Annotated in this window: 59 protein-coding genes; 39 read left to right on the forward strand and 20 right to left on the reverse strand. The window is 52.3% G+C overall.

Annotated features, from left to right (window positions below):
* Positions 1–78: 78 nt before the first annotated feature.
* The 3 genes from AC1DUO_RS15000 to AC1DUO_RS15010 are packed head-to-tail and all read right to left on the reverse strand — an operon-like array spanning position 79 to position 2981.
* Positions 79–1098 carry a phage portal protein gene (locus AC1DUO_RS15000; RefSeq protein WP_477987776.1) on the reverse strand — a complete coding sequence of 340 codons (1020 nt, stop codon included), beginning with the start codon at positions 1096–1098 and terminating at the stop codon, positions 79–81.
* A complete protein-coding gene (locus AC1DUO_RS15005; protein ID WP_477987778.1) occupies positions 1099–2862 on the reverse strand; it encodes a terminase ATPase subunit family protein in 1764 nt (587 codons plus the stop codon).
* On the reverse strand, positions 2859–2981 hold the full coding sequence (locus tag AC1DUO_RS15010) for a hypothetical protein (RefSeq protein WP_255414951.1): 123 nt from the start codon (positions 2979–2981) through the stop codon (positions 2859–2861). Before AC1DUO_RS15010 ends, AC1DUO_RS15005 begins: the two co-directional genes overlap by 4 nt.
* A 23-nt stretch (positions 2982–3004) precedes the next feature.
* Between AC1DUO_RS15010 and AC1DUO_RS15015 the strand changes: the two genes are divergently transcribed.
* From AC1DUO_RS15015 to AC1DUO_RS15065, 11 genes are all read left to right on the forward strand, one after another.
* Positions 3005–3853 carry a GPO family capsid scaffolding protein gene (locus tag AC1DUO_RS15015; protein ID WP_477987780.1) on the forward strand — a complete coding sequence of 283 codons (849 nt, stop codon included), beginning with the start codon at positions 3005–3007 and terminating at the stop codon, positions 3851–3853.
* Between the two features lie 33 nt (positions 3854–3886).
* Positions 3887–5026 (forward strand): phage major capsid protein, P2 family, encoded by a 1140-nt coding sequence (locus AC1DUO_RS15020; protein ID WP_477987782.1) that lies wholly within the window; start codon positions 3887–3889, stop codon positions 5024–5026.
* A 3-nt stretch (positions 5027–5029) separates the two neighbouring features.
* Positions 5030–5686, forward strand: coding sequence for a phage terminase small subunit (locus AC1DUO_RS15025; protein ID WP_477987784.1), 657 nt, complete (start codon positions 5030–5032; stop codon positions 5684–5686).
* 95 nt (positions 5687–5781) lie between these two features.
* Positions 5782–6252: a head completion/stabilization protein gene (locus AC1DUO_RS15030; protein ID WP_477987786.1), complete on the forward strand. Its 471-nt coding sequence runs from the start codon at positions 5782–5784 to the stop codon at positions 6250–6252.
* Positions 6252–6455 (forward strand): tail protein X, encoded by a 204-nt coding sequence (locus AC1DUO_RS15035; protein WP_113876574.1) that lies wholly within the window; start codon positions 6252–6254, stop codon positions 6453–6455. The genes AC1DUO_RS15030 and AC1DUO_RS15035 overlap by 1 nt, the downstream gene beginning before the upstream one ends.
* Before the next feature lie 5 nt (positions 6456–6460).
* A complete protein-coding gene (locus AC1DUO_RS15040; protein WP_112151097.1) occupies positions 6461–6670 on the forward strand; it encodes a phage holin in 210 nt (69 codons plus the stop codon).
* A complete protein-coding gene (locus AC1DUO_RS15045; RefSeq protein ID WP_477987787.1) occupies positions 6651–7160 on the forward strand; it encodes a lysozyme in 510 nt (169 codons plus the stop codon). Before AC1DUO_RS15040 ends, AC1DUO_RS15045 begins: the two co-directional genes overlap by 20 nt.
* Positions 7160–7585 (forward strand): Rz-like lysis system protein LysB, encoded by a 426-nt coding sequence (lysB, locus tag AC1DUO_RS15050; RefSeq protein WP_477987789.1) that lies wholly within the window; start codon positions 7160–7162, stop codon positions 7583–7585. Before AC1DUO_RS15045 ends, lysB begins: the two co-directional genes overlap by 1 nt.
* Positions 7473–7718 (forward strand): Rz1-like lysis system protein LysC, encoded by a 246-nt coding sequence (gene lysC / locus AC1DUO_RS15055; RefSeq protein WP_477987797.1) that lies wholly within the window; start codon positions 7473–7475, stop codon positions 7716–7718. The genes lysB and lysC overlap by 113 nt, the downstream gene beginning before the upstream one ends.
* Positions 7681–8148: a phage tail protein gene (locus tag AC1DUO_RS15060; RefSeq protein WP_120135293.1), complete on the forward strand. Its 468-nt coding sequence runs from the start codon at positions 7681–7683 to the stop codon at positions 8146–8148. The genes lysC and AC1DUO_RS15060 overlap by 38 nt, the downstream gene beginning before the upstream one ends.
* Positions 8141–8599, forward strand: a complete 459-nt coding sequence (locus AC1DUO_RS15065) for a phage virion morphogenesis protein (RefSeq protein ID WP_477987800.1) — start codon at positions 8141–8143, stop codon at positions 8597–8599. The genes AC1DUO_RS15060 and AC1DUO_RS15065 overlap by 8 nt, the downstream gene beginning before the upstream one ends.
* Before the next feature lie 152 nt (positions 8600–8751).
* Here AC1DUO_RS15065 and AC1DUO_RS15070 read toward each other — a convergent pair whose 3' ends face one another.
* Positions 8752–9882 carry a DUF3800 domain-containing protein gene (locus AC1DUO_RS15070; RefSeq protein ID WP_431012419.1) on the reverse strand — a complete coding sequence of 377 codons (1131 nt, stop codon included), beginning with the start codon at positions 9880–9882 and terminating at the stop codon, positions 8752–8754.
* Positions 9883–10165: 283 nt separating this feature from the next.
* On the reverse strand, positions 10166–10663 hold the full coding sequence (locus AC1DUO_RS15075) for a hypothetical protein (RefSeq protein ID WP_431012418.1): 498 nt from the start codon (positions 10661–10663) through the stop codon (positions 10166–10168).
* A 265-nt stretch (positions 10664–10928) separates the two neighbouring features.
* On the opposite strand from AC1DUO_RS15075, the gene AC1DUO_RS15080 reads away from it, so the two are divergent.
* The 14 genes from AC1DUO_RS15080 (at position 10929) to AC1DUO_RS15145 (ending at position 22937) form a co-directional block, all read left to right on the forward strand.
* A complete protein-coding gene (locus AC1DUO_RS15080) occupies positions 10929–11570 on the forward strand; it encodes a phage baseplate assembly protein V (protein WP_431012417.1) in 642 nt (213 codons plus the stop codon).
* Positions 11567–11917, forward strand: a complete 351-nt coding sequence (locus AC1DUO_RS15085) for a GPW/gp25 family protein (protein WP_120164115.1) — start codon at positions 11567–11569, stop codon at positions 11915–11917. The genes AC1DUO_RS15080 and AC1DUO_RS15085 overlap by 4 nt, the downstream gene beginning before the upstream one ends.
* A gap of 3 nt (positions 11918–11920) precedes the next feature.
* The gene (locus AC1DUO_RS15090; protein WP_431012416.1) at positions 11921–12829 is read left to right on the forward strand and encodes a baseplate assembly protein; all 909 of its coding nucleotides are present in this window, start codon (positions 11921–11923) and stop codon (positions 12827–12829) included.
* The gene (locus AC1DUO_RS15095) at positions 12822–13349 is read left to right on the forward strand and encodes a phage tail protein I (protein ID WP_431012415.1); all 528 of its coding nucleotides are present in this window, start codon (positions 12822–12824) and stop codon (positions 13347–13349) included. The genes AC1DUO_RS15090 and AC1DUO_RS15095 overlap by 8 nt, the downstream gene beginning before the upstream one ends.
* A gap of 9 nt (positions 13350–13358) precedes the next feature.
* Positions 13359–15728 carry a phage tail-collar fiber domain-containing protein gene (locus tag AC1DUO_RS15100; protein ID WP_477987807.1) on the forward strand — a complete coding sequence of 790 codons (2370 nt, stop codon included), beginning with the start codon at positions 13359–13361 and terminating at the stop codon, positions 15726–15728.
* A gap of 1 nt (position 15729) precedes the next feature.
* Positions 15730–16260, forward strand: coding sequence for a tail fiber assembly protein (locus AC1DUO_RS15105; protein WP_477987808.1), 531 nt, complete (start codon positions 15730–15732; stop codon positions 16258–16260).
* A gap of 93 nt (positions 16261–16353) precedes the next feature.
* Complete coding sequence (locus AC1DUO_RS15110; protein WP_477987809.1) at positions 16354–16494, forward strand: hypothetical protein; 141 nt, start codon at positions 16354–16356, stop codon at positions 16492–16494.
* Between the two features lie 159 nt (positions 16495–16653).
* Positions 16654–17823 carry a phage tail sheath protein gene (locus tag AC1DUO_RS15115; RefSeq protein ID WP_477987810.1) on the forward strand — a complete coding sequence of 390 codons (1170 nt, stop codon included), beginning with the start codon at positions 16654–16656 and terminating at the stop codon, positions 17821–17823.
* A 13-nt stretch (positions 17824–17836) separates the two neighbouring features.
* Positions 17837–18346, forward strand: coding sequence for a phage major tail tube protein (locus tag AC1DUO_RS15120; protein WP_113876562.1), 510 nt, complete (start codon positions 17837–17839; stop codon positions 18344–18346).
* A 59-nt stretch (positions 18347–18405) separates the two neighbouring features.
* Positions 18406–18687: a phage tail assembly protein gene (locus tag AC1DUO_RS15125; protein WP_477987813.1), complete on the forward strand. Its 282-nt coding sequence runs from the start codon at positions 18406–18408 to the stop codon at positions 18685–18687.
* Between the two features lie 32 nt (positions 18688–18719).
* Complete coding sequence (locus AC1DUO_RS15130; RefSeq protein ID WP_112150974.1) at positions 18720–18842, forward strand: GpE family phage tail protein; 123 nt, start codon at positions 18720–18722, stop codon at positions 18840–18842.
* Entirely contained in the window at positions 18835–21297 is a 2463-nt protein-coding gene (locus AC1DUO_RS15135) for a phage tail tape measure protein (RefSeq protein WP_477987815.1), read from the forward strand. Before AC1DUO_RS15130 ends, AC1DUO_RS15135 begins: the two co-directional genes overlap by 8 nt.
* A 12-nt stretch (positions 21298–21309) precedes the next feature.
* The gene (locus AC1DUO_RS15140) at positions 21310–21780 is read left to right on the forward strand and encodes a phage tail protein (RefSeq protein WP_120132418.1); all 471 of its coding nucleotides are present in this window, start codon (positions 21310–21312) and stop codon (positions 21778–21780) included.
* A complete protein-coding gene (locus AC1DUO_RS15145) occupies positions 21777–22937 on the forward strand; it encodes a phage late control D family protein (protein ID WP_477987818.1) in 1161 nt (386 codons plus the stop codon). The genes AC1DUO_RS15140 and AC1DUO_RS15145 overlap by 4 nt, the downstream gene beginning before the upstream one ends.
* Before the next feature lie 81 nt (positions 22938–23018).
* Here the strand turns inward: AC1DUO_RS15145 and AC1DUO_RS15150 are convergent, their stop codons facing one another.
* On the reverse strand, positions 23019–23432 hold the full coding sequence (locus AC1DUO_RS15150) for a GNAT family N-acetyltransferase (RefSeq protein ID WP_477987819.1): 414 nt from the start codon (positions 23430–23432) through the stop codon (positions 23019–23021).
* Positions 23433–23579: 147 nt separating this feature from the next.
* On the opposite strand from AC1DUO_RS15150, the gene AC1DUO_RS15155 reads away from it, so the two are divergent.
* The gene (locus AC1DUO_RS15155) at positions 23580–23801 is read left to right on the forward strand and encodes a DNA-binding transcriptional regulator (protein WP_072071578.1); all 222 of its coding nucleotides are present in this window, start codon (positions 23580–23582) and stop codon (positions 23799–23801) included.
* Between the two features lie 143 nt (positions 23802–23944).
* The gene (locus AC1DUO_RS15160; protein ID WP_477987821.1) at positions 23945–25000 is read left to right on the forward strand and encodes a phage integrase; all 1056 of its coding nucleotides are present in this window, start codon (positions 23945–23947) and stop codon (positions 24998–25000) included.
* Positions 25001–25314: 314 nt separating this feature from the next.
* Here AC1DUO_RS15160 and AC1DUO_RS15165 read toward each other — a convergent pair whose 3' ends face one another.
* The 4 genes from AC1DUO_RS15165 to ftnA form a co-directional block, all read right to left on the reverse strand.
* Positions 25315–25650 carry a YebY family protein gene (locus tag AC1DUO_RS15165; protein WP_013576173.1) on the reverse strand — a complete coding sequence of 112 codons (336 nt, stop codon included), beginning with the start codon at positions 25648–25650 and terminating at the stop codon, positions 25315–25317.
* A 51-nt stretch (positions 25651–25701) separates the two neighbouring features.
* A complete protein-coding gene (copD, locus tag AC1DUO_RS15170) occupies positions 25702–26586 on the reverse strand; it encodes a copper homeostasis membrane protein CopD (RefSeq protein ID WP_037037430.1) in 885 nt (294 codons plus the stop codon).
* A 3-nt stretch (positions 26587–26589) separates the two neighbouring features.
* A complete protein-coding gene (gene copC / locus AC1DUO_RS15175) occupies positions 26590–26976 on the reverse strand; it encodes a copper homeostasis periplasmic binding protein CopC (RefSeq protein WP_369794827.1) in 387 nt (128 codons plus the stop codon).
* A gap of 138 nt (positions 26977–27114) precedes the next feature.
* The gene (ftnA, locus tag AC1DUO_RS15180) at positions 27115–27621 is read right to left on the reverse strand and encodes a non-heme ferritin (protein WP_013576176.1); all 507 of its coding nucleotides are present in this window, start codon (positions 27619–27621) and stop codon (positions 27115–27117) included.
* Positions 27622–28027: 406 nt separating this feature from the next.
* Between ftnA and AC1DUO_RS15185 the strand changes: the two genes are divergently transcribed.
* On the forward strand, positions 28028–28258 hold the full coding sequence (locus tag AC1DUO_RS15185) for a DNA polymerase III subunit theta (protein WP_013576177.1): 231 nt from the start codon (positions 28028–28030) through the stop codon (positions 28256–28258).
* A 19-nt stretch (positions 28259–28277) separates the two neighbouring features.
* Here AC1DUO_RS15185 and pip read toward each other — a convergent pair whose 3' ends face one another.
* From pip to dbpA, 4 genes are all read right to left on the reverse strand, one after another.
* Positions 28278–29234 (reverse strand): prolyl aminopeptidase, encoded by a 957-nt coding sequence (pip, locus tag AC1DUO_RS15190; RefSeq protein WP_013576178.1) that lies wholly within the window; start codon positions 29232–29234, stop codon positions 28278–28280.
* Between the two features lie 496 nt (positions 29235–29730).
* Complete coding sequence (locus AC1DUO_RS15195) at positions 29731–31770, reverse strand: S9 family peptidase (protein ID WP_119261802.1); 2040 nt, start codon at positions 31768–31770, stop codon at positions 29731–29733.
* A gap of 131 nt (positions 31771–31901) precedes the next feature.
* Positions 31902–32267, reverse strand: coding sequence for a protein YebF (yebF, locus tag AC1DUO_RS15200; protein WP_112152152.1), 366 nt, complete (start codon positions 32265–32267; stop codon positions 31902–31904).
* Between the two features lie 161 nt (positions 32268–32428).
* Positions 32429–33811 (reverse strand): ATP-dependent RNA helicase DbpA, encoded by a 1383-nt coding sequence (gene dbpA, locus AC1DUO_RS15205; RefSeq protein WP_013576182.1) that lies wholly within the window; start codon positions 33809–33811, stop codon positions 32429–32431.
* Positions 33812–34061: 250 nt separating this feature from the next.
* Between dbpA and purT the strand changes: the two genes are divergently transcribed.
* Positions 34062–35240: a formate-dependent phosphoribosylglycinamide formyltransferase gene (gene purT, locus AC1DUO_RS15210; RefSeq protein WP_119261803.1), complete on the forward strand. Its 1179-nt coding sequence runs from the start codon at positions 34062–34064 to the stop codon at positions 35238–35240.
* Positions 35241–35330: 90 nt separating this feature from the next.
* Here purT and AC1DUO_RS15215 read toward each other — a convergent pair whose 3' ends face one another.
* Positions 35331–35513, reverse strand: a complete 183-nt coding sequence (locus AC1DUO_RS15215; RefSeq protein ID WP_013576184.1) for a YoaH family protein — start codon at positions 35511–35513, stop codon at positions 35331–35333.
* 161 nt (positions 35514–35674) lie between these two features.
* Between AC1DUO_RS15215 and pabB the strand changes: the two genes are divergently transcribed.
* The 4 genes from pabB (at position 35675) to AC1DUO_RS15235 (ending at position 41269) form a co-directional block, all read left to right on the forward strand.
* On the forward strand, positions 35675–37051 hold the full coding sequence (pabB, locus tag AC1DUO_RS15220; RefSeq protein ID WP_126124251.1) for an aminodeoxychorismate synthase component 1: 1377 nt from the start codon (positions 35675–35677) through the stop codon (positions 37049–37051).
* The gene (locus AC1DUO_RS15225) at positions 37048–37650 is read left to right on the forward strand and encodes a CoA pyrophosphatase (RefSeq protein WP_013576186.1); all 603 of its coding nucleotides are present in this window, start codon (positions 37048–37050) and stop codon (positions 37648–37650) included. The genes pabB and AC1DUO_RS15225 overlap by 4 nt, the downstream gene beginning before the upstream one ends.
* Positions 37651–37857: 207 nt before the next feature.
* Positions 37858–39222, forward strand: a complete 1365-nt coding sequence (locus tag AC1DUO_RS15230) for an L-serine ammonia-lyase (RefSeq protein WP_013576187.1) — start codon at positions 37858–37860, stop codon at positions 39220–39222.
* A 454-nt stretch (positions 39223–39676) separates the two neighbouring features.
* Positions 39677–41269 carry an EAL domain-containing protein gene (locus AC1DUO_RS15235; protein WP_013576188.1) on the forward strand — a complete coding sequence of 531 codons (1593 nt, stop codon included), beginning with the start codon at positions 39677–39679 and terminating at the stop codon, positions 41267–41269.
* A gap of 76 nt (positions 41270–41345) precedes the next feature.
* On the opposite strand, the gene AC1DUO_RS15240 is transcribed toward AC1DUO_RS15235, so the two are convergent.
* Positions 41346–42905, reverse strand: coding sequence for a TerC family protein (locus tag AC1DUO_RS15240; RefSeq protein WP_477987827.1), 1560 nt, complete (start codon positions 42903–42905; stop codon positions 41346–41348).
* A gap of 591 nt (positions 42906–43496) precedes the next feature.
* Between AC1DUO_RS15240 and manX the strand changes: the two genes are divergently transcribed.
* The 5 genes from manX (at position 43497) to mntP (ending at position 47549) form a co-directional block, all read left to right on the forward strand.
* On the forward strand, positions 43497–44459 hold the full coding sequence (manX, locus tag AC1DUO_RS15245; RefSeq protein ID WP_013576190.1) for a PTS mannose transporter subunit IIAB: 963 nt from the start codon (positions 43497–43499) through the stop codon (positions 44457–44459).
* Between the two features lie 90 nt (positions 44460–44549).
* Entirely contained in the window at positions 44550–45347 is a 798-nt protein-coding gene (locus AC1DUO_RS15250) for a PTS mannose/fructose/sorbose transporter subunit IIC (RefSeq protein WP_013576191.1), read from the forward strand.
* Between the two features lie 11 nt (positions 45348–45358).
* Complete coding sequence (locus AC1DUO_RS15255; RefSeq protein ID WP_013576192.1) at positions 45359–46201, forward strand: PTS mannose transporter subunit IID; 843 nt, start codon at positions 45359–45361, stop codon at positions 46199–46201.
* A gap of 106 nt (positions 46202–46307) precedes the next feature.
* Complete coding sequence (locus tag AC1DUO_RS15260) at positions 46308–46766, forward strand: DUF986 family protein (protein WP_013576193.1); 459 nt, start codon at positions 46308–46310, stop codon at positions 46764–46766.
* 210 nt (positions 46767–46976) lie between these two features.
* Positions 46977–47549, forward strand: a complete 573-nt coding sequence (gene mntP / locus AC1DUO_RS15265) for a manganese efflux pump MntP (protein WP_477987829.1) — start codon at positions 46977–46979, stop codon at positions 47547–47549.
* Here the strand turns inward: mntP and rlmA are convergent.
* Positions 47541–48362 (reverse strand): 23S rRNA (guanine(745)-N(1))-methyltransferase, encoded by an 822-nt coding sequence (gene rlmA / locus AC1DUO_RS15270; protein WP_477987831.1) that lies wholly within the window; start codon positions 48360–48362, stop codon positions 47541–47543. The two genes, mntP and rlmA, sit on opposite strands and share 9 nt — an antisense overlap.
* 147 nt (positions 48363–48509) lie before the next feature.
* Between rlmA and pgeF the strand changes: the two genes are divergently transcribed.
* The gene (gene pgeF, locus AC1DUO_RS15275; protein ID WP_013576196.1) at positions 48510–49211 is read left to right on the forward strand and encodes a peptidoglycan editing factor PgeF; all 702 of its coding nucleotides are present in this window, start codon (positions 48510–48512) and stop codon (positions 49209–49211) included.
* A 59-nt stretch (positions 49212–49270) separates the two neighbouring features.
* Here pgeF and cspE read toward each other — a convergent pair whose 3' ends face one another.
* From cspE to AC1DUO_RS15290, 3 genes are all read right to left on the reverse strand, one after another.
* Entirely contained in the window at positions 49271–49480 is a 210-nt protein-coding gene (gene cspE / locus AC1DUO_RS15280; protein WP_002221949.1) for a transcription antiterminator/RNA stability regulator CspE, read from the reverse strand.
* A gap of 41 nt (positions 49481–49521) precedes the next feature.
* On the reverse strand, positions 49522–49638 hold the full coding sequence (locus tag AC1DUO_RS15285) for a DUF2627 domain-containing protein (RefSeq protein WP_119261806.1): 117 nt from the start codon (positions 49636–49638) through the stop codon (positions 49522–49524).
* A gap of 1123 nt (positions 49639–50761) precedes the next feature.
* The gene (locus tag AC1DUO_RS15290; protein WP_013576197.1) at positions 50762–51751 is read right to left on the reverse strand and encodes an MBL fold metallo-hydrolase; all 990 of its coding nucleotides are present in this window, start codon (positions 51749–51751) and stop codon (positions 50762–50764) included.
* Between the last annotated feature and the right edge of the window lie 86 nt (positions 51752–51837).

A 51837-nucleotide genomic window follows, 5' to 3' on the forward strand; every position in this document is an offset into this window, starting at 1 on the left:
ATTTTGGAGGATGTGCTGGCTAGAAAACATGCCAAACATCTTAAATTAAAGCTCCTCTAAAAGAACTCCATATAACATTCATCCATCAAGCATATAAAAATTAAAACTAACTAATACATTATTCGCCCAATTATTGATCTCCTTCATCCTTTCCTGCAGCGGCGTCAGTTCGTTCCTAACAAAAACCTGCGCCGCCTTCTCCACATCCCCAAACCCACCGGCATTATCAGGAATTATCCCCATCATCTGCGGCGGAACGCGGTGCGCGCTCAGCAGGTCATCACGGCTGGATTTCTTGATGTTGAAGAAATCATCCTTGGTGGCGACCTCACTCAGCGGCAAAATCTGAATGCCGTCTTTTTTGCCGTTAGGGGCGTACATAAACAGGTTGCGGAAGTTGCCCAGACCTTTGGTATCCCTCATTGCCTTACGCATTGAATCAATATCACTGCTGCTTTGCGCGGCGTCGGTCATATACAAGATGTAGCCCGCGTGCGCACCATTCTGGTAATACTTACGGCGGAACAGCGTCGCGGCCTCGTTTAACCAGGCAGAGTTCAGCGCGCTCAGGTATTCCGGCAGGCCGTAAATCTCCTGGTTAATGTCTGGTTCGATCAGATGAAAGATGCTGCCTGCTGCGAACTGGTGCGGTTCCTTCCAGCCTTGTACAAACCAATATGTCCCCTCTTCCACTCCGCGACGAACATACTTAGCTGGCACAGCCTCAAATCGCAGCGGTTCGCCGAGCTGGTTGCGGATCAGTTCCAGATACGCATTCCCGAATACCAGATAATCCAGGGCGAATTTGCTGAACTCCTGCTGGCTCAGGAGCGGATGCGGGATAAATGTCGAAGCGAGGATATTGCGCTTCACGTAAATCGGGGAGCTGTGGTGAACGGCGGCGCGCAGGCTGCGGGCAAGCCCGTCGAAACTGACAGGCGGCTCATACCAGCGGCCGTTGCCAGTGCATTCGATATAATCCAGAATCTCGCGGCGGTCTAAAACCGGCGTCGGATCACCGAAACTGAATACCTCTGCGCCCTGCTGGCTTTCAGTGGTCGTGGTCTGCGTGACTTTACGGTATTTACGCTTGCTCATTTAGTAGAACTCCAGAATGTTCGGGCTTTGTCCGCCATTGGCGGCGGTCAGCGGTTCGTTTAACAGGGCGTGCATGATTGCCCACGCGACGTCGGCGTGGCTGGCCTCTTCACTGCGGCTGGCTTCGTAGGTTGAACGGTTGCCGCTGGCGGTCATCGTTTTGCGGATCGCCATAAACGAGGCTGTGATGTCGGTATGGCCAGTGTCATATTCCAGACGGCCGGAGCTGATGGTGTCTTTTGCTTTCAGTACCAGCGCAGTTTTTACTTCGGGGCTGTAACGGATCTCACGCGCCGCCGGAAAGAACTGCTGAACAAGCTGGAATACGCCTTGCCCAATGCCAGTTGCATCGATGCCGATGTACTCCACGGCATAACGATTTGTGAGTTCCTCGATACTTCTGGCCTGTGCGGCAAAGTCCATGCCCTTCCACTGGTGACGCTCGAGCACGCGGAACTTGCCGCCAGACACCACCGGCGGAGCGATCACCGCACAGCCTGCGCTGTCGCCGGTGTGCGACGGGTCGTAACCAATCCACACGGGACGATAGGCAAATGGCCGCTTAAGATACGGGTCGAAGTCTTCCCACTCGTCCAGACTGTCCACCATGCAGCCCTGCAACTCAGCGAACGGGAATACCGACGCCTGATCGTCCACAAACTCACACATCAGCAGATTTTCATATTCGGCTGGGCTGTATTCCAGTTGCAGCTGTTCCAGGTCGAACAAGTTACAGCCACCCGACAGCGCGTCTTCCACCGTCACAATCTGCCGCCACTGGCCGTCATCGCACAGCACGCCTTTCGACAGATGCGCGTGCGTTAAATCCAGGTCAATCCTGTCGGCTTTATTGCGACGGCCTTTGTTGAAAAGTTCACCCGACCAGAACGGATAGGCGCTGTGTGCAAGGCTGGATGGCGTAGAAAAGTAGGTGCTTCGCCATTTCTTATGCAGCGACATACCGGAAGCCACTTTGCGCAGCTCCTGAAATTTAGGGATCCAGAAGTATTCGTCCAGGTATAAATTGCCGGTATAGCTTTGCGCGGTGCGGACGTTGGTACCAAGGAAAATCAGCCGTGCGCCGTTCGGCAGCACAATCGGGTCGCCTTTTAAATCGACATCGACCTGTCGGGCAAAGTCGATAATGTAGTTTTTAAAGACGTGCGCCTGCGCCTTACTGGCTGACAGGAAAATCTGATTGCGGCCGGTGGTCAGCGCGTCAATCAGCGCTTCCCGAGCAAAGTAGAAGGTTGCGCCAATCTGGCGTGACTTGAGGATGTTGCGGATACGGTACTGAAGCCCTGCCTGATGCCATCCGCGCTGATACTCAAACGAGGTTTCAATGAAGATGTCTCCGAGTTTCTCAATGGCCACATCACTGAAAACATTCTTATCGGGTGCCTTGCGTTCGCCCTTGTTGCGGTTGGCAACGTTCGGATTTAAATCAGCCTCGCTGCCGGTATGGTTGTAGCGATTTACCCGTGCCAGGCGTTCAATCTGTCGGCCTAACAGGTCGATCTCTTTGTAGTCCTTCCCCTCTTTCACATCCTTCATGACGAGCTGGATTAGCCGCGCTTCCATGCTGGTTTCCACGCGAGAAATAGGCGCAATGGCCTCCCACTGATCGCGAGTTTTCCAGCTCTGCACGGTCGGCGTTTTTTGGCTCAGCATCTCCCCGATTTGCCGCACGGAAAAACCCTGCCAGTAAAGCAGTGCCGCCTGTCGGCGCGGGTCGCTGATGATGGTGGAGTTTGAAATATTCATGCCGCCACGTTACCGGCCAGACAGCCGTTTTTCGCGCTGCCCACGTTGTGCCATCGGGCAACAACCCGCATCGGCTGGCGGCCTGTGGTGACTGTCTGGAAACTAACTCCTGTTCTCAACACTCATTACCGGAGTCAGTTACATGGCAAAGAAAGTATCGAAATGGTTCCGCATCGGGGTCGAAGGCGACACCTGCGACGGCCGCGAAATTGATGCTAACGACATCAAGCAAATGGCGGAGACGTACAGCGCGAAAGCCTATGGTGCCCGCGTCAATCTGGAGCACATCAAAGGCGTATTACCGACCAGCGATTTCCGCCGTTATGGCGACGTGATCCAGCTTAAAGCCGAACAAATTAATGACGCGGCTGAACCTCTACTGCATGACAAATGGGCGCTGTACGCAATGATCAGCCCGACCGCGGATTTAACGCAGATGGTCGGCGACGGACAGAAGGTTTACACCTCGATGGAGATCAAACGCAACTTCGCCAATTCCAATAAATCCTACCTGGTCGGTCTGGCCGTCACCGATGACCCCGCAAGCCTCGGCACTGAAATGCTGGAATTCAGCCGTACGGCAAAACAGAACCCGCTCGCCGGTCGTAAAACCGATCCGGACAGCCTCTTCACTGTTGCGACCGAAGCACTGATTGAGTTTGAAGATGCGCCGGAAACTGCCCCTTCTCTTTTCGCCCTGGTGAAACAAAAGCTTTCACGTAAACAGGCGTCAGACGATGCCCGCCTGGCTGATGTTCATGAAGCCGTCAGCGAAGTCGCTCAATACGCTCAGACCGGACTGGATAAGCATGAAACCAGCCTGACCGACCTGCTGAGCCGCGTCGATACCCTGGAAAAATCCACCGCTGCCGAACATGAAGCTCTCAGTGAATTAAAGGGCAAGCTTGCGCAGACACCGGCGCAGAACTTTAACCAGCGTCCGCACGCAACCGGCGGCACAGGCGCTGACGAGACAGTCACCGACTGCTGATCCGACACATTAATTTATTCTCAGGAAACACTCATGAAAAAAGAAACGCGCTTTAAATTTAATGCGTTCCTGTCTCAGCTCGCCAAACTCAACAACGTTGACGTCGGCACGCTGGACAAGAAATTTAACGTCGAGCCGTCCGTCACGCAGACGCTGATGACCCGATTACAGGAATCCTCAGAGTTTCTGACCCGTATCAACATCATTCCGGTGGACGAAATGATGGGCGCGAAAGTGGGCGTTGGCGTGACTGGTACGATTGCCTCCACCACCAACACAGACGCAGGTGACGAGCGTGAAACGGCTGACTTCACAAAGCTGGATCAGGAAGGCTATCACTGCACCAAAACCAACTACGACTTCCACTGGATGTACAGCAAGCTGGATTTGTGGGCGCGCTATAACGATTTTCAGACCCGTTTGCGTGACGCCATTATCAAGCGTCAGGCACTGGATCGCATCCTGGTCGGCTTTAACGGTGTTTCCCGCGCACCGACATCTAACCGTGTACAGAATCCGCTGTTGCAGGATGTCGGCGTGGGCTGGTTGCAAAAATACCGCCTGAATGCCCCGACCAAAGTGATGGGCATGATTGTCGCCGAAAACGGCACCGTGACCAATGAGGCGGTGAAAGTCGGTGGCGAAGGTGAGTACAAAAACCTCGATGCGCTGGTCTTTGATGCGGTGAATGAACTGATCGACCCAATCTATCAGGACGATACCGAACTGGTGGTTATCTGTGGCCGCAAGCTGCTCGCGGATAAGTATTTCCCGCTGATCAACAAACAACAGCCAAACACTGAGGCGATGGCCGCCGACCTGATTGTCAGCCAGAAACGCATCGGCAATCTGCCCGCCGTTCGTGTGCCCGGCTTCCCTGCTAACGCCATGCTGATTACCCGTCTGGATAACCTGTCCATTTACTGGCAGGACGGCACGCACCGCCGCCACGTTGAGGAAGTGCCTAAGCGTGACCGTATCGAAAACTACGAATCCATTAACGAGGATTATGTGGTGGAAGATTACGGCTGCGGCTGTCTGATCGAGAACATCGAAGTGACCGCCGGAGAAGACGACACAGCTGAAAAAGCTGAACTCAGCAAATTCACCTCGGCGATCGTTGATGCCATCAAAACTGCATCCGGTACCACCGCACCGGCAGCTCAGGAGTAAGCCATGACCAGCCCTGCCCGACGTCATTTGTTGCGGCAGTCAGCGATCGAAGCCGCGCAGCAGGATACCGGCCTGCTGCGTCATGCCACCGGCTATGAACTGCTGCTGCAACAGCTTAATGCTGACCAGAAAGCCCTGAAGAAGGCCTATTCCGCTGAGAAAAAGGCAGAACTCAAACGCAAGATGCTGCCCGAATATGCGCCGTGGGTGGCGGGCGTTCTCGCCGAGGGGAAAGGTGCTCAGGACGCCATCCTGATGACCATCATGATCTGGCGTATTGATGCTGGTGACTACACTGGTGCACTGGAAATCGCCCGCTACGCGCTGCATTACAAGCTGGCGATGCCGTTCGGCAAACGTCCTGCCGGTTATGCGCTGGCGGAGGAAATCGCCGACATGAGCACCCGCGCTCATGCTGCCGGTGAGCCGGTCAGTCTCGATGTACTGATGACCACGATGGAACTGACGGAAAGCCAGGACATGCCGGATCAGGTGCGTGCCAAGTTGCACAAAATCACCGGCTACCTGTATCGCGATGCGGAGAAACTGCCGCTCGCCCTGCAACACCTGAAACGCGCCTTCCAACTAAACAGCAACTGCGGCGTTAAAAAAGATATTGAGCGGCTGGAGTCAGCCATCAAAAAGGCTGCCAGCAGCTAAACAGAACGCGCCCCGCGCCGGACGGCACGCCAGCCGCGACAGGTCTGTGACCTCGTTCAACGCTGGCGTCCACCGTCCCCTATTCAGAGGTCACTATGTCTCTTGTTGTACCTGCACCAAAGCCGGATGCCGCGACGGAACCAGCGATCAAAAACACGCACTTCTGGCCGGATATCAATCCGGTGGAGTTACGCGACACTCTGCGCCTGGAAGGAACGGTGACCGCCAAACGTCTGCGCGCCGTCATTAAGTTCGCGCTGACCGAAGTGAATGCCGAGCTTTACAGCTACCGCGTCGCACAGCTGGCTCAGGGATACAAAACTCTCGCTGATGTCCCGGCTGACCAGATTGATGATGAAAGTATCAAAGTCTGTGCCTACCTGCGGGCGGTTTCCTCCATTACGGCTGCCATTCTGGCGGAACGATATCCGAACAGTGATACCACCGATGCTGGCAGTAAAAAGGCGGAAATTGTCGAAAGCACGGTTGATGAACTGTGGCGTGATGGCCGCAATGCGATCAGCGATGTCGCTGGCGTGTCGCACTGTGTGATCGGTCTGCTCTGATGAAAGTCTATGCCGAACAGGGCGACACCGTGGATTCGCTCTGCTGGCGTTACTACGGGCGCACCGAATCGGTGATGGAACAGGTTTACGCGGCTAACGTTGGCTTAGCCGCTCGCGGGGCAATTTTGCCCCATGGCTACGCGGTGGAGCTGCCGGATATTACTCAGGCCGCAGTCAGCGAAACCGTCTCACTTTGGGACTGATGACCATGGAGCGCATCACCTCGTTTATTTGTTATTGCGTCGCGGCCTTTCTTGCGTGGCTCGGCGCAATGTCGCCGCAGGATATTGCCTTTTTAGTCGGTGCCGCCGTCGGCGTCGCGACCTTCCTGGTGAACTGGTACTACCGGCGCAAAACTTACCGCCTGCTGAAAGAAATGGGCATCAGAGGGGACATTAATGCAGCCATCAATCGTTAGACGCTGCGCCGTCGCCGCAGTACTTGCGATTGCCGCGCTGCTGCCGCAAACGCAGACCCTGAAAACCTCCGCCGCCGGTCTGGCACTGATTGCTGATTTTGAAGGCTGCCGCCTGTCCGCCTATCAGTGCAGCGCGGGCGTCTGGACAAACGGGATCGGGCACACCGCAGGCGTGAAACCGCAAGCGCAAATCAGCGAACGTCAGGCCGCCGTTAACCTGGTGGAAGACGTGATGCAGGTGGAGAAAGGCATTGCCCGATGTATGCCGGTTGCCATGCCGCAGCCGGTGTATGACGCCGTGGTGTCCTTTGCCTTTAACGTCGGTGTGACGGCGGCGTGTAAGTCCACGCTGGCGTTTTTTATCAGCAAGGGGAAATGGAGAGACGCCTGCGAGCAGTTGCCGCGCTGGGTGTTTGTGAACGGTGTCCGCGTCACCGGCCTGGAGCGCCGCCGCGCGAATGAGCTGGCCTACTGCCTGCGGGGAGTCTGATGCGCGTTTTAATTTTATTACTGCTGGCAGCCTGCGCGCTGGCGGGACTGCAAACCTGGCGTATTGGTGGCCTGCATGATGAAGCCGAACAGGCGCAACGCATCATCGGCACGCTGTCCGCCGGAATCGAAAGCCGCGACAACGTTATTAATCGCCTGAACGATGATGCCGTGACGCGGGAACGCCAGGAGCAAAGCCTGCGCGCACAGCTCTCACAAGCGGGGCAGTTAGCGCGGGATCGTGAAGTTCATATTCAAAGGTTACTCAATGAAAATCAGGAAATGCGCGACTGGTACGCTGCCCCTCTGCCTGATGGTATTAGCCGGATGCACGCACGTCCCGCCTTTGCCAGCGCCGCAGATTATTTACATTGGCTGTCCGGTGGTAACCAGTTGCCCGATACCGGCAAGCGCACCGGCCACTAACGGCGACTTGAGCGCCGACGTCAGAAACCTGGAGGCCGAGCTGGTTGCCTGCGGCCTCCAGGTGGAAGCGGTCAAACAATGCCAGGAGGAACATCGTGTTAAAACCCGCCCAACTGAGAAAAGCGTTAACTGATGCGGTGCCGGTGCTACAAACCAGTCCCGACACCTTGCGGATGTTTGTGGATAACGGGCGTATCGTTTCCACGTTAGCCAGCTCGCTGTCGTTTGAATACCAGTATCAGACCGAGCTGCTGATCACCAACTTTGCCCAGGACTGCGATCTGATTATTGTGCCAATCTTGGCGTGGTTGCGTGAGAATCAGCCGGACATCATGGCGACACCAGAAAAACAGCAGACCGGCTTTAAATTCAAGGCCGATATGCTGGATGATGGTTCCTACGATATTGCCATTGATGTGCAGCTCACCGAGCGCGTGATCGTCAAACAGATTGATGCTGGTCTGTACGTGGAGCATTTTCCGGAACCGCCTCTGCCGGAGCCGGTGGAAAGGCCGCGTGAACTGTACCTGCACGGCGAGTTAGTGAGTCAGTGGAATGAGTGAGCTGTCAGCGTTTGATACCCGCCTCGCGGGATTGATTGCGGCGCTGTCACCGCAAAGCAGGAAGGCGATGGCGGCGACCATTGCGAAGCGTCTGCGCAAACATCAGCAGCAGCGCATTAAACAGCAGGTCACGCCGGAGGGGCAGCCGTTCACCCCGCGCCGCCCGCAGCCTTTACGGGCAAAGAAAGGTCGCATTAAGCGGGAAATGTTCGCCAAACTGCGCACGGCAAAATACATGAAGGCCAAAGGCACCGCTGATGACGCCGTGGTGGAATTCACCGGACAGGTGCAGCGCATGGCGAAAGTGCATCAGTACGGGCTGCGGGATCGTCCGTCCGTACGTGCGAAAGAAATGCGGTATCCGGCGCGCCCGCTTTTGGGAATGGACGCCGAAGACATGAAGATTGTGGAAGATGAATTGCTAGTGCATATTAGCTCAGACTTCATCTGAAATAACGGAGGCACAAAGCTAAACCTGGTTTGACAGCCGGCTCTGTGCCAGTAGCGGACATGATTATTTAAAAGCGTGAAAAACAACTTGCGTAGTAAATTATCAAAATGAAAAGTATAGAATAATTCATAATGCAACTACCCACTAGCTATTTATAAACCGAATTTTTTAAATACTTTATTCCTCCTGTTGATTGGCAGAACAAAGTTAACCCCAAAGTTATTACCGGAACCATAACAAGCTATCAATTTAGAAAAAATATCATGATATAAATCAACTTTCAATGACTCATCGTAAATATACTCCATAACATAACGTGAAATATACCCTGCTAGTACATCTGCGAGCTGAATCCCTGCTGATTTCTTAGAGTCGGGGAATTTTATATCTAAGTTCGTTTTTATATTAAAATCCGTTGTTACATCGAATGGGTTTTTTACGCTTGAGTTTTTTAATTGCTCAGAGCAAAAAATCAAAATATCATCAAAGTGATCTTGTTTATCATGAAAAAATGTCACATCTGATATGTCACCGTCATGGTGCCTGTTTACTTTTCCCATTAGGTTGAACCACGAATGTACATGAGGCAGCAAGTGTATTTCATTACCTTTTTTATTAATGTCAGGTATAGGAATAAGATTTTTTATCAAATCATGATCTGATGACTTGTTAGAGTGATAAAATCGAATGGTCGATTGCAAGCAACGCATAGCTTCAGCTTTATACTGAAAAGTGAATTCTCTACTTTTGAAATAGTTTCTCAACTTTTTCATTGACGCTAGTAAAGAGGCTTCGGATTTGTATATGCATGCCTCAAAAAAAGATTTATAACAATCTAGCGGTAGATTTTCTGACAAGTATTCAGTGAGTTCGTTACGAAATCCCTGAGCATTAATTTCGGAATCAAATTGTTGAAAATATGGAGGGCAGACCTGATGACTGACAATTGAGACAGCAATGCAATATTTTTTATCGACAACTTCAACATAGAAAGGTAGTTTATTTATTGCAATGTAATCAAATAAATCATAGATAAATTTTGGTTTTGATTTATATAAATTCTTAGACTTTAATTCTTCTCCTTGGATCTTATGTTTGTTTTTTAATGATTTAATATATTCTTCAAGATCATCGCAATCAACTACCCCAACACAAGATAATGCAAAAAAAGGTTGGCTGGCAAAGTTCAAATCTGGTGGGAGTTTAACCAAGTCCCCAGTATTTCCACTTTCATCTAAAAAGTACTGATTTAACATTTTATCTCCAAGTTTATTAATTTTCATTTCAGTAAGAACCCCTTTTCATTACTAAACCAATCCGCTCTATAATAACTCATTCATAATAGCATACTCTATACGAAGTTCATTTCCCCGATAATTATGTTGAAAATTTCACAACTCCGCTTCACCTAAAATGGACATCCATAGCCGCAGTCTTGCTAACAATAAGTACTCAGGCAAGGTAGAACCTGCATAAATTGATTAATTATAGTTAGATTCAAACAGTTGATATATTAAAGCATAGTGAAAATCCGGAATTAAAAAACAGCGAGCTTCAATTTTTAAATTAATTATCAAACCATAAGTAATCTCGATTAAGAAGACTTACTTTTGTTGCATCTTTTGATGCTAGAGTTGTACACTCTCCTTTATCGAACTCATCCAGACTCACGAATGTAAAACTTCTACCATCTTTTTCTTTTGGAAACACCATAAATACCACTTCGAAAGTATGATCACTATTCTGATCTTTTAAATATTTATCGAGCGCACGATACTTTCCTATTTCACAGTCGGTAAGTGTAAATGAAGTGCAATCTTCCGTTGAATGATACTTTGCATCTAAAAGGATGACTGTTGCATCATCAGCTTCAACAATAAAGTCGGGACGTTTCCCCCCATAAGTTTTCAAACTTTCAGATAAGGTTCCTATTCCCTGATCAACACATTCAAATTTCCAATTTGAATTTTCCAGCCATTTAATGGCATATTTTTCACCATCCTCGCCAGCTGATGTAGCGCATTGTTTTCTTAACATTCTGCGCATTTCTTCTAAACTTAGCATAAATTACATATTCCTTTTTTATAGGTTAATCTTCATTATCGGCATTATTTAATGATTCTTTACAAGTAAATTTCAAAAAAAGTTATCCGAGTATATCTGTTAGAATTGTTATTAAGCATACCAGAGACTTCCGCTTCTCGCTCAAACCAGACTGTCAGATCAAATCTGAGCTAATACTCCTCTGCCAGTGTTCTCCACGTTGTGCCACCAGCCATCAACCCGCCTCAAATTGTATGCCGCCTGACAGGGCGGCATTCTTTTATCCATGAATACATCCATTCCGAAACACGACATTCCGCGCCTGCTTCGCAATCTGATCCGCATTGGCACCGTTGCCGAGGTGGATTTAGTTGCGGGCACCTGTCGCGTGAACACCGGCGGCAACGTCACCGACTGGCTGCACTGGCTGACCTCCCGCGCAGGGCGCTCCCGTTCCTGGTGGGCACCGTCCGCCGGTGAACAAGTTCTGCTGTTCTGCCTGGGCGGCGAGCTGGACACTGCCTTTGTGATGCCCGGCGTTTTCTCTGATGAATTCCCCGCCCCGTCTGCCTCGGCGGATGCCGTGCACGTCACTTTCCCTGACGGTGCAGTGATCGAGTACGAGCCGAAGACCGGCGCGCTGCTGGCAACCGGCATCAAGTCCGCCACGGTGAACGCTGCCGATAAGGTGGCGGTTACTGCTCCGTTGATCACCTGCAGGGCGACAACCCGCATCACTCTCGACACGCCGGAGGTGGTCTGCACCAACAAGCTCACCACCGGCACTATCGAGATTAAAAAGGGCGGCACTATGACCGGCAATCTCACCCACTCGGGTGGCAGCATCACGTCAAACGGCGTCGTTGTTCATACCCATAAACACGGCGGCGTCCAGACGGGCGGCGGTCAAACGCAGGTGCCGTCATGACTAACGCGAAATACATCGGGCTGGCTCGCGATACGGGGCGCAGCGTCGAAGACCTGGCACACATTCAGCAGTCGGTCAGCGACATTCTGCGCACGCCCGTCGGTTCCCGCGTCATGCGCCGTGACTATGGTTCATTGCTGTCTGAGCTGACTGACCGCCCGCAGAATGCGGCGCTGCGCCTGCAAATCATGGCGGCCTGTTACAGCGCGATCCTCAAGTGGGAGCCACGCGTCAGCCTGACCGGCATCACCTTTGAAACGACGTTCGACGGGAAAGGCGTGGTGGATATCACTGGCATCCGCAAAGACACGTCCGCCGCCATTTCCTTAACCTTACCAGTGAGCTGAATTATGGCAACTATCGACCTGAGCCAGTTACCCGCCCCCGACGTGGTGGAGGTACTGGATTACGAAACCCTCCTGGCGGAGCGCAAAACCACGCTGGTCTCGCTGTACCCCGAAGGCCAGCAGGTCGCCATCGCCCGTACGCTGACCCTGGAGTCTGAACCCATTGTGAAGCTGCTGGAGGAGAACGCCTACCGCGAAGTGATCCTGCGTCAGCGGGTGAACGAGGCGGCGCAGGCTGTGATGCTGGCTTATGCCACCGGCACTGATCTGGACAATATCGCCGCCACGTTCAGCGTGGAACGCCTGACGATCACGCCTGCGGATACGGTCAGCGTGCCCGCCGTGGCGGCAGTCATGGAAAGCGATGCTGATTTGCGTATCCGTGCGCAGCAGGCGTTTGAAGGGCTGAGCGTAGCCGGTCCGGTCGGTTCCTATGAGTATCACGGGCGCTCGGCTGACGGGCGGGTGGCGGATATTTCGGTGGTAAGTCCCTCGCCTGCCTGCGTGACGATTTCCGTGCTGGCACAGACCGGCAACGGCACCGCCCCGGCTGACCTGCTGGCGGTGGTTCAGGCCGCGCTCAATGATGAAAACGTGCGCCCCGTGGCTGACCGCGTGACCGTCCAGTCTGCCACCGTGGTCAGTTACACCATTGACGCCGTGCTGTATTTGTTCCCAGGTCCGGAAGCCGAACCTATCCGCGAAGCCGCCGAAGCAAAACTGATTGCCTACACCACCGCGCAGCACCGGTTAGGCCGCGACATCCGGCTGTCCGCCATTTATGCCGCGCTGCACGTTGAAGGCGTGCAACGGGTGGAGCTGAAAAGCCCCGCCGCTGACATCGAGCTGGATAAAACGCAGGCGTCATTCTGCACCGCGTACACCCTGAAAGTGGGCGGTTACGATGAGTGATCGCCTGCTGCCCGTCGGTTCCTCCGCGCTGGAAGTCGCCGCCGCCGATGCCTGCGCGGAGCTTGAAAACGTGCCGGTGCCGCTGCGGCAGCTTTGGGATCCGCTGACCTGTCCGGCAAAGTTTTTGCCTTACCTTGCGTGGGCGCTGTCGGTTGACCGCTGGGACGAAAACTGGCCTGTCGCCACCAAGCGCCGCGTCATTCAGTCGGCCTGGTTCATTCACTGCCACAAAGGAACCATCGGTGCCATCCGGCGCGTAGTGGAGCCGCTCGGCTACCTGATTAACGTGACAGAGTGGTGGGAAACGGATGACGAGCCAGGCACGTTTCGCCTGGACATCGGCGTGCTGGAAACCGGTATCACCGAAGAAATGTATTTAGAAATGGAAAGGCTGATTGCTGACGCCAAGCCTGCCAGCCGCCATCTAATCGGCCTGACCATCACCCAGGACATTAAAGGCGATGTTTACATTGGCGCGGCGCAATACCTTGGCGAACTGCTGACCGTTTACCCTGCATAAGAGGACGTTATGAGCACATTTAAATCCGTTGTCACCACGCTCGGGCAGTCGCGCATTGCGGCAGCCATTGCGTCGGGGACTGACATCAACATTACGCAGCTTGCCGTCGGTGACGGCAACGGCAAGGCGACCACACCCGTCGCCACGCAGACCAAACTGGTTAAAGAGGTGTACCGCACGCCGCTCAATTCCTTAAAGCTGGATCCGACTCATGGCAACTGGGTGATTGCCGAAGCGGTGCTGTCTGCCAGCGTCGGCGGTTTCTGGATGCGTGAAATGGGGCTTTTCAGCAGCGACGGCGCACTGATTGCCGTCTGCAATATGGCGGACACTTACAAGCCAACTTTGGCAGAAGGTTCAGGCCGCACGCAAACTTTACGTATGGTGATTGCCGTCAGTAATACCGAAGCTATCAGCCTGCTGATTGATGACTCGGTGATTATGGCAACGGAACAGTATGTGAATGACCTGCTGGCGGCACATGAAAAATCCCGTAACCACCCCGACGGCACGCTGACGGCAAAGGGTTTTGTCCAGCTGAGCAGCTCGGTCAGCAGTACCAGCGAAGTTCTGGCGGCGACGCCGAAAGCGGTGAAGGCCGCCAATGACAACGCCAACACCCGCGTGCCGTCCACCCGCAAGGTAAATAATAAAACGTTGAGCGCCGATATTACTTTGGCGGCGGCAGACGTCGGCGCGTTCAGTAACATATTGCCCATTGTCGATAACACCAAAGTCACCAGGCTTTCAGATCCGTCACTGGTTGCAAAATCAGGTGCTGTCACGCTTGCCGGATATTTTGACGATCATCCGCTTGGTGCTAAACCCAATCAGGCCGCGGATACGCTGGTGACGTTTCGTCGCGCGTATGATGCAGGCGCGGCGCTAACTCAGTACCTTCACAGTACAAATGGCACGATTTTCGTGCGAACGGGCGCTGTAAGTAACACTGATGAAAGCGGCTGGGCTTGGAAACAGGACGGTATTACACCGCTGCCGTTTGGCTGGCGGAAAGTGTTTGATTCTGCCAACCCGCCGACGGCGTTTGAGGTGGGGGCGCTTCCAGTAGTAACCGCAGGATTGGGTGCTGCAAACATCAATACGTTTAACCTGGCAAAGATTGGCCTGTATGTGCAAAACAGCACAGCTAATGCAACGGTTGCGAATGGCTACCCCGCAGGTGGGCAAGCTGCGGGCGTACTGGAAGTGATCCCAGCTTCCTGGACGGGCGGCGTGCTCCAGCGTTACACCATGCAAAATACCGGCGTAGTCTGGACGCGTGCGCTGAATGCTTCCTGGAATGGCACTGATGGACCATGGCGTGACTGGGTGCAGGCCAGCGCCGCCGGTTCTGTCGCAGCAAACACGGCACTCGGTGCCACTGACCTGAACACGGTGGGTTTTGGCCTGACGGAGGTTCAAGCCGTAGTTTATCACCAGTCAGCCAACGCCTCCGCGACACCTGACAGAAATTATCCGGAGGCCAAAGCGGGCACGTTGTTTGTCACCGGCAGCGCCTACGGCTGTCAGCAGATGTATATCACTTTTGATACCTGTAACGTCTGGATGCGCGGACTTTCTACCAACTGGAACGGTAAGGATGGACCATGGCGCCCGTGGGTCGCCGCATATGGCACGAACAATAAACCCACCGCCGCAGATGTGGGGGCATTACCTGCCAGCGGGACAGCCGTCGCGGCGGCAAAACTCGCCACAGCCCGCAAGATTGCCGGTGTGGCCTTTGACGGCACGAAAGACATCAATCTCACCAACTCGAATGTCGGGCTGGGGAATGTCGGAAATTTTGCCGCCGTTCAGCAAGGCGGCGGTGTCGGTATGCAGACCAATAAAGTCTATATTGGCTGGACGGGTTCTAAGGTCAAAATTCAGGTTGATTCTTCTGACATGGGGGAGGTTTACACCACCAATTTCCCGCCACCGCAGCGCGACTCATACACAAAAAATGAATCTGATGACAGGTTTTTAAAGCGAGACGGTGCCAGCTGGGCTGGATTTGTTTCTGGCGATGCTAGTAGTCCCTATATGCGTCATCTGACCAGCAATGCCGTTGTTGTCCTGCCCACCAGAGAGCAGTTAAACAACGAAATTGCGGGAGTTCGCAACTGGGCAAACAGCGATTTACGCAATGACATCTATGCCTACGGTAATAACCGATATATCTACGACGTGCAGCGCGGCAGTCAGGCGCTGGAAAATGCGGGCTGGACTGCTCAGCAGGTCTGGGAAGCGCCGACGGGTTGTTTCATGACGGGGTTAAACATCCGAACTGACTTGGGTGATTGCCGCATGATGGGGAAATATTACCGCGCGTTAATGGTGCGAACGGCGAGCGGAAGCTGGCGACAGGTGGGGAACTAAGATGATTACTTTCAAAAATATCAAAATGACTAAACAGGTTTTAGAAGATGGCTTGCCGCTGCCGGTGCTTTATTTTGAAGATGAGAACGGCATGGACTGGTACGAACTGCGGGATCGGGAATGGCAGGGAGAAAACTGTTTTATCGCCGTCGGCGCTGACGGGTTTATTTCCACCTGGGCGGATAATCCCAACTTTCTAACGCTGTCCGAAGGCGTCAGCGTTTATGAAGTTGATACCGCTGCGTTGCCGGAGGATATCAGCACGCTGCCGTATCGCTACGAAGACGGTCAGTTTATTCCATTCTTGCAGCCCGCTTCTGAGCTTGCAGGGCAAAGGAAAAGCGTACTGCTCAGCCAGGCCGCCGCTGCCATTGCCCCGTTGCAGGATGCGGTTGATATTGATGACGTGACTGATGCGGAACGGGCGAGCCTGCAAGCCTGGAAGAAATTCCGCGTTGCGCTGAACCGGCTGGATTTATCCGCTGCGCCCGATATCGACTGGCCTGCTGTTCCTGAACAGATTGATCGCTGAAAACGATCAATTACGGATAATTGATCTGTAGTAACTATTTGATAGCTGTCCGCAAATGCCCAACGATAACCGCAGACAATTTTGGAGGATGAAATGGAATTAAACAAAGAGGAAGCGGAGATTATCGCGGGCTTTCTGGCGGCGAACTGGTCAGCCTTATCACAGGTTGCTGAGGAAGTGATGACGGTCAGCGCCCTGCACCGGCTGGCTGAAAAGTTGGGGCTGGAAAACTAGCGCCCCCGCTTTTCAAATCTATAGACGACTGCCCCCCTGAGGGGCTTTTTTGTATCTGATCTTCACCACGTTGTGCCATTCCTCACACACCCTGCCCGCCGTGCCTGCGCGTACACAACACGCGATGATTGACGTCACCCCAATCACAGGAAAAACACCATGGCTGATTATCATCACGGTGTGCGCGTTGTTGAAATCAATGACGGCACCCGCGTTATCTCCACCGTTTCCACCGCCATCATCGGGATGGTCTGCACCGCAGAAGATGCGGACGCCGACGCGTTCCCGCTCGATACGCCGGTGCTTATCACCAACGTACTGACCGCCGCAGGCAAGGCCGGGAAAACCGGCACGCTCCGCGCCTCCCTGATGGCAATCGCCAACCAGGCGAAACCCGTTGTCGTCGTTGTGCGCGTCGCAGTGGGCGAAACCGAAGCGGAAACCACCTCCAACATCATCGGCGGTTCGGACGAAACCGGCATGTATACCGGCATGAAAGCGCTGCTTTCCGCGCAAACTGAACTCGGCGTAAAGCCGCGCATTCTCGGCGTGCCTGGCCTTGATAATCTGGAGGTCGCGACGGCGCTCGGTGCCGTCTGTCAGCAGCTGCGCGCCTTTGGCTACGTCAGTGCGTACGGCTGTAAAACCGTATCCGATGCCATCAAGTACCGCGAGAATTTCAGCCAGCGTGAGCTGATGGTTGTCTGGCCTGATTTCGTGTCCTGGAACACCACCACCAACGCCAGCGAAACCGCCCCCGCGACGGCTTACGCGCTCGGCCTGCGTGCCAAAATCGACGCGGAAACCGGCTGGCATAAAACGCTTTCTAACGTCGGCATCAACGGCGTCACCGGCCTGTCTGCCAGCGTGTACTGGGATTTGCAGACCACCGGCACCGATGCCGACCTGCTGAATCAGGCGTGCGTGACCACGCTTATCCGCAAAGACGGCTTTAAGTTTTGGGGGCAGCGCACCTGCTCTGACGATCCGCTGTTCCTGTTTGAGAACTACACCCGCACCGCGCAGGTGCTGGCGGACACCATGGCAGAAGCGCACCTGTGGGCGATGGACAGGCCAATGACCCCGACGCTTATCAAAGACATGATTGCGGGCATTAACGCCAAGCTGCGCGAAATGAAATCTGCCGGTCTGATCATTGATGGTTCCTGCTGGTATGACCCCGAAGCCAACACCGTCGAAACCCTAAAAGCGGGCAAGCTGTTCATTGATTATGACTATACGCCGGTGCCGCCGCTGGAAGATTTAACCCTGCGTCAGCGCATCACCGATCAGTACCTGGCGAAGTTTGCCACCTCCATCAATAGCTAAGAGGCGCTAAAACATGGCACTACCTAAGAAACTGAAATATCTGAACCTGTTTAACGACGGGAACAGCTACCTCGGCATGGTCAGCGCGCTGACGCTGCCGAAACTCACCCGCAAGCTGGAGAACTATCGCGGCGGCGGCATGACCGGTTCGGCCTCGATTGATTTCGGCCTGGACGACGACGCGCTGACCTTTGAGTGGACGGTGGGCGGGCTGGATGAACTGGTGCTCAAACAGTGGGGCGCAGTGGATGCCGTGCCGCTGCGCTTTGCCGGTTCCTTCCAGCGTGACGACACCGGCGACACCTCCGCCGTGGAAGTCACCCTGCGCGGACGCCATAAAGAAATGGATTTTGGCGAGTACAAACAGGGGGAAGACACAGAAACCAAAATCACTACCCAATGCACCTATTTCAAACTCACGATTGACGGCAAAGACGTGATTGAAGTCGATACCGTGAACATGGTGGAAATCGTCGGCGGCGTTGACCGCGTGGCGGAGCACCGCAAAAACATTGGCCTGTAATCCGTAACCCGCGCCGGACTCCGGCGCAAAACCTCACCTTTTGAATAAGAGACACCGCTATGTCAGAACAGAATGAAAACCTCGTTATCCTGGAAGAACCGATCAAACGCGGCGAAACCCTGATCACTCAGATTGAAATCATCAAACCGAACGCCGGACACCTGCGCGGGATTGGCCTGGCGGCGCTGGCGAATGCCGACGTTGACGCGCTGACCGTGATCCTGCCGCGCATAACCGTCCCGAACCTGACCACCCAGGACTGCAAAAGCCTGCACCTGCCCGACCTGATTGCCATGGCGGGCAAGGTGATTGGTTTTTTATCGCCGAAATCGGAGCAGTAAAACCTCCTGCGGCACTGACCGTTGATGACCTGATGGCGGACGTGGCGGTGATTTTTCACTGGCCGCCGTCAGAACTGAACCCGATGACGCTGACCGAGCTGCTGGTGTGGCGTCATAAGGCCATGCAGCGCAGCGGAGCCACCGACAGTGAGTAACTTAAAGTTAGAGGTGTTGTTAAAGGCTGTTGACCAGGCGACCCGCCCGTTTAAAGCGGTGCAGAACGCCAGTAAGGCGCTGTCCGGAGATATCCGGAACTCACAGAACACGCTCAAAGACCTGAACGCCCAGGCCGGAAAGATTGACGGTTTCAGGAAATCCAGCGCGCAGCTTGCCGTCACCGGTCAGAAACTTAAAGATGCCAAAGCAGAAGCGGCGGCGCTGGCTATCCAGTTCAGAAACACCGCCAATCCGACCCGCGCCCAGGCGCAGGCGATGGAGTCCGCGAAACGCACCGCCGCGCAGTTACAGACCCAGTTCAACGGGCTGCGGCAGTCGGTGCAGCGTCAGCGCACGGAACTCAGCCAGGCGGGCATCAGTACGCGCACGCTGTCTGACTCTGAGCGCCGCCTGAAAACCTCCATCAGCGAAACCACCGCGCAGCTCAACCGGCAGCGCGGATCCCTGGCACGCGTCAGCGCGCAGCAGGCCAAACTCAACGCCGTGAAAGGCCGGTATCAGGCGGGCAAACAGTTTGCCGGTAGCGTGACAGGTGCGGGGGCGGCGGGCGTCGGGATTGCGGCGGCGGGTACGGTAGCCGGTGCCGGGCTGCTTATGCCCGGATTTAACTTTGCGCAGAAAAACTCTGAATTGCAGGCGACGCTCGGGCTGGAAAAAGACTCTGCCGATATGACCGCGCTGCGCACCCAGGCGCRACAGCTCGGCGACAACACCGCTGCGTCTGCCGACGATGCCGCCGCCGCGCAAATCATTGTCGCCAAATCGGGCGCGGACAAGGACGGCATTCTGGCGGCGACGCCGACCATCCTGAATCTGTCCCTGGCAAACAAGCGCACCATGGAGGAAAACGCCACCCTGCTGATGGGCGTGAAATCCGCGTTCGGCATGACCAATGACACCGTTTCACATATTGGTGATGTGCTTTCCACGGCCATGAATAAGTCTGCCGCCACCTTTGAAGGGCTGTCCGACACCATGACTTACGCCGCACCGGTGGCGAAACAGGCCGGGATCAGTGTCGAAGAAACGGCGGCGATGGCTGCCGCCCTGGCAGATGCCAAAATCACTGGCTCAATGGCGGGCACCGGTGCCCGCGCGGTTATTACCCGTTTACAAGCTCCGACAGGCACAGCGGCGGCCGCATTGGGTGAACTCAAGGTAAAAACGGCGGACAGCAAAGGCAACATGCGCCCGCTGTTTACCATTCTGAAAGAAATGCAAAAGAGCTTTGATAAAAACAAGCTCGGTACCTCACAGCGTGCGCAGTACATGAAAGCCATCTTTGGCGAGGAAGCCAGTTCGGCGGCGGCGGTGCTAATGGGTGATGCCTCTTCCGGTAAGCTCGACAAACTTAGCCAGGCGCTCAAAACCTCAGACGGGAAAACCAAGGCGCTTGTGGAGGTAATGCAGGACAACCTCGGCGGCGACTTTAAAGAATTTCAGTCGGCCTATGAGGCCGTCGGGACTGACCTGTTTGATCAGCAGGATTCCTCCCTGCGCAAACTGGTGCAAACCGCCACCGGCTACGTGCTGAAACTCGATAAGTGGATTGTGAACAATAAAGCCCTGGCGACGACGCTCGGTAAAATTGCGGGCGGTGCGCTGCTGATTATCGGTGCGCTCGGCGTCTTTGGTCTTGTGGCGGGTCCGGTTATGGGCGGTATCAATCTGATTATTGCCGCCGCCAGTATGCTCTGGACAATGCTCGGCACAATGGGCGCCGCCCTTGCCACCGTCATCGGCGGCCTGACGTGGCCGATTGTTGCCGTCGGCGTTGCGATTGTCGCCGGTGCGTTGCTTATCAGAAAATACTGGGAGCCGATCAGCGCCTTCTTTGCCGGAGTGGTCGAAGGGCTGGGGATTGCGTTCGCGCCGGTGAAAGAACTCTTTGCCCCGCTTAAACCTGTTTTTGACTGGTTAGGCGATAAGCTGAAAATGGTCTGGCAGTGGTTCAAAGACCTGATCGCGCCGGTGAAATCTACGCAGGAAACGCTGAACAACTGTAAGGATGTTGGCGTGATGTTCGGGCAGGCCATTGCCAACGCGCTGACCGCGCCGTTGCAGGCGTTCAATAAACTGCGTCAGGGCGTGGACTGGCTGCTGGAAAAGCTTGGCATCATCAAAGACGAATCAGCGGACATTGATAAAAACGCAGACAAAGCCGATCAGCGGTCAAAATCCGGTAGTGGTGCCGCACCTGATAATCATCCCCTGACTTTTGCCCCGCCTGTGGATGCGCTTATGGGTGCCAGCTATGCGCCCGTGTCAGCAGGCGGCGGACGCAGTTACGTCGATCGGAGTACGCACACCTATCAGATTTCAGCCGGTGCCGGTTTGGGTACCCAGGACACAAGCCGCCAGATCCGCGCCGAGCTGGAAGCCCGTGACCGCGCACGCGCTGCTCAACAACGTTCCCGCATGGATAATGATTAAGGAGATATCCGCATGATGTTAACGCTTGGTCTGTTTGTGTTTCAGTTGCAGACCGTCCCCTATCAAAGTTTGCAGCGCGACGTCGATTACCGCTGGCCTGCAAACAACCGCGTCGGCCTGCGTCCGCTGCCGCAGTTCCTCGGCGTGAATGAGGAGAAAATTACCCTGTCCGGCGTGCTGATGCCGGAAATCACCGGCGGACGGCTTTCCCTGATGGCACTGAACCTGATGGCTGACGAGGGCAAGGCGTGGCCTCTGCTGGAAGGCAGCGGCACCATTTACGGGATGTTCGTGGTGAACAGCGTCAGCGAAACCCACACGGAACATTTTTCCAACGGAGCCGCCCGCCGGATTGAATTCACGCTGACGCTGACCCGCGTGGATGAATCACTGGCGGCGATGTTCGGCGATATGAAAGCCCAGGCCGACGGGTTATTGAATCAGGCCGGTGGTTTAACCGGTCAGCTGGGAGGTCTGCTGTGATTACAGATATGACCATTGGCGCCGGTGCGCAGTTTGCGCCGGACTTCACGGTGACCGTCGGCGGCAAAGACATCACCCGGGACGTGAGCAACCGGCTGATTTCTCTGACGCTCACAGATAATCGTGGCTTTGAGGCTGACCAGCTCGACATCGAGCTGAGYGACACCGACGGCCTGCTGGAGATGCCTCCACGCGGCGCGGTGATTAATGTCGCGCTCGGCTGGAAAGGCCAGGCACTGACGAATAAAGGCGATTTTACCGTGGATGAGGTGGAGCACCGTGGAACGCCGGACACGCTGACCATCCGCGCCCGCAGTGCGGACTATCGCGGCAGCCTGAATTCACGCCGTGATAACTCTTATCACGACACGACGCTGGAAGCGGTGGTGTCCGCCGTGGCGGCGCGCAACAACCTCAAGCCCGCGATTGCTGAGCCGTTCAGGGGTGTGCCCGTGTCGCACATCGACCAGACGCAGGAAACGGACGCGAAATTTATCACCCGCCTGGCGGAGCTGAACGGCGCGGTTGTCGCCATCAAGGCGGGCAGCCTGCTGTTTATCAAACCAGGCGCGGCAAAGAGTGCCAGCGGGAAGCCCATCCCGCAGATGACGATTATCCGTAGCGATGGCGACGGGCATACGTTCAATATTGCTGACCGTGGGGCTTATACCGGCGTGTCGGCAAGCTGGCTGCATACCAAAGACCCGAAGCCGAAAAAGGTGAAAGTTCAGCGAAAACCGAAAGTGCAGTACCTGCGCGCCCTGCAACATCCGAAGGCAAAGAAGACCAGCACGAAGGTGCAGAAAACGCCGGAGGCGAAGGAAGGGGATTACCTGGCGGGCAGTGAAGACAATGTGTTTGCGCTTACCACCATTTACGCTACGCAAAAGGCCGCCATGCGGGCAGCTCAGGCGAAGTGGGACAAACTCCAGCGCGGTGTCGCCGAGTTCTCGATCTCCCTGGCTCGCGGGCGGGCGGATTTATTCCCTGAGACGCCGGTGGCGGTGTCCGGGTTTAAATCCGTGATCGACGCGCAGCCCTGGATAATCAGCAAGGTGACGCACAGCCTGGGCGGCAGTGGATTTGTGACGACGTTGAATCTGGAGGTGTTGCTGTCGGATGTGAATTACGAGGCGGCCGAGGATGATGGTTCCTAGACAACATTAGGGTTACAGCAATCAGGTATGTTCAATTCCATTGTAAAACCAGGGATTGAACATGCCTGCGGATAGGGAAAATTAAAGGATCTTTTTCATTGAAGGAGAAGTGTGGAAAATGAAATCATTTCTTTCATAGAAGGGAATTGCTTCTTTTCTTGCATCAAGAAAAACAAAATTCATCTCCCTGCTTTTAGCCTCACTGACAGCAAAATCAAGAAGTAACCTACCCGTTCCCGAATGGCGCTCATGCTCATCAACGACCAGATCATCAATATGCAGGTGAGAACCTCGTGCCAGCGTGTGTACAGGCCTTATGCCCATCACACCGATAATTCTTTCTTCGAGAACAGTAGCAACAAGCTCATACCCATTCAGAGTCTGAACTCTTACGCTTTTTAAAAATTCGTCTTTGGTGATATTTCTTAGCTGAGCAATGATCGGGAATGCGCTTTCCCACTCTGAAGGAAGTAATTTTTTAATCAGAATAGTCATAAAACATCCAATTCAATAAGCAGAGTTATTATTTATAGGATTGTTATTATTACGTTGCAATGTAAATCACTGTAATTTCGCATGTATGTTTTTCATCATAATATACAATGACCATATCTGATTAAAAATGATTACATGGTGATTATTATGATGCACTGCCCGAAATGCCAGCACGCAGCACATGCCCGTTCAAGCCGTTATCTGAGCATCAATACCAAAGAACGCTATCACCAGTGTCAGAACATTAACTGTAGTTGTACGTTCAAAACGCATGAGTCCATTGCGGACATCATTGTTGAACCTGGCACCGTTCATGCTGTTCAGTTGCATCCTGATAAACATAGTCAGCAGTCCCTTCAAATACACTAAGACTAAGACCAAGCCCGCGAAAGCGGGTTTTTCTATTACAGATTCAGTGGATTAATCCTCTTGCATGTATACGACTGACTAAATCAAACATTTACACTGGTTTTATATACAGTAGAATTCACATTCTCAAAAAGGAGGATGTGATGAGTGTAAGAAAACTGTCTACAGGCAAATGGTTATGTGAATGCTACCCGAACGGACGCGAGGGCAAGCGATGCCGCAGGCAGTTTGATTCCAAGGGTGAAGCCGTTTCTTTTGAAACTTACACCATGGAACAGGCGAAAAACAAACCCTGGCTGGGTGAGAAGGAAGACCGGCGGAAGCTGAGTGAACTGGTCGATCTCTGGTATAGCCTGCACGGCTGCTCTCTGAATGATAAAAAGGGACGGTTGGGAAAACTAAAGATTATCAGCGCGGGAATGGGCGATCCGATTGCCAGCACGATCACACCGAAGGACTGGGCGCACTATCGTGATCAGCGGCTGCGCGGCGAGATTGATAATGGCTACAGTACCAGTCTGGCGACCCGTAAAGTTTCTACCGGCACAGTGAACTGTGAGCATGCTTTTCTGCGGGCGGTGTTCAATGAACTGAAACGCCTGGGGGAATGGTCGTTACCTAACCCGCTGGAAAATATCCGCGAATTTGATCAGCCGGAACGTGAAATGGCATGGCTGACTCAGGAACAAATTCTGCTGCTCATGGCGGCATGTGAACAGCATGGAAATGATGAATTAACGCTTATCGTTAAAGTCTGCCTTTCGACCGGCGCACGCTGGAACGAGGCGGCCAAAATCAAAAGCTCGCAAATCTCCCCGTACAAACTCACCTTCATTAACACCAAAGGTAAAAAGAACCGTACCGTTCCCCTTTCCCGCCCTTTGTATGACGAACTGATCGCCCGTAAAGGTGCGCCCTTCTCGCCCTGCTATAAACAGTTCTATCGGGTGATCAGGCTGGCCGGTATCGAGCTGCCAGAAGGACAGATGACGCACGTTCTGCGGCATACGTTCGCCAGTCATTTCATGATGGCCGGTGGCAATATCATCGTGCTGCAACGCATCCTCGGGCACTCCGATATCCGGGTCACGATGCGCTATGCGCACTTCGCTCCAGATCACCTGGAAGACGCTATTCACCTGAATCCGCTGGCTCAAATTGGTGGCGACAAAGTGGCGGCAGAAAGTCCAAATGAGTAGCATTGAAGGTAACAGGAAGTGATGTAAGTGATTGTTTTGAAGATAAGTTATTGATTTAAGAAATGTTCAAAAAAAAGACCGAATACGATTCCTATATTCGGTCTAGGGAAATGGCTCTTGGGAGAGAGCCGTGCGCTAAAAGTTGGCATTAATGCAGGCGGTTAAGCCGTACAACTTAAAGAGTAGACGACAGATGACTATTTTCCACCCAGTTTGAAACATAGTGATAATAACAATGATGTATTATTTTCATTGTGTGACAACATACGCAAAACATGGGATTTACATCAGTCAATTATCGTCGGCACGGCTGTTCAGCAAAGCGACTGAGCTTTGGCAATAAAAGGGGCCAGACTCATTTTTTGCCCTGGGTTCTGCGGATCGTCCAGCCAGATTTTCTCCAGTGGCACAGCCTGAACCTGATGGTTTTTTACCTGCTCTTTCGCCACGTCATTGAGAGGATATTGCGCCAGCGTGCTGTCGTTAATCACATACAGCGCATTACCGGGGCGGCATTGCAGCATGACTTCTTCACGGGTAAAGGCCCAGGCTTTGCCGTATTGCAGACGGCTGATCGTTTCCAACTGGGGTGCCGCAAAGCTGCTGGCAGATAAGGTCAGCAGCACACAAGCTAGCAGTGTTTTCCTCATAATTTTTCCTCGGTGATATTAAATTTCCTGGTACTTATTCAGATAACCCGTTCAGCGCGGTGCCAGTGTGGCAAACACACTCACCAGCAGTAACACACCCAGCGCCAGCCCCCATTCGAGCCAGGTCATCATGATAAAATAGTGTTGTGCCCTGTCTGGCTCTTTACCCATTAAGGGCACCAGCCGGTAGCGGTTAAACACAGCGACAGCCACCATCATTCCTACCATGATCACTTTGACCACCAGCAGACACTGGTAAAGCGACGTCATATCCGTTGGCCAGCGCTGTAAAATAATGGCCGTGTTGATGATACCGGTGAGGATCACCAGCGCGACGGCGGCATGTCCCCAGAGCGAAAAACGGATAAGCGTGGCAATAGCATAAGGTCTTGCTGAAGGCTGTCGGGTATACCCCATACAGATCAGCAATGGCAGCAAACACCCGAACCAGTAGGCCGCGCTGAGCAGGTGCACCACATGATTCGTCCGCTGTACCAGCCCGGGCAGACCTTCATGCATCGCAGCATGGCCGACCAACGCCTGACTCATCAGTAAACCGCATGAGCACAGGAAGACCAGCATATTCCGCGCAGGCAGCCAGTCCATCAAAAGCACCAGCAACAGCGCGGCCGTCAGTAATAAATGCCAGCGCCAGACTTCACCAAATGCAGTGGTTAAAACCAGCAGCCAGACATTCAGATTCAGCGCATCACTCCAGCCGTTGCCCATCAGCGCAGCCTGAATCGCCAGCATACCGACCGAAGTGACCGCCGCAACCAGGGCGGAGCAAATCATCAGGGTCTGGTTTTTGCGCAACAACACGGCCGAGAAACCTGCAGGCGTCAGCAGCGAGCAGAAAACGCTCAGACCGAAGATTTGCATCAGCGAAGCAAAATGCATGAAGCGGCACAGAACAAACAGTGCAGTCAGACTCATCGTTTATTTAACGGTAAAACTGTACTGACCGTGCGTTTTGTGACCATCAACGGAGACAACGTTCCACGAAACAATGTATTTCCCCGCGCTCAACGCATCGGAAAGTGGCAGAACGGCCTGAGTATTGTCATTCGCTGCCAGCGTCATTTTGCCGGTTTTCACTGTTTTCTGGCTGGCGTCCGTCAGGGTAATTTTACTGAAATCAGGCTCGATCCCTTCACTGAAGCCGAGAGACAGTTCAGTCGGGCTGACGGTTAACACCGAATCCGCCGCCGGGGTTTCTGTTTTCAGATGGGCGTGAGCAGAAGCCTGCTGTGAGATAAATCCGCTCAGCAGAACGGCTGAGACTGCCAGGGCACGGCAAAGAGAAGTGGTTTTTTTGAACACGATAATTCCTTGGCTTGCTTAACGATGAATTTATAACGCCGTCACTTTAGCGCAAACCGCCACAAAACGTTTGCCAAAAAGGCATAAAAAAACGCAGAGGCGGAAGCACTCTGCGTTTTTGTGAACACCTCTGGCGGGAAATTAGCCTGCCGGAGTTTGCGTCACCATATTTTTGAGATCTTTATCCACGAAGAACAGGCCGTTACCGGTGTTGCTGACCAGCGCCAGTTTATCAAGGACTGATTTGAACAACGTCTCTTCTTCATGCTGTTCAGAAACGTACCACTGCAGGAAGTTGAAAGAAGAGTAATCTTTCAGCGTCATAGACAGATCAGCCAGTTCGTTGATTTTCTGGGTGATCAGCTGTTCATGCTCGTAAGTCTGTTTGAACAGATCAGTCAGGGATTCAAAAGCCACCGGCGGAGCGGCAATTGCGCCCAGCAAAGGCAGAGCACCCGTATCGCTGACGTATTTGAACAGGCGATGCATGTGGTCCATTTCTTCCATTGAATGCTGTTTAAGGAAAGCGGCGGCACCTTCGTAGCCTTTGTCGCTGCACCATGCACTCATCTGCAAATATAAATTGGCAGAATAAAACTCGAGGTTCAGCTGTTCATTAAGCTGATCAATCATTTCTTTTTTAAGCACGATACGGCTCCATAAATTGAATTAAGTCAGGTGGGCTGATTTATTTATCTGCATTATGCCCGCATCAACACAAAATAAATACACCTCATTCACATTAATATGCGCAGCAATAACAATTAATTTTAACATATTGATTTTAAATCATTTTATAAACCAATAAATATTCAACAATGATAATCATTAACATGTAATTCCCTATTAAAAGGAATCATTCTTATTTACGATATTAATTAACGTCGCCTTGTTGAATATAATTATCACTTCTGATTTGTGAATGGTTCTTATTTACTCCTGATAATTATCCGCATTCTTTGCCGGGCACAGGAACATAAAAGCCAAATCGCAACATTCACGCTGGCGCCTGCCTCGGGTACAATGTGGTAAAACGGATCATCGGGAAGCAGTTATGAGCATCAATCTGGCTGAAATCAGCAAAGAAGAAATGGATCGTATCAATGTCGATCTTGCGGCCTCAGCGGTGGCCTTTAAAGAACGCTACAACATGCCGGTTGTCGCTGAGATGGCGGAACGCGAACAGCCTGCGCATCTGCGCACCTATTTTCGTGAGCGGGTGATGTTCTATCGCGGGGAATCACATAAGTTCTCCCGCTTACCTTATGAGCCGAAGCAAAAGTAAACGGGAGTAGCAGGCAACGTTAGCGCCGGGCGGCGAAACGCTGGTTGGTGCGGATCAGTTGATCGAGAATGCCAGGCTCGTCGAACGAATGCCCTGCCCCTTCAATGATGTGCAACTCCGCTTCCGGCCATGCCTGCGCCAGATCCCAGGCATTTTGCACCTGGCAGGCCATATCATAACGGCCATGCACAATGACGGCCGGAATGTGGCGAATACGTGTGACATTTTTCAACAACTGGTCGTCACTTTCCAGAAAACCCAGATGTGTAAAATAGTGGTTTTCTATACGGGCAAACGCCAGCGCAAAATTGTCCTCACCAAAGGATGCCGAACCTTCCGCAGGCAACAGTGTCACGGTCTCCCCTTCCCACAGGCTCCAGATTTTAGCAGCCTCAAGCTGCACAGCGCGATCGCCGGAAGTCAGACGGGCCCGGTAAGAAGCAATCACGTCTTTACGCTCTTCATCCGACAGAATCGACAAAATACGTTGCCACTTTTCCGGGAAGAAGCGGGACGCGCCGTCCTGATAATACCAGGACAGTTCCTGCTTACGCAGCGTGAAGATTCCGCGCAGCACCATCTCGCTGACATGTTCAGGATGCGTCTCGGCATACGCCAGCGCCAGTGTTGAACCCCACGAGCCGCCGAACACCAGCCATTTGTCGACACCGGCCATTTTGCGCAAACGCTCGATATCCTCGACCAGATGCCAGGTTGTATTGTTTTCGAGACTGGCGTGAGGTTTTGAGCGTCCGCAGCCACGCTGGTCAAACAGCATGACGTCATAATCATTGGGATCAAACAACTGACGGTGTACCGATGAGCAGCCGCCGCCGGGTCCGCCGTGGAGAAATACTGCTGGCTTGCCTGCCGGGTTTCCGCTGCGTTCCCAGTAAATTTGGTGACCATCGCCGGTATCAAGCATGCCGCTGGCATAGGCTTCCCGTGGCGGATATAACCCTTTAAATTTTGGCATGACATTTCCTGTTCTATTCGGCCAGTGTATTGATTGATGTGCTTACATCTTCATAACAGCGCATCGGCTAGCCCGCCACAAGGTGTTATAAGCAAAAATCGTTATTTTGCATACCGTTCGCATACTTATCGCGCAATTTCACTTTCAGGCACGCCCGGCCCGCCTTAAAGCGGCCGTGCAAAGAGTGAAGAAAAACCTGCGAAGACACTTGCAACCGGAGCGAATTAAGCAGTAAATAGCAGAGCAACCCAATCCACCAGCTTTAAGAGAGGCAAATATGAGTAAAGGAATGGATAGCAAAAAGAATGCGAAGAAAAAACCACTGAAAACTCCGGCCGAAAAAAAGGCTGAGAAAAAAGCCAAGAAAGCTTCTGCCTGACAATGGACTTCGTAGAATAAACCCGCCGAGAGCGGGTTTTTTTTATTCTCCCCGTCCTACTTCGCGCTGCAGTGGCATTGGCTGCAACCCGAATTATTTAGGGGAAAGGTGTGATATTTAGTGCTTCGCTGCCAGCGCCAGCACAAAGGCATATTCCAGCGCGATATCTTCGTAGGCTTTGAAGCGTCCGGATTTACCGCCGTGCCCGGAATCCATATCGGTATGCATCAGCAACTGGTTATCATCGGTTTTAAGCTCGCGTAATTTTGCCACCCATTTTGCCGGCTCCCAGTATTGCACCTGCGAATCATGCAGTCCGGTGGTGACCAGCATATGCGGATATGCCTGCGCGCGAACCTGATCATATGGGCTGTATTGCAGCATATAGTCATAATACGCTTTGTCGTTCGGGTTGCCCCACTCGTCATATTCACCGGTGGTCAGTGGAATGGATTCATCAAGCATGGTGGTCAGCACGTCAACGAACGGCACCTGTGCCACAATGCCGCGATACAATTCTGGCGCCTGATTAATAATTGCGCCCATCAGCAAACCGCCTGCACTGCCGCCCATGGCGTAAACCTGCCCGGCGTCACCGTAGCCTTCAGCAACCAGTTCTTTGGTCACATCAATGAAGTCATGGAAAGTGTTGAGTTTGTTGAACAGTTTGCCATCGTCATACCATTGCTGGCCCAGCTCAGCGCCACCGCGGATGTGCGCCAGTACGAAAACAAATCCTCTGTCGAGTAAACTCAGACGGCTGCCACTGAACGCCGGATCCATACTGCTGCCATAGGAACCGTAACCGTAAACCAGTAACGGATTTTCATTCGGCTTAAACAGTTCGCGGCGATACACCAGTGACACCGGGACTTTCACGCCGTCACGTGCCGTAACCCAGACACGTTCGCTGCGATAATTTGCCGCATCAAAGTCTTTCACTTCCTGCTGCTTGAGCAGCGTACGGTCATGCGTATCCAGATCGAGTTCAAACAGCGAGCTCGGCATGGTCATGGAAGAATAACCATAACGCAGCAATGAGGTGTCCGGCTCCGGGTTGTACGCCAGCCAGGTGGTATAGGTCGGATCGTCAAACGCCAGCGATTTTTCCTCGCCAGTTTTCCAGTGGATCTGACGCAATTGCGTCAGCCCCTGATGACGTTCTTCCACCACCAGCCAGTCACGGAACAGGCTGAAGCCTTCAAGCATCACTTCAATACGCGGCGCAATCAGGGTCTGCCAGTTTGCTTCCACGCCATCTGCACTCTTATAAAGTCCGAAGTTTTTGCCATCTTTATTGGAGCGGATGTAGAAATGCCCGAGGTAATGATCGAGAGCGTATTCATGATCTTTACGGCGTGAGAGAAACACCTGCGGTTTTGCCTGCGGATCATCGGCATCCAGCAGCAGGATCTCGGAAGTCGTGGTGCTGTCGAGGTGGATCAGAATGTATTTTTCAGACGTGGTTTTATCCAGCCCGACGTAAAACGTGTCGTCTTTCTCTTCATACACCAGCGTGTCGGTCTTAGGATCAGTGCCGACCACGTGGCGATAAACCTGATACGGCAGCAACGTTTTCTTGTGTTTGCGCACGTAATACAGTGTCTGAGAATCGTTCGCCCATTCGCTGCTGCCGGAGGTGTTTTTCAGCAGATCGTCAGTCCAGGTTTCGTCATCAAGTTTTTTGATGCGGATGTCGTACTGACGGCGCGAAAGAAAGTCTTCCGCCACGGCCATCAGTTTGTTATCAGGGCTGATATCCAGACCGCCCAGCGTGTAAAATTCGCTGTCTCTGGCACGTTCATTGCCATCAATCAGCGTGCTCCAGTTTTCATGTTCCGCTGCGGGCTGACGCAGATAAAGGGCGTATTCGTTGCCCGGTTCATAGCGGGTCTGATAACGATAGCCATGTTTCACGTAGGGAACGGAATGATCCTGTTGCGCAATACGCGCAACCATTTCGCCATACAGGGTTTCACGCAGCGCCTGATGCGGTTGCATGGCCTGTTCGGTATATTGGTTTTCAGCGCTCAGATACGCCAGAACCTGAGGATCGGCGCGGTCATCATCACGCAGCCAGTAATAGTTATCGACGCGGTCATCGCCGTGTACGCTCAGGGTTTGCGGGCGTTTTTCAGCCTTTGGAGGTGTCATCATCTCGGGATCTCTTTGTCCTCTTTGCGGTGTGACAAGAGTGACAGGTTTAGGCAGGGAAACCAAGAGACGTCAATGCAGGGAAATAATGCGTCCGCTAAGAAATAACGGACGCAATCGGAAGTGCAGAAAGGCTATACCGGCGTGCTGTAGCTGATTTCGCCGATCTGGCAGTTGAGGGTCACCTGATAGGTTTTATCAGTGTGATCACCGCGCACTTTTAGCGGGATATTCCATCTGGCGTTATTGCCGCTGATGCTGTCAGTCACCACCCACGCGACCGGTGTAGAAGTGCCGAGCACTTTTTTATCTGCATCCCAGCGCGGAATACGGTTTTGCAGGAAATCACGTTTAACCAGTGCTGCCACTTCATCTTTTGTGGCCGTGGAACAGGGTGTTACCGTTGCCGTTCTCACTTCAGGCTCATCGGCCTGTGCAACCTGGCTCAGACCACTCATTCCTGCAACGGCCATCAAAACGCCCAAGATTATCTTTTTCATCGTTCGTCTTCCCAGTCTTTGTCGTTCATTCAGTTGACCTTGCCGGACAATATCCCTACATAAGGCAAGGTCATCGCTTGCGTTAGATAATATAATCCTCAACAAGGCAATAACACAACATTAACAATAAGACGACCAATGCAAAGCGATAATAAACCCGGTTAACGCAAGATAATGGCTTTGCAATTCTTGCCTTTAATTTTCCCTTCCTGCAAACGTTGCAGCGCTTTCTTAGCGCTCTTCTGACGAATCGCCACATAAGCATGAACCGGGAACATATCGATTTTACCAACTTCAGCTGCGGTCAGCCCGGCGTCACCGGTCAGCGCGCCCAGAATATCGCCGGGACGGATTTTGGCTTTACGGCCGCCATCGATGCATAACGTTGCCATTTCAGGATCAAGCGCCACCGGGGCGGCGGCCAGTGCCTGCGCTGCAGGCTGCCAGGTAAACCGCTGGCGGGTGTAATCTTCCAGCGCCGTTACACGCGGCATTTCCTGCGGTGTCACGAGGCTGACGGCCAGGCCACTGGTGCCCGCACGACCGGTACGGCCCACGCGGTGAACGTGAACTTCCGGGTCGAAAGACAGCTCGTAATTAATGACCAGGCCGAGCTGTTTAATGTCCAGCCCGCGTGCCGCAACATCTGTCGCCACCAGTACGCGGCAACTGCCGTTGGAGAAACGCACCAGTACGCGGTCGCGGTCACGCTGCTCGAGGTCGCCGTTCAGCGCCAGCGCACTGATGCCTTTCGCCTTCAGGTCATCACAAACATCCTGACAGTCACGTTTGGTGTTACAGAACACCACACAGGAAGTCGGCTGATACTGATACAGCACCGCGGCCAGCAGCGATAAGCGCTGATGTTTGTCGGCTTCGATGAAAATCTGCCTGATATCAGCAATGTCATCTTCGCCTTCGATTTCTACCTTCAGCGGCTGACGCTGAAATTTAGAACTGATGCGCTCAATGCCGTCCGGATACGTCGCGGAGAACAGCAGCGTCTGGCGATCCTGCGGCGTATAACTGACGACATCTTCGATATCTTCGCTAAAGCCCATATCCAGCATGCGGTCCGCTTCATCCAGCACCAGTACTTTCAGTTCGTCCAGTTTCAGCGTGCCTTTACGCAGATGCTCTTGAATACGGCCCGGCGTACCCACCACAATGTGCGGCGGATGGACCAGCGATTCAAGCTGTGGCCCGATTGCCTGGCCACCGCACAGGGTCAGAATTTTGATGTTTTGGGTAAAACGCGCCAGACGGCGTAATTCTTTGCTGACCTGATCGGCCAGTTCGCGGGTCGGACACAATACCAGCGCCTGAGCGACGAACTGTGAAACGGTAATGCTGTTCAGTAAACCGATACCGAAAGCGGCTGTTTTACCGCTGCCGGTTTTGGCTTTGGCGCGGACGTCCTGACCCAGCAGGATGGCAGGCAACGACGCTTCCTGAATCGGGGTCATTTCGGTGTAACCCAGTTCATTCAGGTTAGAAAGTTGCTCAACGGGTAATGTCAGGGCAGAAAAGGAATGCGTGCTCAAGGGCGATAACTCTTTATGTGAGGCAAAAATCGGGACAGCGGCAGGAAGCCTGACGCCATGGTTTGAGTAAATGATAACAGAGACGCCCGCAGACTGCCTTAAACGGCAGAAAACAGGCTGAAAAAATCCTGCTTTTATTCCCGCTTAAATTTATCAACAGCACTGCGCAATCGTTTTCGTCGACAATAATTTCAGATATACTGCGCGCCGAAATTCCTATTTTCCTTCACACAGATCTGGGTACGAAGCTATGTTAACCATTGGTACTGCACTGCGCACTGGCGCCACCCGCGTCATGTTATTAGGCTCCGGCGAACTGGGCAAAGAAGTGGCGATTGAATGCCAGCGACTGGGTCTGGAAGTGATCGCCGTTGATCGCTACGCCGATGCACCCGCGATGCAGGTCGCCCATCGCAGCCATGTCATTAACATGCTGGATGGCGATGCACTGAAACAGGTTATCGAAAGCGAACACCCTGATTTTATCGTGCCGGAAATCGAAGCGATTGCCACCAGCATGCTGGTCGAGCTGGAAAAACAGGGTCACAACGTCGTGCCTTGTGCTGAAGCGACACGCCTGACCATGAACCGCGAAGGCATCCGTCGTCTGGCTGCCGAAACGCTGAAGCTGCCTACTTCCACTTATCAGTTTGCCGATGATGAAGCGGCTGTCCGTGAGGCGATCGACGCCATCGGCTATCCGTGCATTATCAAACCGGTGATGAGCTCTTCCGGTAAAGGTCAGAGCCTGATCCGCAGTGCCGATCAGTTACAGGCGGCATGGGATTATGCCCAGCAAGGTGGCCGTGCTGGCGGCGGACGTGTCATCGTTGAAGGTCTGGTGAAGTTTGATTTTGAAATCACCCTGCTGACGATCAGCGGCGTTGATGGTATTCATTTCTGTGCGCCAATCGGACACCGTCAGGAAGACGGTGATTACCGCGAATCCTGGCAGCCACAGCAGATGACAGACCTTGCATTGCAGCGCGCCAAAGACATCGCAGAGAAAGTGGTGAAAGCGTTGGGCGGTAAAGGCCTGTTTGGCGTTGAACTGTTTGTTTGTGGTGATGAAGTGATCTTCAGCGAAGTGTCACCTCGCCCGCACGACACCGGGATGGTAACGCTGATTTCTCAGGATTTATCAGAGTTCGCCCTGCATGTGCGCGCATTCCTCGGTCTGCCGGTGGGCAATATCCGCCTGTTCGGCCCTTCCGCTTCTGCCGTAATCCTGCCGGAACTGACCAGCAACAACGTGACGTTTACCGGCCTGGAAAACGCACTGACCGGTTACAACCAGATCCGTCTGTTCGGTAAGCCGGAAATCAGTGGTAAGCGCCGTCTTGGCGTAGCGCTGGCGACGGCGGACAACGTTGAAGACGCCGTGGAACAGGCCAAACAGGCAGCGGCGGCAGTGGTGGTTAAAGGCTAATCCATTCCTGACGCTGAGATGAAAAAAAACCGGACGCCTGAAAAGAGTCCGGTTTTTCTTTGCAGCAAAGGGAAACTGCGGAGCAACGTTTTATTCGTCGTCTTCGTCATCAAAAATGACGGTCACACGGTCACCTTTATGCGTTTCGCGGATTTCTTCTGCAACGGTCGCAATGGCTTCGCCGCTGCTCATGCCGTTTTCCATTAACTGGCGGATACGATCGGCGGCCTGTTCTTGTTCGTGATGTGATAATGAAGGCATACCTGTCAGCATGGGAGTGTCCTGTTGTACGGGTGATAATAAAAAGCCCGCGCAGTGCGGGGTTGCACAGTATACGCCTTATTCACGCAAATCGCCTGCGCTGCTTTCAGGCAGCCCGATCTGTGTTAGGATCCTGAAAAATAGTCACTGCGCCAGAGAAACTCATACCCGTCATGCCATTCGCCCAACCCGTTGTTTTCCATTCATTACCTTATCAACCCGATGCAATAACTGAACGGTTCGCGCCGCTTTCTGCCTTGCCGTGGGCGATGTTACTGCATTCAGGTTCGGCACAGCACCAGCATAATCGTTTCGATATTCTGGTGGCCGATCCGCTGATCACGCTGACCACACGTGGCAAGCTAACGCAGATTGAGCACAACGGCATGGCCGAAACCCGGGCAGAAGATCCGTTTGCTTTACTGGAAGAGCAAATGGCAGTGGCCGGTTTACGGGCAGAAAGTTCAGCGGATTTTCCTTTTCTGGGCGGCGCACTGGGTTTGTTCGGTTATGACCTGGGGCGCAGGATAGAAACATTGCCTGAAACTGCGGAACGGGATATCGACCTGCCGGATATGGCGGTAGGGATTTATGACTGGGCGCTGATTGCCGATCACCATTTACAGCGCCTGACGCTGATTTGCCATGGTGACGTTTCTGAACGTTTACGCTGGCTGGCCCAGTACCAACCTGTTCCTTCTCCTGCGCCTTTCTGTTTACATGCGCCGTGGCGGGCAAATATGAGCCGCGAAGAATACGGTGAGAAATTCCGTAAGATTCAGGAATATATTCACAGTGGTGATTGCTATCAGATCAATCTGGCGCAGCGGTTTTCGACGGAATACAGCGGCGATGAATGGCAGGCTTTCCTGCGCCTCAATCAGGCTAACCGCGCCCCTTTCTCCGCGTTTCTGCGTCTGCCGGAAAATGCCGTTGTCTGTCTTTCTCCCGAGCGTTTCATCTGGCTGAAAGACGCTGAAATCCAGACCCGCCCGATTAAGGGAACGCTGCCGCGCTGCGAAGATCCGACTGAGGATATGCAGCAGGCAGAACGACTGGCGGCATCGGAAAAGGATCGCGCCGAGAACCTGATGATAGTCGACTTGCTGCGTAACGATATCGGCCGCGTGGCGACACCCGGCAGTGTGCGGGTGCCGGAGCTGTTCGTTGTGGAGCCCTTCCCCGCCGTCCATCATCTGGTCAGCACGATCACCGCCCGGTTACCCGAAACCTGTCACGCCAGCGCCTTACTGCGTGCCTGTTTCCCCGGCGGCTCCATTACCGGTGCGCCCAAAGTGCGTGCCATGGAAATTATCGAAGAACTTGAACCGCACCGGCGCAACGGCTATTGCGGCAGCATTGCATATCTGAGTTGCTGCGGCACGATGGACAGCAATATCACCATCCGCACATTGCTCACCGCACAGGGCAAAATTTACTGCTGGGCGGGTGGCGGGATCGTCGCTGACAGTCAGGAACAGGCGGAATATCAGGAAACTTTTGATAAGATTGCCCGTATTCTGCCTGAATTAGGAGAAATACAGCCGTGACGCTGCTGGAACAACACGCGCCCTTACAGACGTTTTCACCTGCCGTGGAAGATTTCATCCTGCGTTTTCAATTGCAGCAGCCGCGCCTGCCTGCTGCGGCGTTGCGCGGAACCCGCCACGCCGCTGTGTTGATCCCGATTATTTGTCGTCCGGAACCGACCCTTTTACTGACGCGCCGGTCCGATCAGTTGCGTAAACACGCCGGCCAGGTCGCCTTTCCCGGTGGTGCAGCAGATGCTTCCGATGCCTCGATTATTGCCACCGCATTACGCGAAGCGCATGAAGAGGTCGCGATCCCCCCTGAACAGGTTCATATATTAGGCACACTGTCGCCGCAGGACAGCAGCAGCGGTTTTCAGGTCACGCCGGTTATCGGGCTGTTGCCTGTTGATGTACCACTGCATCCCGCGGAAGATGAAGTCGCCGAGTTGTTTGAAATGCCGCTGCGGGAAGCCTTTGATCTCGCACGTTATCACCCCCTGGATATTCACCGCAGAGGCACTCATCACCGGGTTTATCTGTCCTGGTATCAGCAACAATTTGTCTGGGGGCTGACGGCGGGAATCATCCGTCAGTTGGCCCGGCAGGTTGAAGTCTGAGCTCAGTGATTACATTACGATCACACTTTTGCATCAAATAAGTTTATTTCATGCGAAAAATGAAACTTTTGCCTCTCAGCCCTTTTAAACTATAAGTCTATCCATAAGAACAAGAGACCCGTCCATAAGGGCTGTCTCTGGTGTTGGTTCATTTATGGAAGCCAGGGATCCCGTTCCCTGCCGCAATCTATTACAGGAGTATTCGACGTGATTAGCGTTTTCGACATGTTCAAGGTCGGGATTGGCCCTTCCAGTTCCCATACTTTGGGCCCGATGAAAGCAGGCAAACAGTTCGCTGATGACCTGCTGGAAAAGGGCATGATGCCTGCCGTTACGCGTGTCGCTGTGGACGTTTTTGGTTCTTTGTCTCTGACAGGTAAAGGCCACCACACAGATATCGCCATTATTTTAGGTCTGGCGGGCAATCAGCCAGATACCGTCGACATCGACGGCATTCCACATTTTATCCGCGACGTTGAGCAACGTGAGCGTCTGCCGCTGGGCGGAACCCAGCATGAAGTCGATTTCCCACGTGATACCGGTATGGTGTTCCGCGGGGAGAATTTACCGCGTCACGAAAACGCCATGCAAATTCACGCTTTTGCTGGCGACAAGATGATTTACAGCAAAACCTATTACTCGGTCGGCGGCGGCTTTATCGTTGATGACGAGCATTTCGGTCAGCCTGTGCTGGATGAAGTGGCGGTGCCGTACAGCTTTAATTCGGCCAGTGAAATGCTGGCAAAATGTAAGGAAACCGGGCTGTCATTATCCGGTCTGGTGATGAAAAACGAGCTGGCGCAGCACAGTAAGCAGGACATTGAGCAGTATTTCGAGAAGATCTGGCACACCATGCAGGCCTGTATCGATCGCGGCCTGAATACCGAAGGCGTTCTGCCTGGCCCGTTGCGGGTGCCGCGTCGTGCTTCTGCCCTGCGCCGGATGCTGGTGTCTAACGACAAACTTTCCAGTGACCCGATGAACGTGATCGACTGGGTGAATATGTTTGCCCTCGCGGTTAACGAAGAAAACGCGGCAGGCGGACGTGTCGTGACGGCACCCACCAACGGCGCATGCGGCATTGTGCCTGCGGTGCTGGCGTATTATGACCAGTTCATTCAGTCGGTCAGCCCGGACATTTATCTGCGTTATTTCCTGAGTTCCGGTGCTATCGGTATTCTGTATAAAATGAATGCGTCGATTTCAGGCGCTGAAGTGGGCTGTCAGGGTGAAGTTGGCGTAGCCTGTTCAATGGCGGCGGCAGGCTTGACGGAATTGCTTGGCGGCAGCCCGGAACAGGTGTGCGTTGCGGCCGAAATTGGCATGGAACACAATCTGGGATTAACCTGTGACCCTGTTGCCGGACAGGTTCAGGTACCGTGCATCGAACGTAATGCCATCGCGTCAGTGAAAGCCATTAATGCCGCCCGTATGGCATTACGCCGCACCAGTGAGCCGAGAGTTTCATTGGATAAAGTCATTGAGACAATGTACGAAACCGGTAAAGATATGAATTCCAAATATCGGGAAACCTCGCGTGGCGGTCTGGCGATTAAGGTTCAGTGCGACTGATCCGGTCGAAAAGATGACCTCTTCCTGCGGTATTTTCAGGTTGTATTAATTTCAACCAATTTACCGCAGGAAATACCACCTGGCCGGTAGCCGGCAGCAATAAAACCTTCGCTAACAACAACCTGTTGTATTATCAATACATAATGGTAGTGAGACTTGCATTATACCCTGCAGGTGCGGCATGCTGATTTCCGCCTGATTTCCCCTGTCCGGGTCCCCCTTATTACGTCTGCGTAAATGTCGGAAATGGACAGGAAAAACCTCAGTGACACTGTCACCTGTATGTTTTTTTCGATTTGAACAGAGAAATATAGGGAGTTTGCCGCTACTCAAACTGAGCGCCCGACGATTTACAGCTACTCTCTATAAAAACGAAATGGCTGTTACGCATCGGTAACCCTTTAAAATAATAATTTTGAGCCTGCCTTTAACTCGGGATAAAAGGATTAGAACGATGCTGTTCTCCCAGACCGGACTCGCGAAGTATCGCTACTATCGCATTGCCCTCGCCAGTGCCATGGGGATATGTACGCTGCTTCTGACGCTGGGCATTCGTATCTACGAACAAGCCCAGGTTATCGCCGAAGATCAAAAACGTGTGGCTGTTCACACCGTTGAAAAACTGGAAAAATTGCTTGAACCCGCTTCTCCGGCCGGCAAAATTATTCCTTTCGACCAGACACTCGCCTGTAAGGCACAGCAACCTCTGTTGCAACAAACCGTCGCCCGCATGCAAACATTACGTTCAATCAGTCTCGTCAGCAACGGCACCATTGTTTGTTCAAGCCTGGTAGGCACGCTGGATCTGAATTTCAATCAAACCTTGCCTTCCTTCGCACAGGGTAAAACCCAACTTGAGTTGCGCGCCTCGAAATGGAGCCGTGTCAATACACCGACGCTGGTTTTATGGCATCCGACCACACCGGATAATCTTAACGGTGAACTGTTTGTCTATAACATCGGGATCTTGTCGAATTTCCTGCTCGAGCCCCAACCGCCTTATGCCAGCCACATCGTTCTCAACGTCGGACAACAAAATCTCGAATACGGCAAAAATTCAATCATCAACACCAGTGCCCTGCCGCGCGCCCCTTTGCTGAGCGCCCGATCGGAAAAATATGATTTTGCGGTCTCTATTTATGGTGAAGAAGCCAGCACACTGGCCTGGGAGGAGCTGTTTTCACATCTGCCGCTGTCGGTTCTGATCAGCCTGCTGACAGCAACAGCCATTTATCTGTTCTCCGGCAGTCGCATCAGTCTGGCTTATCCGATCAGCCACGGCATTTCCCACCGCGAGTTTAAAGTTTATTGTCAGCCCATTATTAACAGTACGGATGGCCGTTGTATTGGCGTGGAAACACTGATGCGCTGGAAAAACCGCCGGCAGGAATGGGTTTCGCCCGATGTGTTTATTCCTCTGGCTGAACAGCACGGCTTAATCATTGCGCTGACACGCTATCTCATTCAGACAGTCGCTGAAAATCTGTCCGTATTTCCGGCAACGCCGGGTTTTTACGTCAGTATTAATGTTGCAGCACAACACTTTAATAATATGGAAATTGTTGATGACATCCGAAAGCTGTGGCTTCCGGCGCAGCCGTCAGTTTCTCTCATGCTGGAGCTGACGGAACGGACGCGGTTACAGGAGTTACGTGCTGCTGAGATTTCACAGTTGAAAGAAATGGGTATTCTGCTGGCCATTGATGATTTCGGGACGGGTCACAGTTCCCTGAGCTATCTCAAAACCCTTAATCCCGATGTGCTGAAAATCGATCAGGCGTTTACGGCCTCAATTGGCACCGATGCGATTAACGCCACCGTCACGGATACCATCATCACACTGGCGCAGCGTCTCAATCTAAAGCTGATTGCTGAAGGGGTGGAAACCCGTGAGCAGGTAGATTATCTGCGCGAACGCAGGGTCGATTCATTGCAGGGCTACTACTTTGCCCGCCCGATGCCTATAGAAGTATTCCCAATCTGGCTGGAACGTTATAAAAAAACTACGCAGAACATGGAATTGCAGGATAATACAGATCCGGTCTGAAGGTGAGAACCCGTTTTCCCCGACCATAAAAAACGGCGACCTGAGTCGCCGTTTTACATCCCGAAATAAAGCCCCGTTACTGGTCTTCATCMCATTTGTCTTCTGATTTCAGCCGCGTAATACGCACGCGTTCGATACGGTATTCCGACACGTCAAGAATTTCAAAGTGCAGCGACGCCATTTCGATCACTTCACCCACGACCGGCATTTGTCCTGATTTCGACAGCAGCAGCCCAGCAAGAGAAGCAAAATCGTCGTCAGCATTCACCAGCGTTTTGACGTCCAGAATTTGCTGCAACAGATGCAAATCGGTTCCGCCTTTAGCAATCCAGCTATCACCGTCAGTCACGACGTCCGGCGTTTCATCTTCGTCCGGGAATTCACCCGCGATGGCCTCCAGCACATCCAGCGGCGTCACCAGCCCCTGAATCACACCAAACTCATTGCTGACCATCACCAGACGACCTTTGGCTTTACGCAGAACGGCTAACAAGTTGATGACATCCATGGTTTCCGGCACCACAATCGGCGGCGTTTTTTCCGCGAACGCGACAATGCTTTCACCGTTTTCCAGCGCCACCAGCAGATCTTTGGCACGCACCACACCGATAACATCATCCAGTGAATAACGGCAAATCGGGAACAGGCTGTGCGGCGTATCGAGAAGCTGACTGCGGATTTCATCCGGTGACTTTTCACAGTCTACCCAGGAAATCTCGGTGCGTGGCGTCATGATGCTGCGCAGGGAGCGTGACGCCAGCGTCAGCACGCCGGTGATCATGTGACGTTCTTCTTCCGCAAAGGTTTCACCGGCTGGCAATACATCGCCAGCGGGCTCATCTTCATGCTCATTCTGGCGTTTCCCGCCCATCAGTCGCTGAATAGCTTCCGCTGTACGTTCACGCATCGGACGGCTGGACTGGCTTTTCAGGAAGTTGCGGCGCGCAATCTGATTGAACAATTCAATCAGGATAGAGAAACCAATCGCGGCGTACAGGTAACCTTTCGGAATGTGGAACCCGAAGCCTTCAGCAATCAGACTCAGACCAATCATTAGCAGGAAGCTGAGGCATAGCACCACGACGGTTGGATGATTGTTTACGAAACGGGTCAGCGATTTCGATGCCAGCAGCATCACGCCCATGGCAATAATCACTGCAGTCATCATGACGGCCAGGTTATTCACCATACCGACGGCGGTTATCACCGCATCCAGCGAGAAGACCGCGTCCAGCACAACAATCTGCGCCACCACAGCCCAGAAGCTGGCATAGCCGCGATTCGTTGTTCCATGCTCGTCATGCCCTTCCAGCCGCTCATGCAGCTCTGTGGTGGCTTTGAATAGCAGGAATATCCCCCCGACTAACAAAATCAGATCACGGCCGGAGAAACTGAACTGCGCAATACTGAACAGCGGCGTGGTCAGTTTCACCATCCACGAAATCAGTGACAGCAAACCTAAACGCATGATCAGCGCCAGCGAGAGGCCGATGATACGGGCTTTATCACGCTGCTTCGGTGGCAGTTTATCGGCAAGAATGGCAATAAAAACAAGGTTGTCGATACCCAGAACAATTTCAAGCACGACAAGCGTCAGCAAACCGACCCAAATTGAAGGGTCCATCAAAAATTCCATGTCAGACTCCGCAATGAGTTAAAGAAAAAAGACGCACAAAAACACCACACCCCAGGCTGTCAGATGACCGTCCGGAAGTATTGGCTGCAGAAATAGCAGATGAAAGCGGTTTCAGTGCGGCTGAAATCAGGCCCATCGGGGCAGATTTGCCGGTAAGAATGAGGTGAAAAAGCGAAGAATAGTGACGTCGGTGACAGTCCATAGGGAGGGCTGAGGCCCGGTACTCCTGTTCAATTATTCGGAAAATCACTTTATCAGGAATGATTATTTGAAGAAAGAGTGATCTTTTACCTTCAGCATCAGTTTGTAACATCTATGCTGTTTTAATGTGCGATGTGAAACCGTATTCACAATACGTCGTTCAATAACGGACAGTCGTCACAAAAATTATTTTTTCGCACACTAAAATAAATCACGTCGCACAACCCGTTGAGGTTCTGCAATTTATAGTTTTGCAGTCTTATCAGAAATTAAGGACAGTCAGGACGCACGGAATGCCCCGTCCGCCTCAGGAATAAAAACGGGCGGATATCATCAGCACCATTACTTATGTGCATAACTCTTTCCCAGAGTTAACAGAGGAGGTAGCGAGTGAGTATTGCTATTATCATCGGCACGCACGGGTCAGCAGCTGAGCAATTGCTGAAAACAGCGGAAATGATTTTAGGTGAACAGGATAATGTCGCCTTTATTGATTTCGTTCCCGGCGAAAACGCCGAAACCCTGATCGAAAAGTACACGGCTAAGTTGGGTGGTTTAGACACCAGCAGCGGCGTCCTTTTCCTGGTCGACACCTGGGGTGGCAGCCCGTTCAATGCCGCCAGCCGTATTGTTGTCGATAAGGAAAATTACGAAGTTGTCACCGGTGTTAACATCCCGATGCTGGCAGAGACTTTCATGGCACGTGATGACAATCCTGCTTTCGCAGAACTGGTTGCCATTGCAGTGGAGACGGGTCGTATCGGCGTAAAAGCGCTGAAAACCCCTGAACCTGCCGCTCAAGCCCCTGCCGCCGCCCCTGCGCCAAAAGCAGCCGCCCCGGCGAAACCTGCCGGTCCGAACGACCATATGAAGATCGGCCTTGCCCGAATCGATGACCGTTTGATCCATGGCCAGGTCGCGACCCGCTGGACCAAAGAAACCAACGTGACACGCATTATTGTTGTCAGCGACGAAGTGGCTGCCGATACCGTGCGTAAAACGTTGCTGACTCAGGTTGCTCCTCCTGGTGTTACCGCACACGTTGTTGACGTTGCGAAAGCCATTCGTGTCTGGGACAACCCAAAATACGCGGGCGACCGCGTGATGTTGTTATTCACTAACCCGACTGACGTTCTGCGTCTGGTTGAGGGTGGCGTGAAAATTACCTCCGTAAACATTGGTGGTATGGCTTTCCGCCAGGGTAAAACTCAGGTGAATAACGCCGTGTCTGTCGATGAAAAAGATATCGAAGCATTCAGGAAACTGAATGAAAAAGGTATCGAACTTGAAGTGCGTAAAGTCTCTACTGACTCACGCCTCAAGATGATGGATCTCATTAATAAAATGAATTAATAAGCGCGCCGTTGTTGGCAGATTCCCTCAACGTTATCTGTCTGGTGTGCCTGTTTATACTCAGCGTCCTTTGGTCATAGGAGAAGTGCAATGGAGATCACCACACTACAAATTGTGCTGATATTTATTGTCGCATGTATTGCCGGGATGGGTTCGATCCTGGATGAATTTCAGTTTCACCGTCCGTTAGTCGCCTGTACTTTGATCGGTTTTGTTCTTGGTGATGTAAAAACCGGGATCATCATCGGGGGTACTCTGGAAATGATCGCGCTTGGCTGGATGAACATCGGTGCTGCTGTTGCGCCAGATGCTGCCCTCGCCTCTATCATTTCTACCATTCTGGTTATCGCAGGCGGTCAGTCTGTCGGTGCCGGTATCGCACTGGCGATACCGCTGGCAGCAGCAGGTCAGGTATTAACCATCATCGTTCGTACCATCACCGTCGCCTTCCAGCACGCAGCGGATAAAGCGGCTGAAAAAGGGAATCTGAGCGCGATTAGCTGGATCCACGTTTCAGCACTGATCCTGCAGGCAATGCGTATTGCCATCCCTGCTGTGATTGTTGCTGTGTCTGTGGGTACTGCTATTGTTCATGACTTACTGGCTTCAATCCCTGAAGTGGTTACCAACGGTCTGAACATCGCTGGTGGTATGATCGTCGTCGTGGGTTACGCCATGGTCATCAACATGATGCGTGCTGGCTACCTGATGCCGTTCTTCTACCTCGGTTTCGTTACTGCTGCATTCACCAACTTCAACCTGGTTGCACTGGGTGTGATTGGTGTGGTGATGGCTGTTCTTTACATCCAGTTGAGCCCGAAATACAACAAGTCTGCGCAAGCGGCGGCTGCACCGGGTGTTAACGATCTCGACAACGAATTGGATTAAGGGTGAAGGACATGGTTGATCAAACTGCAGTTAAAAAACTCACGGCCAGCGATATTCGCGGTGTGTTTATACGCTCCAACCTTTTCCAGGGGTCATGGAACTTCGAACGTATGCAGGCTCTGGGCTTCTGCTTCTGTATGGTGCCTGCAATCCGTCGTCTCTACCCTGAAAATAACGACGATCGCAAAGCGGCTATCAAACGCCACCTGGAATTCTTTAATACCCATCCTTACGTTGCGGCTCCGGTTCTGGGTGTGACGCTGGCGATGGAAGAACAGCGTGCCAATGGCGCACCTATCGACGACGCGGCCATCAACGGCCTGAAAGTCGGTCTGATGGGGCCTCTGGCCGGTGTGGGTGACCCGATCTTCTGGGGTACTGTGCGTCCGGTGTTTGCTGCATTGGGTGCGGGTATTGCGATGACCGGCAGCTTGCTGGGTCCGTTGCTGTTCTTTGTTCTGTTTAACCTCGTACGCCTGCTGACCCGCTACTACGGCGTGTCTTATGGCTACAAAAAAGGTGTCGATATCGTTAACGATATGGGCGGCGGCTTCCTGCAAAAACTGACCGAGGGGGCGTCAATTCTCGGCCTCTTTGTCATGGGGGCCCTGGTTAACAAGTGGACACACGTTAACATTCCGCTAGTCGTGTCGAAAATCACCGACCAGACGGGTCATACCACCGTCACCACTGTCCAGACTATTCTGGACCAGCTGATGCCGGGTCTGGTGCCATTACTGCTGACCTTCGGTTGTATGTGGCTGTTGCGGAAGAAAGTGAATGCGTTGTGGATCATCGTTGGCTTCTTCGCCATCGGTATCTTCGGTTACTGGATTGGCCTGCTAGGTCTCTGATAACCTTCAAAGCCGGGGAAATCTTTCCCCGGCTTTTTTGTTTCTGCTATTGATCTCTTTGTCATTTTTACTTTGCTTTGCCTGATGGCTGTTAGCTGGAGTTTTCATGTCTGTAACCGATATCGTCCTCGCCCTTTTCACTCTCCTGTTGCTTGCCTACGCCATCTATGACGAATTCATCATGGGTACACGCAAGGGTAAAACTCGCCTGCGGGTCAACCTGCGCCGCCGTAACAGACTCGATTCGATTATCTTTATCGGTCTTCTGGCTATTCTTCTTTATAATAATATCCATGCGAATGGCACCGTTATTACCAATTATTTACTGATCGGCCTGGGGCTGATTGCTTTTTATCTCTCTTTTATTCGCTGGCCAAAAATGCTCTTCAAAGAGGAGGGTTTTTATTTCGCCAACACTTTCATCACCTACGATCGGATCCGCAGTATGAATCTTTCTGAAGACGGTATCCTGGTATTTGAATTAGAACAGAAAAAGTTATTAATTCGCGTAAACGAACTGGATGATCTTGAAAGAATATATAAAATTATGGTTAATAATCAATAGCTTGAATTTAGACCATGAGTTATCAGTTATAGCATAGTGCATATTTCCCAGGATTTAAGTTAACCTTACAGATAACAATGTTGATAAATACCTTGTCAATAATATTGTTATTCCCCAACATACGGCATTATTTAAAACCCCATTTTATTTGGTGTTGTCCCGAATAAAAATAGTGTGGTAAGGTTGCGCCGTTATTTGGGGGCTATTCTCGTGAACTTATCCGCTACGCTTATTCTTGCATTTGGCATGTCCATGGACGCCTTCGCCGCATCAATTGGCAAAGGCGCCAGCCTTCATCGTCCTTGCTTTCGCGAGGCCTTCCGCACGGGTTTTATTTTCGGTGTCATAGAAGCCATAACGCCACTGATTGGCTGGTATATGGGCTTATTTGCCAGCCAGTACATCATGCAGTGGAGCCAGTGGGTCGCGTTTACCCTGCTGTGTATTCTGGGCACACGCATGATCATCGAAGGGCTAAAAAATAAGCCGGAAGATAACCTGACAACGGCAACCCGTCACGGGTTCTGGATCCTGGCTGCAACGGCTATCGGCACCAGTCTGGATGCTCTGGCGATCGGCGTCGGTTTAGCTTTTCTTGAAGTGARCATCATCCTTACCGCGCTGCTCATCGGTATGGCGACCATGGTGATGTCAACGCTCGGGATAATGGTCGGGCGTTTTATCGGCCCGCTGTTAGGCAAATGGGCCGAAGTTTTAGGAGGTGCGGTTCTGATAGGAATTGGGTCGAGCATCCTGCTGGAGCATCTGGGTTATTTACGCTGACGCACGCTGATGTATCCTGATGAGGAAGTCTGTCTCGCATTCAAAGGCTGTCTGAGCCTTTAAGTTGGCCATCACTTCTTCTGTCGCACGCCATGCAAATGGCGTCATCTGCAATAAATCAAACGCCTGCTCTCCGGAAAGCATCATGTCATAGGCGAGCGCTTCCGTACTTATCCGGTCAAAACCTTCCAGCTGCTCATCGAGATCAGCATGCAGTTGTACATCCTGGTATATCAACCCTTTCAGCTGATATAAATGACGTGGTCCCGGTGCCACCGTAACCACCAGGCCGCCCGGTTTTATCGCCCGGTACAATTCCTGCGCCTTACAGGGTGCATAAATACGAATGACCGCATCCAGTGAACCCTCAGCAAAAGGTAAGCGATGGCTGGAAGCCACACAAAATGACACATCGCGATAACGTTTGGATGCATAACGGATGGCCACTTTCGAGACATCCAGCCCAAACACTTTCAGCGCACGTTTTTGTGWGAGCCTCTCAGCGAATGCGGCGGTGTAGTACCCTTCCCCGCAGCCAATATCCAGCAATGTGTCCGCCGTTTGCGCGATGACGTCGTCCAGAATATCTGTCAGACGGTCACGCAAAGGCTGGTAATGGCCTGCATCAAGAAAAGCACGACGCGATATCATCATTTCCGGGCTGTCACCCGGCTGCTTTGAGCGTTTGTGCTGTACGGGCATCAGATTGACATACCCCTCTTTCGCGTTATCAAACTGATGGTTGGCGGGACAACACCATTGCTGACCGGCCAGCGTAAGCGGCTGGAAACAAAGCGGGCACTGATAAGTCATGCGGAAAACCTGCAAGAAAAGTCTGAGGGGGCGAAAATTCGCAATAGTGTTAAGTCTAAAGAAGGTGCTCAGGGGTTGCAACTGCTGGAAAATCCCGCTCAAAGGCGGCTACACTGGTTGCATCACATTTCTCTAACGAGACACAAGATGAGTGACCACTCAGCTTTACTCAGTCAAATCCCCGGTATTGTGCATGGCTTCGGCGATAAACAGGCGTTGCTGCCTGAACATCTGCAAAGCTATGAAGCGACCTGTCCCGGAAAAAAACAGGTACACGGCACACGGATTGTCGATGTGACAGTYGCAGGCCAGGAATGCGGTGAGGCGGATGGCTTCATCACCGCTATGCCGGGCATTCTTCTTGCCGTTTTCACTGCAGACTGCTTACCGGTAATTTTCTGTCGCAAAGATGGCAGAGAAGTTGCGGCAGTGCACGCAGGCTGGCGCGGGCTGATTGACGGCATTCTGGAGCAAATGGCACAGCGGATTAATCAGTCGGGTGATACTTCTGACTGGTTTGTGTCTGTCGGCCCGTCCGCAGGAGCCTGCTGTTATGAAGTCAGTCAGGAACTGATTGATACTTTTCTGCAACGTCTCGATTTACCCCCTGCACTCATCTCACCAAGCCACCGCCATCTTGATCTGGTTGCCATTGCTGAAGCCAAATTGCGGGCGTTAGGATTTGCAGGCGTTGATCGCGCAGGCCGTTGCACGATTTGCTCGCCCGATGCAGCCGGAACCGGATTCAGGTACACGAGTTTTCGCCGTAACAGCCATCAGCGGGCGCAGGACCCGACACACCCGGGTATCAGCGGACGTAACCAGCAATCAGGGATCATGATCCTCTGAGCCTGAACGGCTGACACAAAAAAACCCGCCTTGGCGGGTTTTTTTACAGCTAACGCTGCTTAGATTGCAGTTACGTTAACTGCTGACGGGCCTTTCTGGCCGTCTTGGATTTCGAACTCTACGTTCTGGCCTTCAGCCAGAGTTTTGAAGCCGTTACCCTGGATTGCAGAGAAGTGTACGAACACATCTTTGCTGCCGTCAGCAGGAGTAATGAAACCGAAACCTTTAGACTCGTTGAACCACTTAACTTGACCTTTGATCTTTGCCATCTTGAGTATTTCCTTTGGATTGTTTAAACCGCCCAGCGGCGTTACATAGACAAACTAGAGTCGTTACTGCTTGAGGCACTAAGATTAGAATCGGCAGAGAAGCGGTATTCAACGTTAACGTCTTTACTCAGAACTTCTATACTGAAAATGCCACACATATACAGAACTGTACCTCGTTTTACCCAGATGCGTTATCACATACTCTGAATTCGATGGCAAGCCATTTTTAATCAGTGATGGACATGTCGCACATATTTGAGCCGGTTAAAGGCACTTCGTGTTCAGTTAAGCTGAAATATGTTGATAGACATGCTTTTTTCTGCTTTGCAGTTTTACCTGCATATCAAACAAAACAATAACGACCTGTTTCGATTATTGATCATTTAATGCAGAACCGTAAGCGTAAAACACACCTTTATTTGAATTTTTATTGCGGGAGCCAGCTAAAACTCTCCGCTTCTGTGCCCATTTGGCACCGCTTTACAGGCCTTACAGCGTGAGATCAGGTCCGGTGACAGCGCATCACACGGCGTTTGCGGCACTTGTGCAACAGAACGGGTATATGCACAACGTCAGTGCCTCCCAATATGACTGGTTATGCAATAATCAATTACGCCATAGACGGATAAAATGGTGCAAAACAAACAGTGAAAATCAATAAATGCACCTTAACTGTGCGCCTGTACTTCCTGCCTGATAATAGCCCAAACCCAACCGGCTTCAGGCAAAATGAATTCCAAATTACGACACCCGGTAATGACTATTTTTTATCGTGGTGATTTTGACAATATAATGAATTAAAGTTTGCGAGTTGGTTAAAACAACATAACAGTTTGCCGATACTCCCGGCCGCCTTATTCAAATACTAAATATCCATATGAAAAACTAATATTAATTACCGTGATCAAAATCCCATATCAGCTTTCTATTCATACTCAGATCACGCTGAAATCGTCTCATTACCTGCCAGAAGCCAACCACGATAGTCTGACAGACAACCCGCCTGCGTTGCAGGCAGGCGAAGCGCAGTTCAATGCCCTGTTTAGCAACAAAAAAATCCATTTTTTCTGACAAAAAGAAGTCTCTCCGCGCTTACAAAAAACATTCTGTTTTGATAAAGATGAATTGAGCAGGTAATTAATCTATCTGACCTAATAATTAACATTCACATAACACACACGAAGTGTAAGTGTTATAAAAAATGTCACCCAACTGATAATACTTCTCATTTCATAGGTGAAGTAGCTACTTATATATTCCCAATACCGGTGGAAATGATATTCAATCTTTAGAAATGCTTGCGCCAATTTTTAATGGTTTAAATTCCATTTCAGGCGATTCACTTTGACTTATGGCTTCCGCTAATTCAATCAGTGGCTGATCCAGTGATTCATCGGCTAATTCAAAAACCCCCCAATGAATGGGAACCGCCTTTTTACAACACAGCTCAGTAAACACAGCCACTGCCTGTTGCGGGTCCATATGTTGCGCACGCATGAACCATCTTGGTGCATAGGCGCCGACAGGAATTGCGGCTAAATCGAAAGGTCCCAGACGTTGTCCAATTATTTCAAACTGATTGCTGTACCCGCTGTCGCCGGAAAAAAAGAACCGCAAACCGGGATGGCTGACCACCCATCCACACCAGAGAGACCGGTTTCGATCCCATAATGTCCGCATACTCCAGTGGCGCGCCGGCACAGCTGAAAACTTCAGCTCACCAAACTGCTGCTCATCCCACCAGTCGAGTTCCTCGATGTATCGTGCCCCGCGCCGTTCCAGCCAACGCTTTATGCCCAAAGGCACCATAAATTGCACTTCCGGGAAACGTCGCAATAGCTTGCGGACCGTCGCGCTGTCGAGATGGTCATAATGATTGTGGGATAACAGAACAACATCAATCGGTGGAAGTTCTTCTACCGTAACAGCAACCGGCGTTTTTCGCTCAGGCCCGTAGAAACTGAATGGCGAAGCACGATGAGACAATGCAGGATCCATCAGGATATAGCGCCCGGCAACACGCAGCAATAAACAGGCATGTCCTAAAAACCATAAACGATCATCAGACCCGCTGAAGTCGGCAGCCTGCCACCACTGGCTGACAAAATGTTCGTAACCTTTCGCCGGAGGCGCAGGCAGGCGAAGTTCCTTGCGCTCTTTCCTCCAGCGCTTGAGATCACCCTCCTGCCGGTCATGGGGTTCGGCATTGGTAAAACCATCCGGTGTGTGATGTGTTTTTGACGGGTCGTAAAAGGGATTTTTACCTGACATAAGGCTCCATGAGATCACTATTTTATCGGCGGCAGCGTAAAGCCATGAGGCAGATTAATTAGCATACTTATTGAGCGCACTACAGA

The organism is Rahnella sp. P4_A8 (assembly GCF_056402435.1).

What these genes read in the sequence shown, in the direction of transcription:
- AC1DUO_RS15000 (WP_477987776.1), bottom strand. Translation starts at nt 1,098, where the DNA reads ATGAGCAAGCGTAAATACCGTAAAGTCACGCAGACCACGACCACTGAA.
- AC1DUO_RS15005 (WP_477987778.1), bottom strand. Translation starts at nt 2,862, where the DNA reads ATGAATATTTCAAACTCCACCATCATCAGCGACCCGCGCCGACAGGCG.
- AC1DUO_RS15015 (WP_477987780.1), top strand. Translation starts at nt 3,005, where the DNA reads ATGGCAAAGAAAGTATCGAAATGGTTCCGCATCGGGGTCGAAGGCGAC.
- AC1DUO_RS15020 (WP_477987782.1), top strand. Translation starts at nt 3,887, where the DNA reads ATGAAAAAAGAAACGCGCTTTAAATTTAATGCGTTCCTGTCTCAGCTC.
- AC1DUO_RS15025 (WP_477987784.1), top strand. Translation starts at nt 5,030, where the DNA reads ATGACCAGCCCTGCCCGACGTCATTTGTTGCGGCAGTCAGCGATCGAA.
- AC1DUO_RS15030 (WP_477987786.1), top strand. Translation starts at nt 5,782, where the DNA reads ATGTCTCTTGTTGTACCTGCACCAAAGCCGGATGCCGCGACGGAACCA.
- AC1DUO_RS15035 (WP_113876574.1), top strand. Translation starts at nt 6,252, where the DNA reads ATGAAAGTCTATGCCGAACAGGGCGACACCGTGGATTCGCTCTGCTGG.
- AC1DUO_RS15040 (WP_112151097.1), top strand. Translation starts at nt 6,461, where the DNA reads ATGGAGCGCATCACCTCGTTTATTTGTTATTGCGTCGCGGCCTTTCTT.
- AC1DUO_RS15045 (WP_477987787.1), top strand. Translation starts at nt 6,651, where the DNA reads ATGCAGCCATCAATCGTTAGACGCTGCGCCGTCGCCGCAGTACTTGCG.
- lysB (WP_477987789.1), top strand. Translation starts at nt 7,160, where the DNA reads ATGCGCGTTTTAATTTTATTACTGCTGGCAGCCTGCGCGCTGGCGGGA.
- lysC (WP_477987797.1), top strand. Translation starts at nt 7,473, where the DNA reads ATGGTATTAGCCGGATGCACGCACGTCCCGCCTTTGCCAGCGCCGCAG.
- AC1DUO_RS15065 (WP_477987800.1), top strand. Translation starts at nt 8,141, where the DNA reads ATGAGTGAGCTGTCAGCGTTTGATACCCGCCTCGCGGGATTGATTGCG.
- AC1DUO_RS15070 (WP_431012419.1), bottom strand. Translation starts at nt 9,882, where the DNA reads ATGAAAATTAATAAACTTGGAGATAAAATGTTAAATCAGTACTTTTTA.
- AC1DUO_RS15075 (WP_431012418.1), bottom strand. Translation starts at nt 10,663, where the DNA reads ATGCTAAGTTTAGAAGAAATGCGCAGAATGTTAAGAAAACAATGCGCT.
- AC1DUO_RS15080 (WP_431012417.1), top strand. Translation starts at nt 10,929, where the DNA reads ATGAATACATCCATTCCGAAACACGACATTCCGCGCCTGCTTCGCAAT.
- AC1DUO_RS15085 (WP_120164115.1), top strand. Translation starts at nt 11,567, where the DNA reads ATGACTAACGCGAAATACATCGGGCTGGCTCGCGATACGGGGCGCAGC.
- AC1DUO_RS15090 (WP_431012416.1), top strand. Translation starts at nt 11,921, where the DNA reads ATGGCAACTATCGACCTGAGCCAGTTACCCGCCCCCGACGTGGTGGAG.
- AC1DUO_RS15095 (WP_431012415.1), top strand. Translation starts at nt 12,822, where the DNA reads ATGAGTGATCGCCTGCTGCCCGTCGGTTCCTCCGCGCTGGAAGTCGCC.
- AC1DUO_RS15100 (WP_477987807.1), top strand. Translation starts at nt 13,359, where the DNA reads ATGAGCACATTTAAATCCGTTGTCACCACGCTCGGGCAGTCGCGCATT.
- AC1DUO_RS15105 (WP_477987808.1), top strand. Translation starts at nt 15,730, where the DNA reads ATGATTACTTTCAAAAATATCAAAATGACTAAACAGGTTTTAGAAGAT.
- AC1DUO_RS15110 (WP_477987809.1), top strand. Translation starts at nt 16,354, where the DNA reads ATGGAATTAAACAAAGAGGAAGCGGAGATTATCGCGGGCTTTCTGGCG.
- AC1DUO_RS15115 (WP_477987810.1), top strand. Translation starts at nt 16,654, where the DNA reads ATGGCTGATTATCATCACGGTGTGCGCGTTGTTGAAATCAATGACGGC.
- AC1DUO_RS15120 (WP_113876562.1), top strand. Translation starts at nt 17,837, where the DNA reads ATGGCACTACCTAAGAAACTGAAATATCTGAACCTGTTTAACGACGGG.
- AC1DUO_RS15125 (WP_477987813.1), top strand. Translation starts at nt 18,406, where the DNA reads ATGTCAGAACAGAATGAAAACCTCGTTATCCTGGAAGAACCGATCAAA.
- AC1DUO_RS15130 (WP_112150974.1), top strand. Translation starts at nt 18,720, where the DNA reads ATGGCGGACGTGGCGGTGATTTTTCACTGGCCGCCGTCAGAACTGAAC.
- AC1DUO_RS15140 (WP_120132418.1), top strand. Translation starts at nt 21,310, where the DNA reads ATGATGTTAACGCTTGGTCTGTTTGTGTTTCAGTTGCAGACCGTCCCC.
- AC1DUO_RS15150 (WP_477987819.1), bottom strand. Translation starts at nt 23,432, where the DNA reads ATGACTATTCTGATTAAAAAATTACTTCCTTCAGAGTGGGAAAGCGCA.
- AC1DUO_RS15155 (WP_072071578.1), top strand. Translation starts at nt 23,580, where the DNA reads ATGATGCACTGCCCGAAATGCCAGCACGCAGCACATGCCCGTTCAAGC.
- AC1DUO_RS15160 (WP_477987821.1), top strand. Translation starts at nt 23,945, where the DNA reads ATGAGTGTAAGAAAACTGTCTACAGGCAAATGGTTATGTGAATGCTAC.
- AC1DUO_RS15165 (WP_013576173.1), bottom strand. Translation starts at nt 25,650, where the DNA reads ATGAGGAAAACACTGCTAGCTTGTGTGCTGCTGACCTTATCTGCCAGC.
- copD (WP_037037430.1), bottom strand. Translation starts at nt 26,586, where the DNA reads ATGAGTCTGACTGCACTGTTTGTTCTGTGCCGCTTCATGCATTTTGCT.
- AC1DUO_RS15185 (WP_013576177.1), top strand. Translation starts at nt 28,028, where the DNA reads ATGAGCATCAATCTGGCTGAAATCAGCAAAGAAGAAATGGATCGTATC.
- pip (WP_013576178.1), bottom strand. Translation starts at nt 29,234, where the DNA reads ATGCCAAAATTTAAAGGGTTATATCCGCCACGGGAAGCCTATGCCAGC.
- AC1DUO_RS15195 (WP_119261802.1), bottom strand. Translation starts at nt 31,770, where the DNA reads ATGATGACACCTCCAAAGGCTGAAAAACGCCCGCAAACCCTGAGCGTA.
- yebF (WP_112152152.1), bottom strand. Translation starts at nt 32,267, where the DNA reads ATGAAAAAGATAATCTTGGGCGTTTTGATGGCCGTTGCAGGAATGAGT.
- purT (WP_119261803.1), top strand. Translation starts at nt 34,062, where the DNA reads ATGTTAACCATTGGTACTGCACTGCGCACTGGCGCCACCCGCGTCATG.
- AC1DUO_RS15215 (WP_013576184.1), bottom strand. Translation starts at nt 35,513, where the DNA reads ATGCTGACAGGTATGCCTTCATTATCACATCACGAACAAGAACAGGCC.
- pabB (WP_126124251.1), top strand. Translation starts at nt 35,675, where the DNA reads ATGCCATTCGCCCAACCCGTTGTTTTCCATTCATTACCTTATCAACCC.
- AC1DUO_RS15235 (WP_013576188.1), top strand. Translation starts at nt 39,677, where the DNA reads ATGCTGTTCTCCCAGACCGGACTCGCGAAGTATCGCTACTATCGCATT.
- AC1DUO_RS15250 (WP_013576191.1), top strand. Translation starts at nt 44,550, where the DNA reads ATGGAGATCACCACACTACAAATTGTGCTGATATTTATTGTCGCATGT.
- AC1DUO_RS15255 (WP_013576192.1), top strand. Translation starts at nt 45,359, where the DNA reads ATGGTTGATCAAACTGCAGTTAAAAAACTCACGGCCAGCGATATTCGC.
- AC1DUO_RS15260 (WP_013576193.1), top strand. Translation starts at nt 46,308, where the DNA reads ATGTCTGTAACCGATATCGTCCTCGCCCTTTTCACTCTCCTGTTGCTT.
- cspE (WP_002221949.1), bottom strand. Translation starts at nt 49,480, where the DNA reads ATGGCAAAGATCAAAGGTCAAGTTAAGTGGTTCAACGAGTCTAAAGGT.
- AC1DUO_RS15285 (WP_119261806.1), bottom strand. Translation starts at nt 49,638, where the DNA reads ATGTGTGGCATTTTCAGTATAGAAGTTCTGAGTAAAGACGTTAACGTT.
- AC1DUO_RS15290 (WP_013576197.1), bottom strand. Translation starts at nt 51,751, where the DNA reads ATGTCAGGTAAAAATCCCTTTTACGACCCGTCAAAAACACATCACACA.